Source organism: Pseudomonas ficuserectae (assembly GCF_024584585.1).
In the GTDB taxonomy this organism is placed as follows: domain Bacteria; phylum Pseudomonadota; class Gammaproteobacteria; order Pseudomonadales; family Pseudomonadaceae; genus Aquipseudomonas; species Aquipseudomonas amygdali.
The window spans coordinates 3,107,435-3,163,336 of record NZ_CP085684.1 but is presented as its reverse complement, the minus strand read 5'-3'; the positions used below and the strand labels follow the sequence as shown (position 1 = coordinate 3,163,336).

Genomic DNA, 55,902 nt, shown 5'->3' with positions numbered 1-55,902 from the left:
AGTTCGCCGCCATGCTCAAATTCTCATCTCGTTTAAACGCTGTTTTCGGAGCCCTGACCGGGTTGGCTTTGCTGATCGGCGCAAACGCCGCGATGGCGGACCAGACGTTACGTTTAGCCCACGCCTCCAGCTCCAGCAGCCTGATCAATCAGGCGATGACACGTTTTGCCGCCGAGGTCAGCGCCGAGACCAAAGGCGAATTGAACGTACAGATTTACCCGGACGGCCAACTGGGTGATGAAGCGCCTATTGTCGATTCGGTCGGCGCAGGAGCCATCGACATTGGCCTGGGCGGCTCGACCGACGGCATCGATCCGCGCCTGAATGCGCTGTCGCTACCATTTTTGTTCGAAGATTCGGTCGCCGTGCATGCCTACCTCGATAGCGAGGCCGGCAAGAAATTCCTCAGCATGGGCCAGGATCATGGCTTCGTCATGCTCTCGGCGCTGGACTCTGGCTTTCGTCAGTTCGCCAACAGCAAACACCCGATACTTCAGCCCGCAGACCTCAGCGGCCTGAAAATACGTACGCCGCCCAACCCCGTGATCCTGGCAACCATCAAGCAACTGGGCGGGCTGGGACAGTCGATTCCGTTCGGCGAGGTGTATACCTCGCTGCAATCGGGTGTAGTCAACGGTGTGGAGCCCGAGCTGCGCGATTTTTACGACCAGAAATGGTACGAGGTCGCCAAATATGTCTCGCTCTCGAACTACGTGTGGTCGGCTAACTTCTGGTTCATCAACAAGGACAAGTACGAAAGCCTGAGCACAACTGAACGGGCAGCTCTAGATAAGGCGGTGGTAGACACCACAGCCTGGTATCGCTCGCAGCTGGAAGCGGTGTACAGCAAGATTCAGCAGGAAATGCAGGGCAAGGGCGTGAAGTTCAATGACGTCAACCCGCGTCCATTCCGCGAGCTGAGCAACCCGGTGTATGCCCAGTTCGGCAAGGTCTGGGGCGAAGACTTCGTCAGCCAGCTGCGACACGACGCGCAAGGCGAGTGACGCCATGTCTATCAGCTCGCATCCCGACCAACCGCCCAGCAGCCTGGCTGAACGCTGCCTTGCCGTATTCGGCTCGCTGATGTTCGCCGTGACCTTTCTGTCCATTCTGGCAGGCGTTTTCTCGCGTTACCTGAATCTGCATGGCTTCGAATGGTCGTTCGAGATCGCCACGATCGGGTTTATCTGGGTGACATTTATTGGCGCCGTGATCGCTGAAATCAGGCACGAAAACGTGCGATTCCAGGGCCTGGTGGGCATGCTGCCAAGGTCTTTGCAAAAGGCCCTGGATGCCTTTGCCAGTGTGGCCCTGCTGGGTATCAGCGCCTGGCTGCTGAGCAGCGGTGTTGCGTTCATTTCACGCACCGGCTGGATGCCAACCCCAGTGCTGCGCTGGCCCGCCGGGCTGAGTTCACTGGCGTTGATCAGCGCCGCCGCGATGCTTGCGCTACTGGCTGTGGTTCGTCTGACACGCCTGATTCGCAACGGAGTACGCCCATGACCGTGCTGATCCTTTTTCTGGCGTTTTTCTGTTTGCTGATGGCTGGCCTGCCAGTTGTCTGGGCGATGGCCGGTGGCAGTATCGCGGCCCTGCTGTGGGGTGATCTGCACATGCCGCTGGCCTGGATTGCCCAGCAAACGCTGCGCGGTGCCGACTCGTCGACCCTGGCCTCGATACCGTTGTTTCTGCTGGCCGGGGAGCTGATGAACCGTGGAGGCCTGACGCTGCGCATCATGCGCGTTGCGGAGCACTGCTTTGGGCGTTTGCGCGGCGGACTGGGGCTGGTGAATGTCGCCACTGCGTTCGTCTATGGCGGTCTGACCGGATCAGCCACCGCCGATACTGGCACCGTTGCCAAGGTCATGATTCCGGTGATGGAGGCGCGTGGCTACCCACGTGCCTTCGCCGCTGCTGTTACAGCAGCCTCTGGAACGCTGGGCATTATCGTACCGCCGAGCGTCATCCTGATCATGTTCGGCGTGTTGACCAACACGTCTATCGGTGGTCTGTTCATGGCCGGCGTTATCCCTGGCCTGATGCTCGCCGCAGTCTTCATGATGACCGCTTACATAGTCGGGGTTCGCGAGGGCTTTCCAAAAGCTGAAGGCAAGATGGACTGGGGCCTGTTCCTGCGGGACACCGGTGGCGCGCTGCCTGCGTTGCTGATGCCGTTCATGGTGCTCGGGTCGATAGTGACCGGCTTTGCCACGGCCACTGAAGCGGCGTCGCTGTCAGTACTCTATGCGCTGTTCGTCGGCACCATTGTCTATCGACAACTGGGCTGGCGCGATCTATTCCCGGCCGTTACCGAAGCGGTGACCACCACCGGCTCGGTAATGATCATCATGGCTGTGGCCATGCCGTTTGGCTGGATCCTGACCTTCGAACTGGTGCCCCATACCGTGGCCACCTGGATTGTCGGCCTGCATACCGGCCCGCTGGTCACCATATTGCTGGTGATTCTGGTACTCAAAGTGGTCGGTTTCTGGCTGGACCTTGGCCCGGCAATGATCATCCTGGCGCCGATTCTGGTCCCCGTGGCCAAGGCTGCGGGCTTCGAGCCCTATCAGATCGGCCTTATCTTCACCATGACCCTTGGTTGGGGACTTTTCACTCCGCCTATCGGCACCAACATCTTTGTGGTGTGCAACGTAGGACGTATTGATATCGGTGCCGTATCACGACGATTGATACCGTTCTGGATCGCCACCGCGTTTGCCATCGCCTTGCTCGTGTTTTTCCCGAATCTGACCCAATGGTTGCCCCGCGTCATGGGCTATTGATACCTCCCATTTCCTGAGAATAAAGATGAAACATTTGATCGGTGGAATTTCCAGCGGCGGACGCGCTTTGCCCGAAATCGACGGCCAGGCTTTCAATGTCGCACGCTCCAATGGGCCATGGCTGTGGGACAGCAAGGGTGTGCGCTACGTGGATACCGCAATGGGTTTTGGTGCAACCATGCTGGGCCATGCTCAGAAGGAGGTCATGGCAGCGGCCAGTGCAGCAATGCTCAACGGCCCGATGCCTTCCTTTGCCCACGCGGGCGAGGAGGCCGCTGCTGCCGCATTGGCGACATTCACCGGCGATCTCAGCCAGGTGATCTTCCTCAACACCGGCAGCGAAGCCGTGCACCTGGCCTGCCGCACCGCGCGCGTGGCAACGGGTCGCCAGCGCATTGTAAAGTTCGCTGCCGGCTACGACGGCTGGTACGACTCGGTAGCCTTTGGCAATGCGGGGCAGGCCTCGGCCTTGATGAGCGGCACAACCCGGCCTGAACGTGATGGCATGCTGCTGTTGCGCTACAACGATTTTGAGGATGCCGAACAACTGTTTCGCGATTACAGCGACATCGCAGCCCTGGTGGTGGAACCCGTGTTGGCCAACGCAGGCTGCATCGAGCCTGCGCCGGGCTATTTAAAGCACCTCAGCGATCTGGCTCACCGCAATGGCGCACTGGTTATCCTGGATGAAGTGTTGATGGGGTTGCGCCTGTGTCCAGGGCTGACCGGCACGCTGCTGGGTGCCGAGCCTGATCTGGCCACGGTCGGCAAGGCGATCGGCAGTGGTATTCCGGTCGCCGCTCTGGTTGGCAAACCCGAATACATGCGTCTTTTCGAGCAGGGAAAAATCGTACGCGCCGGCACCTACAGTGGAGCGCCGCCAGCGTGCGCTGCAGTACTGGCGACCCTCAAGCAACTGGCGACCGCCAACTATGCCGCACTGCTGACACGCGGTGACCAGCTACGCGCCCAACTGGTCGCAGCCTTTGCCAGCAAAGGCATGGCCGTGAGCAGTACGGGTTACGGGTCAGTGTTCACGTTATGGCCATCGGCGATACCACCCAGAACCTACGCCGACGCGGCGCATGTGGCCGACAGCGAGTGGACGCTTGCGCTGCACAAAGCGCTGCGCCGTGAACGGGTCATGAGCATGCCGTTTGCCTTTGGCCGAACTTATCTGACCTTTGCGCATCAGGAAAAAGCGCTGCAAGCGGTGCTTGAAGGTTACAAGGCTGCCATCGCTTCGCTTTGAGACTCGCTTTCAGAACGGCTTTCGGCCTGAAAGCAATCACGGACGAAATGCGCCAGGCGGCGGGTGTTCAACAGGGCATGTTCGGGCACCAGCATCTCCAGTTCGATGCTTGGCAGCCGGGGCAACTGCTCGGATTTCAGGATGCGCCAGCCAGATGGAACAACTGAAGCGGGCAATACCGTCACCGAGGTGCCCAGCCGAACCGAATGCATGACGCCCGGCAGATGAGATGAAGAACTGACCACCCGCCAAGGCGTGCCCAATAGATCCAGCGCCTCAATGATCTGCGGACGCGCCCGGCAGCTTTCGGTAAATAACGACAACGGTAAAACTTTCTGTTGCTCGGGAAAATGCCCCGGCGCTGCGCACCACAACATCGGTTCGCACCTAAGTAACTCACCCTGCACCTTGGTGCCGGAGCGGGTGATGATCGCCAGGTCGATGCTACCTTCGGTAATCATGGACTCGAGGCGAGAAGAAAAATCACAGATGATTTCTACCTGTAGATGCGGATAGCGCAGGGTGAACGCCTGCATGAGCTCGCAGCCCAGCGACTCAAGATAGTCATCCGGCATGCCTATACGAACGCGAGTGGCTTCCTGCCCGCAATCGAGCGCGGCAAGCGCCTCGTCTTCGAGCATCTGGATACGCCTGGCGTAGCCGATCAGCCGTTCACCATGCTCCGTCAGCGTAACTCCACGGCGAGACCGCTCCAACAGCTTGCGCCCGACCCGGGATTCCAGCCGGCCCAGCATCAGGCTGACGGCTGCCTGGGTCTTGCCGATACGCTCACCGGCAGTGGTGAACCCGCCGCAATCGATGACAGCAACAAAAGCAGCAAGGCAATCGGTATCGAGATGGCGCATGGGGAGACCTCGGGTGAAACCTGATAAGCGAGGTCTATGCACGTTCCATTCCGTTACGGGAAGTGAAGCAACTTGAATGTCACGACCGAAGCTTCTCATTCGCCTGGCTGTTGAGCTGACGCTGCATATCCCAGCAACGGTAATGATCTGTCAGCGTTTCCGTGATGGATCGATATTTGATGCCCAGATCATTCAGGCTGCGCTGGTTATCCACCACAAAGCGAATGCCGAGGTGCTTGCTCAGATAATCCTGAGTGAGCCCGAAGAAGGGACCAATCAACCTGACAATAGCGTGGGGAATGCGGTAACGCGGCAATAACCAGGGGCGTCGATGCAAACGGCGCACAATACCAGCTATCTCCACGAAAGAAATCATATGTTGTTCAGCAAGAATATAGCGCCCCTGAGCGTCAACCTTGTTCGCTGCGATGATATGAGCTGCCGCTACATCCCTGACGTCCACGGTAGTCAGACTCAGGTCGGGCATGCCATGGAAGAAGTAACCGCGGAACATCTCATCCAGAAGAAACAGGCTTCCGGAGTCCGAGGCCGGCGTATAGAGAAGGGCCGAGGATCATGCCCGGATTGATAGTGGCCAGGCTCCAGCGAGTCTGCTTCTCGCAGATCCGCCATGCTTCTTTTTCGGCCTCGACCTTGGCGTAGTGATAGGGGTTGGTTTCAAGCGTGCTGCTGGTATTGAAATAGTCTTCGGTAAGGGTCTTGTTCTTCATGTGCAAAACGTCAATGTAATCGCCAAAGATTGCCCCGACGATGGAGGTCATGACGACACGAAGGACGCTGGGCGTTTTATCGACACTGCTCAGAACGTTCCGGATGCCCAGCAGTGCAGGCTCAAGCATTTCACGGCGGCCGTCCTTTATTTTTTCAGGCAGCAGAAAGGGCGACGCCACATGATGGACGACCGTGCAGTCGTGCATGGGCGCATCAAACGCGCCGTCTACAAGAAGATCTGCTTCGAACAGGTAAAGTTTGCCTGGATGTTGCTTTTGCAACGTCAGCAGAGGAAGCACTTTTGCCCTGTTGGTGAGGTTGCGCACGGTGGTATTGACGACATTGCCGCTGGCAAGCAGTTGCTGAATCAAGTGGCAGGCCACAAAACCGCCACCCCCGGTAACAAGCACTCGTTCTGTCATCACGGCCCATCTCTTGTTTGATTATTTATGGAGAGCAGAGAGCTACGATAAACAACCGGTCACAGAACGATCAGGGGTTGAGCGGACACAAAAGGGGGCGGCAGCGGACGTTTGATGATCACGTATGTTCTTGCGAGTACGCAAAAACTCAGGAGGTTGACAGGCCCTGGATGTCTTTTCGAAATTGTTGAATTTCGTATCTGGCCTCGCGGGGCGTTACCCCGGTCCAGCGTTTGAACGCTCGACGGAAATCACGAATATCGCTGAAGCCGGTTTCAGTCGCCACGTCGATCAATTTCGTTTCACGGTGGCTCAGGAGTGACAATGCCCTGGCCCTGCGTAGCGAGTCGATGACGCCCTGATAGGACTGTCCCGCCTCGTCAAGACGACGCCTTAAGGTGCGTTCGCCGATATTGAGCTGTTGCGCAAGGTCATTGAGTGACGGCGGAGCGCAGAGACGCTTGCGTATTTCCCGTTGAACGGTTTCGACAAGATCTGACGTGCCTTTTTCTTCCCAGTTTGCACTGTCCAGCAACTCTGCCACTTCTGCAGCCACGAAGTCATCGCGCGTCAACAATGGAATGTCCAGCCACCGGGCATCGAATTCGATCAGATTGTGAGCACCGGCAAACACCACCGGGCAGCGGAATATTTCGCTGTATCGTTGCCGGTGCGCAGGCTCTGGATATTCAAGCTCGATGCGGCTGGGGAGCATGTCATGATGCCCAGTCAGATGCCGCGCAATGGCCATCGCGCTGGCGAATGCCTCTTCCAGATAAAAACTGATCACGCCAGGGTCAAAGAACTGCGGCACCATGTAGGTCAGGCAGCGACCTTCATGAAGCTCCATTCGATGGCGGAGCAGGGCACCGGCATGCTTCTGGTAACGGATGGCCAGGTCCAGCGCCTCACCCAGCGTGGGACTGGCCTGCATACCCAGCCCGACAATGCCCCATGACACTGCTGTCTGGCGCTCGCCGACCGACAGAACCAGGCCGTCATCACCCAGCACCGTGATTGTTCGGCGTACCAGCAGGTTGCTTTGCCGATGCGACAGAAGATAGCCGGGCTTTTTCAGGTCATCAGGGGCAAAACCCAGGCCACGGCAAAGCCACTCGGCATCGACGCCACGTTCGGTCGCGTACTGCAGGAGCATGCGCGATACCTGCGGCGGAGCCGAGGCTTCAGAGAACAGTGGGTCAGCAATGAGCTTCATGTTGATCCGGACCTTTTACAGACAGGTTTTATTGTTTTATCGAATCACAGCATGCCTGAAAAAACAGCCGAAACACCCCTCGAATCGTTAAATTAATCATTGATCCGACCCGCCAGCCGAACAAGTCCGTTACCACCCCCTTTTACGTCCATTGGCCCCCTGCATGCTCCGCGCCTCCTTGGCTAACTTAGGGTTAGCGCTGTTGAACCCGAGGAATACAAAGTGAGCCACGAGAACAACAAGATCCACGATTGCGCCGACGCGGTGTGCATTATCGGAAGCGGCCCGGGCGGGCTGTGTATGGCGAGGGCGCTCAAGCGTCAGGGCCTCGATTACGAGCAGTTCGAGCGACACGGCGAAGTGGGAGGCGTATGGGATATCAATAACCCCGGAACCCCGATGTACCAATCGGCGCACTTCATCTCCTCTCGCGATCAGTCAGGGTTTATCGACTATCCCATGCCCGCGCACTTTCCCGATTACCCGAGCAATCGACAGATTTTCGAGTACGTTCGCTCTTTTGCGATGGCGTTCGATCTGTACGACAGGATCCGTTTCAACACCGCAGTCAAAGACGTTGAAAAAGAACAGGATGGACGCTGGCTAGTCACGCTGGCCAGCGGTGAACGACGCCGCTATCGCGCGGTAGTGTGTGCCACCGGCTGTAACTGGGACCCTAACATGCCTGAAGTGAAAGGTCAGTTTGAGGGCACCGTTCGGCACTCGGTAACGTACAAGAACGCCGACGAATTCAAGGGCAAGCGGGTGATGGTTATCGGTGCGGGTAACTCCGGTGCCGATATTGCCTGCGATGCGGCCAAACATGCCGATAAAGCCTTTATCAGCATGCGTCGCGGCTACCACCTCATTCCCAAGCACCTGTTCGGGATGCCGGTTGATGAGTTCGGTGAAAAGGGACCGCAACTGCCGATGTGGCTGGCGCGCCCGGTTTTCCAGACCATTTTACGGGTCATAAATGGTGATACCCGGCGCTTTGGCTTGCCCAGGCCGGACCACAAGCTCTTTGAGAGCCACCCGTTGCTCAATACCCAGTTGCTGCACTACCTACAGCACGGCGATATTCAGGTAAAGCCGGACGTGTCCCACTACGAGGGTCAGCACGTGGTGTTCAAAGACGGCACGCGTGAGCCACTCGATCTGGTGCTGTATGCCACCGGGTATAAATGGAGCTGCCCCTATGCCGCGAAGTATTTCGAGTGGCAGGGCGGTCGGCCCCGGTTGTACCTGTCTATTTTCAGTCGTGAGCATCACAACCTGTTCGGCATCGGGTACGTCGAGACGAACTCGAGCGCCTATAAGCTGTTTGATAGCGAGGCGCATGCTGTCGCTTGTTACTTGCGTGACCAATTGCATCAGAAAACCCAGGCCAGTCATTTCGATCAGTTGATTGCTACGGACGACCCGGATCTTTCCGGGGGAATCAAGTTCGTCAAATCCCAACGCCACGAGGTCTACCTGGAGGCGCATGCGCTCAAGAAGTACCTGCGCAAGCTGTTTCATACCCTGGGCTGGCCAGCGGTCGAAGAGGGGTATTACAAAAGCCTGCGTAAAGGCGCTGGCTATATTCCTGCGCCAATTCAACAGAAGGTCGCCATTCAGGAGAAGTGCTTATGAAAACGGTGGTCCTGATTACCGGCGCGGCAGGCGGCATTGGCCAGGCGATCTGCGCTCAACTGATCCGCAGGGGCATGCAACTGATACTGGCAGACATCGACGAAAAGCAGCTGCGTGTGCTGGCGGAAAGCCTTGGCGAAGATGCTTTTCCCTATGTAGTTGATCTGACCGACCAGGAAAGCCTGGCAGGCTTGATGACCTACATAGAGTCAGAGTTTGGCCGACTTGACGTGTTGATCAACAATGCAGCCATTGCAGTAGTCGAAGCGTTTGATACACGCTCGGTGGAAAGCATCAGTCGAGAGCTCAACATCAATCTCGTCGCACCGCTGATCCTGACTCGTCTGGCCATTCCATTGCTCAAGCGCTCGAACGACGCCCGGATCATATCCACTGTTTCATTGGGGGGCGTATTTCCCACGCCCGAATCACCGATCTACTGCGCGAGCAAGTTCGGCCTGCGCGGCGCAATGCTCTCGATCGGTCTGGATCTGGCCGAGAAGGGCATCAAGGTCGGCTCCATCCTGCCAACCGCGACAGACACCCAAATGCTGCGCAAGGAAGCGATCGAAGGCGGCAACGCTTTACAGTTCATTGCACCGCCACAATCGCCGGACGACGTCGCACGTCAGGTGTTACTCATGCTCGACAAACCGTGCCTGGAACGGACACCGAAACCGAGCGAATCCTTGGCATCCAGTCTGGCTATGCTGTTCCCCAACCTGTTGCCGCGCACCACCCGGTTGCTGCAAAAGCGCGGTGAGAAAGGCATGAAGAAGTACATCGAGTCGCTCGGCGAGCGCGGTCTGGCGCATCGGGTGGAGGGGATTTGGCGTTTGAAATAGCAGCCGTCTGCGCTGCGGACAACACAGAGCGTTTCAGGGCTAAGGGCTTGCGGACATCGTTCGTCCAGGGGCGATGACAGTTGATCGAGCCAGACGGACCGGGGCAAGCCATTGTGGCGCCTCGTCTGGTGAGTCTCATCAGTCGTGATGTCCAGATCCTTCATGGCGTTTACGGTGCCAGACAGGAGCCGGAGCGCATTCCGGTTTCCGAAGGTGTGGGCGAGGTCATCGCTGTAGGCGAGGGCGTCAGTCAGGTCAAAGTGGGTGACCGGGTTATCTGCGGTCACTTCCCGGACTGGCTGGAAGGCTCATTCAGAATCGACGTGTTTGCCCATGACGTCGGCGTAACACACGACGGCTGGCTGGCGGAAAAAGTCGTATTACCCGCCGCAGCGTTGATTTGCGTGCCGGAATCTCTGGCGGACAAGGACGTTGCCGCGCTCGCATCTGCGGGCCTGACAGCCTGGAACGCGCTGATGAAGGTGTGCAAAGTCAAACCGGGCGAGCTGGTCCTTTGTCTCGGAACCGGCGGGGTGGCGCTGGCCGCTTTGAAGCTTGCGAGGCTCCACGGCGCGCGCGTGGCAATTACCTCGTCAAGTGACGAAAAACTGGACATCGCCCGCCAGCTGGGCGCGGTCATTACCATCAATTACCGAACACACCCTGACTGGGCTGCGCAAGTCATGGCGCTCACCAATAACACCGGTGCGGACGTCATCCTAGAAACCGGAGGCCAGGACACCCTGGGGCAATCAATCGCTGCCGCTGCCGTCAACGGACGTATCGCGGTCATTGGTGTGACCCCGGGGAAGCACTCTCCGATTCCCGATTACCTGTCCCTCATCCTGAAAAATGTAACCATCAGGGGCATTGCCAATGGTAGCCGCGCGATGTTTGTCGACCTCATACGCGCAATCGAGGCAAATGGGATTGAAACCGTTGTTGCCAGGACGTTCAAATTCGCTGATGCACCCCAGGCCTATGCTTATTTTGCTGCGGCAAAGCATATAGGAAAGGTATTGATCGAGTTTGAGCGCAACTGAGGGCAGGGCACAGGATCATCCGGAAAATGGCAAAAGGCTTACACGATCTGGAGTGGATCCACTCTGTACGGCGCCACGGCGAAGGAGCAATCTAAACCCATCAACTGCAAGCGCAGGAAGCGCTTCACAGGTCACGGATGATCACCATTGCCGGGATGGCTACCGACAGGATGTCGGAATGGTATTGATGGAAAAAACAACCCGCTTCGGCGGTTTTTTTTATGCGCGCAAATAATTGACGCGCCTGCAAATGTAATCGACGCTGGCGGCAACGGTTTTGCAGATGACGTGAAGGTGAAGGGCCTATGCAGGCGCATACCCAAGCCCAAAGGCGGAAAAAGGTGTCGTGTCGGGCGGGTGATCGCAAGGCGGCGCTGACCGTCGATTGGCGGTGGTCGTCATTGGCGGGCTATCGGCATCGACCGTACTAAGCCTGTTGGTAGTGCCCGTTATTTTACTTATATCGATGATGGCCAAGAGATACTAAAAAGATGGTTTCGCAGACCTCGATAAAACAGTCCTCGATAAAACAGTGTAATCCGCTATCGTCGCAGGCTCGGTGACTCGGGCTAACGCCTGATAATACCTGGCACGCCGACACGTTTTCCTACCTGGGTTCTGCTTGGCAAACCCTGCGTAGCGGTGCCCGTTTTCACGAGCATTCGCAAAGCTGCTCCCGCCTCACTACAATCCCGGCAGACAAAGCAATCCAAAGGTGTACATTGGAATTCACACGGGACAAATTCAACGGGATCATTGTCGAACCAGCTTCACTGCCAAATGACCCGCAAGCGTTGCGTGACGCTGTCGACGCGCTGGTTACCCTCATTGAAAACGAGCGCCTGGCGCTGGCATGGGTCACGCTGCCTATAAGCAGTGCCCAGAGCATTCCGATCTTCACGGCTGCCGGGTTCTCCTTCCATAGCTGTCTGACCGATCAACTGACCCTGGTGCGCTGCCCATTTGAGCAGGCATTCGTCCCGTTCATACCTACCCATACTGTAGGGGCGGGTGCCATCGTGATTAACGACGCAGGGGAACTCCTTGTCGTGAAGGAGCGAGGCACCCAAGGGTTCAAGCTGCCGGGAGGGCATGTAGACAACGCCGAACGAATTCAGGATTCGATCGAGCGTGAGGTGCTGGAGGAAACCGGGATCGAATCGAAGTGCGAATCCATCGTGGCGTTTACCACCAGACATCCCTACCAATTTGGCAAATCGAATATTCACTTCATCTGCCGAATGACGGCCCTGACGCAGCGTATCAACATCCTGGACACTGCCGAAATCGAAGACGCTAGATGGGTAGCATTGCCAGCCTACCTGGCAGACGACAGCAATAGCCTGTCCAACCGGCAGTTGCTCAAAGATGTCGCGTTCAGCCGAGGTCTTGTCGCCACCGAGTACTCCGCCAACATCGGACCGCATAAAAAACAGGAGATTTTCACGACAACTGGCTGATCAACAGGCAACGCTGTCTTTAGGTGTATGGCAAAACATTCGGATTGAATGCGTTCTGGAATGTAGCGCGGGAGTCTGAGTAGGACTTGAGCACTGAATGCAGTGCTACTGATCAGATTTGAAATATCTTGAAACATTCCTGTCACATGACGAGTCAATGGAATAACCCTCTTCAAGGTTTTCCGATGAAAACGCCTCGTCCCGACACACGCCTCAAATCCCTCATCAACCTGCGCAACCTGAAAATGGCGCGGTCTGCGCACGCGTTCGTTCGCGGCAATACCGCGCAGTTCTATGAGTGGCTTCACAGTCAGTCGGGCAGGCGTCTGCCCAGCGGTCCGCCGGTCTGGATCTGCGGAGACTGCCATGCCGGCAATCTGGGGCCCACTGGGGATTCGAACGGCCGCATCGACATGCATATCCGCGACCTCGATCAAGCCGTCATCGGTAATCCGGCCCATGACCTGGTGAGACTGGGGCTGTCGTTGGCGACGGCTGCTCGTGGCTCGGATCTACCCGGAGTGACCACGGCAAGAATGCTGGAAGAGATGATGCAGGGCTACGAAGAGGCTTTTATTGGCAACGACGATGAAGAGCCGGATCGTCCTGCGCAAGTGAAAGCGGGGATGCGTAGCGCGGTACAACGCACATGGAAGCATCTGGCAAAGGAGCGTTTCGAAGGTACGCAACCGACCATTCCGTTGGGCAAACATTTCTGGCAACTGTCACGAGCGGAACGCGATGCAATCAAGGCGCTTTGTGAGACGCCGGAGATTCATGCGTTGGTGACATCGCTAAAAGGCAGGTCCCAGGATGACCGAGTGCGTTTACTCGACTCCGCCTACTGGGTAAAAGGCTGCAGCTCTCTGGGGCTGCTTCGCTACGCGGTGCTGATGGGTGTTGGCGATGAAGAAGATGAAGAGTTCTGCCTGCTCGACGTCAAGGAAGCCGTCGCCGCGGCGGCCCCACGTACTGCGAGGGCGCGCATGCCCAGAGACAATGGCAAACGGGTAGTGGAGGGTGCCCGGAACCTGTCGCCCGGTCTGGGTAGCCGAATGGTTGCCGTGCGAATGCTGGATCATTCGTTCTTCATTCGTGAGCTACTTCCTCAGGACATGAAGCTGGAACTTGATGAGCTCACTGAGCAGGAGGCCATGCAGGCCGCAGCGTATCTCGCCAAAGTTGTGGGTAAAGCCCACGCCAGACAGATGGATCTGGCCACATGTGCGGCGTGGATCAGGGACCTGCAAACCAATCGATCCGATACCCTGGACGCTCCCTCCTGGCTATGGTCGAGCGTCGTTCAACTGGTCGGTAGTCACGAGCAGGGCTACCTTGAGCATTGCCGCCTTTACGCGCTGTAGCGGTTTCGCCGCAGAGCCAATAGACGGCAAAGCCGGGACGGTTATCTATTGTGGCGCAGAATGGAAAAGTTCAGCGCCGCTGCCACCGAGAGCCACACCAGATAGGGAAACAAAATCAGCCCAGTAATGATGTCCAGTCGCAAGGCCATTACGATCATTGTGGCGACAACAATCCACAGCAAAGCAAGAATCACCATCGCAGCGACAATGCGGTTCGCACCAAAAAATACCGGTGTCCACAACGTGTTCAGTGCAATCTGAGCAGCCCACAGGGCAAGCACGATCTGGCTGCCAGGGAGCAGCGTCAGGCGATACCCTGCCCAGGCGAGGAGCAGGTAGATCACGGTCCACGCTACCGGAAATGCCCAGTTTGGCGGGGTGAAGCTCGGTTTCTGAAGGGATTCGTACCATGCTCCTGGCTTGAAGATGATGCCGGTTGCTGCGGCGGCGCTGCAGGCTAGAAGGAAGATCAAAAAGGTCATGGCTTTTCCTGGGTTGAAACGCTGTAGGGCGTCAGATGAGTGGCAATCTCAAGCTTGGACGCCTGTGCGCTGGAAAGGTCCGATCTTTTGAGTGGCGAGGCGAGGCCAGCGAAGCCGATTGAAACAGTCAATGCCCTGCTGCGCTGGCCGAGCCGCTACTTTTGGTCAATAAGCCGCGACAATTCCATCCTTCCTTGGATCGGTCCCGCCCACATAGCCATGCGCCGTGCGCTGGATAATCTGCGCACCGCCAAAGGCAAATACGCCGCTTGGCTCTTCGACATCGATGTCGTGACCCTTTGCACGCAGTGCGCTGACCACATCAGGGTCAAACGCACGCTCCACCGCGACTTTCAAGCCGGTTTCGATCCTCCAGCGCGGCGCATCGGCAGCGGCTTGCGGGTTTTGCTTGTAGCGCAGGATGCGCATCATCATCTGCAAGTGGCCCTGCGCCTGCATCGGGCCGCCCATCAACCCGAATGACATAAGCGGTGTACCGTCTGAGTTCATGACAAAGCCAGGGATGATGGTGTGAAACGGACGCTTGCGCGGCGCAACGTAATTGACGTGCTGCGGGTCCAGGGAAAAGCCTGCGCCACGGTTCTGCATGCTGATGCCGGTGCCGGGTACAACGACGCCCGAGCCGAAGCCCATGTAGTTGGACTGGATGAACGAGATCATCATGCCGCTTTCATCCGCAGCTGACAGGTACACCGTGCCGCCCGGTTTTGGCGAGCCATGCCCGGGATTGGCGGCCTGATCAGTGACCAGTCCCGCGCGCTCCATCAGGTAGGCCTTACTCAGTAAATTCTCTGAGGGGACGCGCATGTGCTCGCTGTCAGCCACATGTTCGTCGAGATCGGCGAGGGCCATTTTCATCGCCTCCAGCACCGGGTGAACCGTCTCAAGGCTGTCCACCGGGTGCTCGCCGACGCCCAGCGCTTCAAGCATGGTCAGGCCGGCGAGGGTGGCAATGCCTTGGCCATTTGGTGGGAGCTCGTGAACCACAGCGCCCGCGTATGGCACCGACAGCGTATCGATCCAGTCCACGGTGTGCGTCGCCAGATCGTCGAGACTCATCACGCTGCCATTGGCGTTGGCATGGGCGATAATCGCCTGTGCCAGTTCGCCGCGATAGAATGCTTCGCCTTTGGTCCGGGCGATCAGTTCCAGCGTGCGAGCGTGGTCCTTGAGCTGGATTTTTTCTCCGGCCAAGGGGGCTTTACCACCCGGCATGAAGCATTCGGCAAAGCCCGGTTGATCCTTGAGCAGGTGCGAGCCGCGTTTCCACAGCTCGGCGATAATCGGCGTTACCTGATAACCATGGCGGGCATAGCCAATCGCCGGTTCAGCCAGGGTAGCGAAGGGCAGCTTGCCGTAACGCTCGGACAGCGCCACCCAGGCCGACACTGCCCCCGGCACGCTGACCGCAGGCCAGCCGCGTTGCGGCATCTGACTATGGCCTTCGAAATACTCAGGTGTCCAGGCTTGTGGCGCGCGGCCGGAAGCGTTCAAACCTTGCAGCGTGCTGCCGTCCCAGACGATGGCGAAGGCGTCGCTGCCAATCCCGCAACCAGTGGGCTCGACCACGGTCAGCACCATGGCTGCTGCGATAGCGGCGTCGACCGCATTACCGCCACGGCGCAGCATGTCCAGCCCGGCCTGAGCGGCCAATGGCTGAGAGCAGGCGACCATGTTGTTGCCCATTACCGGCGAGCGCGCCGAAGCGTAAGGTTGGCTGTAATCCAGATCATCGAACATAAGCGGTTCTCTTGGCAGAAGACGAAAGGTTTAGCCCTTGGGGTCCAGCGCATCGCGCAGGCCGTCACCCAGCAGGTTGAAACACAGGACCGTGATGTAAATCGCCACACCTGGCGCGATCGACATCCACGGAGCCTGCTCCATGAAATTCTTCGCTGTATTGAGCATCGAGCCCCACGATGGCGAAGGCGGTTGTTGGCCCAGGCCAAGGAACGACAGGCTGGCTTCGGCCAGAATTGCCGAGGCGATGGTCAGCGTTGCCTGTACCACCAGCGGCGACATCACGTTGGGCAGCACGTAACGCAGGATGATCCAGCGATCCGGCAGACCGATGGCGCGCGCACCCTCCAGATAATCCTCGTGCTTGATCGACAGCACCTGGCCGCGGGTCAGGCGGGCAAAGATCGGCATGGCGGACAGGCCGATGGCAATCATCGCGTTGGTCAGGCTTGGGCCGAGAAAGGCGCCCAAAGCGATGGCCAGCACCAGAAACGGACAGGACAACAGTGCTTCCATGACCTGCGAGATGATCATGTCCAGCTTGCCACCAAAGTACCCGGCCAGCAGGCCCAGCGGCACGCCGATAAGCATGGCGATGGCTACCGAAACACCACCGGCCAGCAGCGAACTGCGTGCGCCATACAGCAAGCGTGAAAAAAGATCGCGCCCCAGTTCGTCGGTGCCCATCCAGTAGATCAATGAAGGTGCCTTGCGTACCGCGAGGAAGTTGGCTTTGAGCGGGTCATGAGGCGCAATCCAGGGCGCCAGAACGGCCGCCAGGACAAACAGCAGCAACACCGCCGCGCCAATCACTGCGCCTTTGTTGGCGAGGAACTTCTTCAGGAAAGGCGAGCGGCTGCGGGGCAGGATCGCGCTGTGCGACAGGCTGGCGATAGCGGTCATCAGGCAGTCCTCAGGCGTGGGTTGATCAGGCGATAAAGCACGTCGGCCAGCAGGTTCAAGATCAGGAAGCCAATCGCGACACACAACACCACGCCTTGCACCACGGCGTAGTCACGATTGAATACGGCGTCGACAATCATCTTGCCGAACCCCGGAATGCTGAATACCTGCTCGGTCAGCACCGCACCGCCGAGCAACTCGCCGAACAGCAATGTCGTGAGGGTGATGATCGGCATCAATGCGTTGCGCAACGCATGCTTGAGAATCACCGTGCGCGGGAACAGTCCTTTGGCACGGGCGGTGCGGACGTAGTCAGTGCGCAATACTTCCAGCATGGCGCTGCGGGTGTGACGCATGAGAATCCCCGACAGCCCGGCACCCAGTACGAAGGCTGGCAGAATCAAGGTCTTCAGGTTTTGCCCGAAATCCTCGCCCATAGGCACGAAGCCGGAGGCGGGCAGCCACTGCAGTTTCACTGCAAAGATCATGATCAGCAGAATGCCCAGCCAGAAGTGCGGAATGGAAATACCCGACAGCGCCACCACGTTGGCGCCGTAATCCACGGCGGTGCCTTTGCGCACCGCCGAAATGATCCCGGTCGGAATGCCGATCAACAGCGCAATCAGCAGGGCCAGCACGGCCAGTTCGATAGTCACCGGCAGTTTCGACGCCAGCAGCGTGGTCACCGGTTGCTCGGTGCGCAGCGATGTGCCCAGGTCGCCGGTCAATACGTTGCCGACCCAGTTGAGGTACTGCAACGGGATCGGGTGATCGAGCCGGTACTTGTCGCGCAGGTATTCCATGACCGCCGGATCGCGTTCTTCCCCGGCCATGGCCAGCACCGGATCACCCGGCAGCAGCTTCTGCAGGGTGAAGACGAACAGCGAAACCAGAATCAGCGTCGGTATCGAGCTGAGCAGGCGTCGCAGGATGAACATCAGCATACCGGAACCTCGCAGGTGCGCCCGTCAGTCATGGCTTGAACGCGACATTGGCCAGACGAATCAGACCGTCCGGGTTAGGGACGAAACCGGTCACGTTGTTACGCATGGCAATGATTCGCGGGTCGAAATACAGGTAGGCGGTCGGTACTTCATCGGCCAACAAACGCAGCGCTTCGTTGTACAGCGCCTGGCGTTGTGCAACGTCGTTGACCGTGCGCGCCTTGTTCAACAGCTCGTCGAGCTTGGCGTTGCAGTATTTGCCGTCGTTCTGGCCACCCTTGCAGGTCACGAACTGATGGATATCGCCATCCGGATCAGGGCGGCCCGACCAGGCGCTCATGCCGATCTGGAAATTACCGCTCGCCTGTTCGCTGAGCATCGTCGCGTATTCAGTGGCAATCAGGTTGACCTTGAAGCCCGCTTCTTCAGCCATGGCCTGAATGATCTGCCCGACCTGTTGCGCGATAGGGTTGTTGGCCACTTTCAGGTCCACCGCCAACGGCAGTTTCACACCGGCCTGCGCCAGCAGCGCCTTGCTTTTCTCGACATCGCGAGCCGGGATCGGCAGGTCCTTGTCGTAATATGGGCTGTCTTTCGGAAACGGCTGAGCGCTAGGGGCGTACAGTCCCTCAAACACCACCTGGTTAATGGCATCGCGGTCGATAGACAGCTCAAATGCCTTGCGTACGCGCTTGTCCTTACCCATCGGCGAGTTGGCTTTTTCACCGTTGCCGATGTTGAACATCAGTTGCATGTAGCCCAGGCCTGGCGTGTTGTAGATCGCCAGCTTGCTATCGCCCTTGACGGTCTTCACATCGGTAGGCGCAACCCGTTCGATAATGTCCAGGTCACCTGAGCGCAGGTTGGCCAAGCGTACCGAGGTATCCGGAATCGGCAGGAACACCACTTTGTCGAAGTGATACGCCTGTTTATTCCAGTAGTTGTCAAAGCGCTGCAGCACGATTCGATCCTGCTGCACGCGCTGCACGAATTTGTAAGGGCCGGAGCAGACCGGGTTGGAGGCGAATTCGCCTTGCGCAGCTTTCGGCGCGAGCATCATTCCGGCGCGGTCCGACAGCTGTGAAACCAGCGTGGCATCGGCCTGTTTGAGCTTGATGGCGACGGTTTTTGCGTCTATCACCTCGACGCTGTCCACCGAGGCCAGCTCGCTTTTGCGCAGCGAGTCGGGGAGGGTGCGGGCGCGGTCGAGGTTGAACTTCACCGAGGCGGCATCAAAAGGTTCGCCATCGTGGTACGTCACGCCTTCGCGCAACGTCATGGTCAGGGTTTTACCGTCTTCGCTCCAGTTCCAGGCGGTGGCCAGTTGCGGCGAGTAGGTCAGGTCCGGGTTGACGTCCACCAGTTTGTCGCACAGCGCGGTGTAGACCAGGCGCCCTGAGTAGGTGCGCGAGCGATGCGGATCAAGCACATCGGGATCGTCCTGAATGCCGATGCGCAACGTCGATTCGGCAAAAGCAGCGTTGGCGGCCAGCAATAACAATGTTCCTGTCACGACGCGTGCGATTTTCATGGCTGGCTCTCCACTGCAAGGGATTGATGATGCTTGAACAGATTCAGGCGCTGGGTGTAGGCAGCGCTGGGTGTCGGAAGGATCAGCGTGGCGCTGCCTGCGTTGGCGATTTCACGCCAGAAGTGGCAGGCGACTTGGCGTTAGGCCTCGACTGTTTCCATCACCGGCACAGCTTCCTTGCACAGCGCACGGGCATGCGGGCATCGGGTATGAAAACGGCAGCCCGAAGGCGGGCGGCTGGGGCTGGGCATATCGCCGCCGAGCAAGGGGCGCGGCTGGCGCAGGTCCGGATGGCTGACTGGCACAGCGGCCATCAACGCCTGGGTGTAAGGGTGCAAGGGGTTTTCAAACAGCGCGTTGACTGGCGCCAGTTCGACGATTTCACCCAGGTACATCACCGCCACGCGGTCGCTCATGTGGCGGATCACGGCCAGGCCATGGGCAACAATCACCAGGGTCAGGCCGAATTGATGCTTGAGGTCTTCGAGCAGGTTGACCACTTGCGCCTGCACCGAAACGTCCAGCGCCGAGACGGGCTCGTCACCGAGGATCAAGCGCGGTTCGGAAGCCAGTGCGCGGGCAATGCCGATGCGTTGGCGCTGACCCCCTGAGAATTCATGGGGATGCCGGCCACCGTGTTCCGGGGCAAGACCTACTGTGCGCAGTAACTCTGCGACCCTGGCCTGACGGTCGCTGCGGCTGGCCTAGCTGTGCAGCCAGATAGGTTCGCCAACGATGGACTCCACGGTCATGCGCGGGTTCAGCGACGCAAACGGGTCTTGAAAGATGATCTGCAAATCGCGGCGTACCTGACGCAGTTTTTCCGGCGTCAGGTTGGCCAGGTTGCGGCCCTCGTAAATCACGTCGCCCGCAGTCGGTTGCAGCAGGTTGAGCAGCAAGCGGCCAAGGGTGGATTTACCCGAGCCGGACTCGCCGACCAATGCCAGCGTCTCGCCTTTGCGGACTGACAGGTTGACCTCATTGACGGCCTGTACCGGTGGCTTCTTCGGCTGCAAAAGGCCGCTTTGCACGGTAAAGTGCTTGCTCAGGCCGATGCCTTCCAGAATGGGTTTCTGCGCATTGCTGTCGGGGCTGACGCGCCCGGCGATGTCTGGTCTGGAAAGGTTCACGCACTGACTCCCACATGCTGTTCCAAAGGCGCATGGATGCACGCGGCGAAGTGTCCGGGAGACAACTCAAGCAGCGGCGGGCGTTCGTCTCGGCATTGCTGGATCACAAACGGGCAGCGGCCGGCGAAACGGCAGCCGCTTGGCATTTCTGCCGGGGTCGGCACTCGGCCGTTAATCGTTGCCAGGCGACCCTCACGAGGACCAATCGATGGCATCGAGCCCATCAGGCCGATGGTGTATGGGTGCTGCGGATCGTCGAACAGGGTTTTAACCGGGCCGCTTTCAACGACGCGACCGGCGTACATCACCATGACGTCATCGGCGACTTCGGCCACAACGCCCAGGTCGTGGGTGATCAGAATCATCGCTGTGCCAGTCTCGCCCTGCAAGTTGGCGATCAGCGAGAGGATCTGCGCCTGAATAGTTACATCCAGTGCAGTGGTCGGCTCATCCGCAATGATCAGTGCCGGATCATTGGCCAGCGCCATGGCAATCATGGCCCGTTGACGCATGCCACCCGAGAGTTCATGCGGGTAGGCGTCCAGCCGCTGGCGAGCGTCCGGTACGCGGACTTTTTCCAGCATTTCCAGCGCCCGTTGCCGGGCCGCCTTGTCTGAAAGGCCCTGATGACGCATCACGCTTTCGGCGATCTGCTCACCGATGGTGAAAACCGGATTGAGGGAAGTCATCGGTTCCTGGAAAATCATCGCCATGCGGTTACCACGCACATCCAGCAGGCGTTCTTCGGACATGCCCAGCAAGGCTTCATCGATCAGCAGAGAGTCGTGTGCGCCGACCTGGGCAGTCGCAGGCAAAAGTCCCATCAGCGCCATTGAGGTCACGCTCTTGCCGCAGCCAGACTCGCCAACGATGGCCAGGGTCTTGCCGCGCTTGACGGAAAACGACACACCGTCGACAACGTTAGCGGGCGCACCGGCGAAGCGTACGGACAGGTCTCTGACACTGAGCACCGTGCTGTCGCCAGTTTCTGTGAGATGGGCGATGGCGCTCATAAGCTGGCCTCCAGGTCTTGATTGATGACGTTATCCAGCGCCTGTTGCAGCGCCCGTAAATGGCCGCGCATGGCCGTGGCGGCCTTGATCGGGTCGCGGCTTTCAATAGCGCTGACGATGTCGTCGTGATCGTGGCTATAAGTGTCGAGGCGGTCGGCGTTACGCGCCCGCTGGCGCAAATCTCGCCAGGTAGGGTCCAGACGGATCGCATCAAGCATTTCGAAGATATCCAGCATCAGCCGATTACCCGCAGCTTCGGCAATTGCACGGTGCAGGGCGCTGTCCCACAGCTCGATGCCTTCGGCATCAGTCTGCTCGGCGACCTGCTGGCGAGTGGTGCGCTCGGCAAGGCGGCGCAAAATCGCCATCTGCTCACCATTGGCCCGCACCGCTGCCAGTGAGGCAAGTGCCGGTTCCAGGTGCAGACGCGCTTCCATGACCTCGCTGAAATTGTTCCGGCCAGAAAGCCGGGCGAAACTCATGGCAGCGCTGGGTGGTGTAGGTCCGACAAAGGTTCCTTTACCTTGCCGCCGCCAGATCTGGCCTTCGGCTTCCAGCACCGACAGGGCCCGACGAATTGCCCGTCGGCTAACCCCGAAATCGACAGCCAGATCCCGTTCAGTAGGCAGCGCCCGCTGGGGAAATGCCGCATGCTGAGCAACGATCTGCCGCAAGGCATCCAGTGCCAGTTTCGAAGAGTTATCGATGGGGACGTCAGGATCGAACCTTTGCATCGTGGTACTCACACCAGACCAGAAAAAGATGCCCTGAGCTGCCTACACGCAGACATTCAGGGCAAAGGGACCGGTGCAAGAGCGATGCCAATGAAAATTGGTTCGATCAACTTCCAGTTGCAGGACGTCTCACAATTGCAGGCGATCAAGCCTGGCGCGCCAATGCTCAAAGGTTCGGCTGAGCGGTTCCAGGCATGGAAGAGGATTGGTTCGCAGGTCTGTGAACCAATTTTGCGAAGGGGGCTTTTTTTTGCATCAATGCGGGCATAGTGCGCCAGTGAGGCGCGCATTCTGCGGGGAGATTCTGGCATGGCGTTAAAAAATGCATCGATCGCTTTGCTGTTACTGGTATTGGCGGCTGGCGTCGGAACTTTCCTCCTGATGAATGAAGTGCCACAAGGGGAAGCGTTATCGTTAATAGCCAATGCGCACATTGATGGTTTGATCAGAGAGCCTTTGCTGCTCAGCGTCCGCTTGCCCGATGGTTCAAGTGCGCTTCTCGATGCTTTTGTCACGCGGCCAGAGAAGCCGGGGCGCTGGCCAGTTGCTCTGATCACTCATGGCACTAACGGTGATTCGAGCGATCGCACCAAAAGCCCCAATCTTTTCTCATTGCGGCTACCGTATTTGCCCGTCATGGTTATGCAGCGGTAGTGGTAATGCGTCAGGGATATGGACAATCGTCAGGTGTCAGCGAAAAGCGTGATGGAACATGCCTCAGTCCCCATCATGCCAGGGCTGGCAGAATTGCAGCTGATGATCTCATTGCAGCATTGCAAGCCATTCAGGGGGCGCCCTGGTCATTACCGGATGAGGCCGTATTGATTGGTGTATCGTCCGGAGGATTCTCGGTGCTGGCAGCGGGCGCGTCCAATCCACCGGGCGTACGGGCGATAATAAATTTCGACGGTGGGCGCGGGGCCAAGGGGGCTGGCAAGGTTTGTGGCAAGGAGCAACTTCTAGCGGCTATTAAAACTTACGGAAGCCTCTCACGACTGCCTACCTTATGGATGTACGCCACCAACGATAAAGTATTTCCACTGCCACTCGGCGAAGAGTTTTTTGCAAGCTACATCGATCATGGAGGATGTGGAGAGTTTTTCCAGGCTCCCGCATTTGGTGAGGATGGTCACACGTTCTTTGAATGGGCGCCTGAAGAAATATGGTGGGGCAGGGTGGCTGATTTTCTGGATAAGAACAGGCTGCCGAGTGATGAGATCATTTCTGCACCTGTCCCGGATCTGGACCCGCCCGAGGGCTTGGCCACATCAGGGAAAGCGTCTTTTCAAAAATATCTGAACAGCCAGGTGTATGAAAAAGCTTTCGCGACCAATGGAGCAGGTGTCTGGGCCTGGAGCGGGGGGCATCGCAGTCAGGATCAAGCAGGCAAAAAAGCGCTAACTCGCTGCGAGAAGATGGCACTCGCAAAAAAGGGGTTGCCTTGTAAGGTCTATGCAGTAGGTAACACGCTGGTTAACGCGCAGAGAAAGTAAGTTATTTTTTATGAGGACTTCGCGACATCACTTCGCCGCGAGTTGTTGAGCCTGCTGCAACTCGTCGGGTGATATCTTATTCTCGCGTGCCTGTTTTACCAGGGCGTTGTTGGCGGTCGCGAGGCCAGCGCTGAGGGTCGCGATCTCCGTTACCAATGCGCCGACTTTGGATTTTTTGATTTCGGGATCCATATTCTGATCCGCCATAAGCGCCTGTAACTCCTGCTGTTTCTCCTCAATTTGTCGCTTCAACTCGCGGATCATCTTGAGGGTTTTTTGCGTCTGGTCTGGTAAGCCGCTTGATTCGATATCGGCATTCGACTTTGCCTGTGGCTTCTTGTCGTCGGCAGATTTCTGAATACTCGCCTCAGACAATGAGACCTTTACCCCTTCGGCAGGAATTGCAGTTGTAGCTGCAGAAGACGACTCAAGCGATTCATCTGTGACGTTGGCACTGTCAGGCCTGGGCGCAGGGACGACCGTTGGCGTGTAGCTAAAATCGGAGAGCTGAGTGGTGATGTTCAACGTATATGCCTCATGGGATGTCCGCAGTACGCCATTGGTACGGAAATGTAGCAAAACGTATCATTTTTGAATCATCGGCCGATCCTAGCAAATCTTTAGGCTCCGGGAGTGCGCCAATTGCGATTTAAGTCGATACGCCAACGACGTTCGCGACGGCTCGACACTGACGGCTGCGCTGCCAAATCGGCCGCTGCACACTCCCAAGGCGTAGAACCAGGTGTCGGCATTCAGTCGGCGCACGTCACCGATCTGCAGGCCCATCACTTCAGAACGTCGTTGACCGCCACTGTTCCAGGCAAGAGGAGGAGGGCGCGGTCGCGGATCCCGCGCACCATCCTCGCAGGTCGCGAGCATCGCAGCAGGGGTTCGAGCGCCACCGCGGTTTTCTTACGTACCGCCACGCCTTGCCGCAACTGTGATTTGCGGGCTTCACGCAGCAAGGTTTTCACCGGCGGCACCTCGGTGGGACTGTCCCAGTCATGCAGCCGGCGCCACTTGGTCAGCACCGCCAGCCGTTGCCATACGTAGCGCCCCTCGTCTCTATCGGCTGTTCATCGACACTACACACATGCTGTTACTTTCTGTCATAAAAGCTTCATATATAGAACCTATTGAGGATTTTGGAGCAGCCGATAACCGAAAAATCCCTCATGTAGTTCCCTGCTATGAATCTTCGAAGCTTGAAAATTGCCTACCGCAGCCTCGCCTGCTTTGGCGTTCTGATCGTGCTCACGCTTAGCGTTGGCCTGTTCGGATTGAATCAATTGTCACACATTCGTGCGCAGGGACTAGCGCTTGAGAACAACAGCATTCCGAGTATTGTCGAGGCCGACAACTTAGCCTTGCAACTGGCCCGCACGCGCATAGAGGTACTGCGTATGGTCGCAATGCCTGACGCTGCCAGTCGCGCCGCCATCCTGAGCAAGATAGACGGGATATCCGGTCTGGTGAACAGCAGCTTCAAACGCTATGAGCCACTTGTGAGCAGTGATGAAGAACGTAGGCAACTGGAAGCCTTGCAACAGCATTACGCGGCCTATCTCAGCTTGCTTGGCAAGCTTACAAACCTGATGTCCATGGGGCAGATCGATCAGGCTCGTCTTGTCATTAGTGACGAAATGGCGCCTGTCGGTGGGAAAAATGAACGAGGGCACGGAAGCACTGCGAAAGATAAATGAGACTGCAATCAAAAACGCTGCAATAGCGTCCGATTCGACTTACTCGCAGTCAAAACTGGTAACCGGCATTGCGATAACGCTGGCGGTGGCTCTTACCCTGCTCTTGGCATGGCGGCTTACCGCAAGCCTGGCACAGCCAATCACTCAGGCGGTTCAGGTCGCCAGAACCATAGCCGATGGGGACCTCACACAAGTACTCGATGTACGCGGTACCGACGAAGCGGCTCAGCTCCTCCAGGCGATGCAGGTAATGCAAAACAATCTGCGTGAGACGCTTACGCACATGGGGCATTCGTCAACTCAGCTGGCAGCATCGGCAGAGGAAATGTCCGCAGTCATGCATGAGAGTGCACTAGGACTGCAGCAACAGAACACCGAGATCGAGATGGCCGCGACCGCTGTTACTGAAATGAGCCAAGCGGTAGAGGAAGTCGCTAGCAATGCGACGTTGACCTCCACAGAGTCCAGAAAAGCTGCCGAAACAGCCCGAGAAGGGCAGACTCAGTTGGGCGCAACATTAGGGGCCATCGAAACCCTAACTGAGAACGTTTTGGACGCCCGAGAGCAAGCGCAGTACTTGGCCGATAAAACCCTCAACATAAGCCAGGTACTGGACGTCATACGATCGGTGGCGGATCAGACCAATCTGCTTGCACTCAACGCCGCGATCGAAGCAGCCCGCGCGGGTGAGGCAGGGCGGGGATTTGCCGTAGTCGCTGATGAGGTACGCGCATTGGCACACCGTACGAGCGAGTCAACCCGAGAGATCGAGTCGTTGATTGGTAGCATTCAAGACGGTACCGCACGCACTGTCGATGCGCTTGAGTCCAGCGCAGAGCAGGCCCGTCTTACTCGAACTCAGGCTCAGTCCGCAAACTCGGCCTTAACAACAATCGCGCAGTCAGTCTCCGGTATCGATGATTTGAACATAGTGATTGCCAGCGCGGCTGAAGAACAGGCACAGGTCGCACGCGAGGTAGATAGGAACATTGTAAGAATCCGCGATCTTTCAGTACAGACGGCCACAGGCTCCGAGCAAACCCGGATTGCCAGTCAGGAACTGTCTCAGCTCGCTGCCGGATTAAATACGCAGGTTCGCCGTTTTCGCGTTTAACCAACAATCTGTAGTGGTCAACTGATCCCGGACACGACGTTAAGGTTTTTCTCGTACTGAGCGGGCGCCATTCCATCATTGAACTGGTGTGGCCGAATCCAGTTGTAACGATGCATCAGGTAATGACTGATATCCCGCTGAGCCTCTTGGACCGTCATGTAGCCCACGGTCGGTATCCACTCAGTTTTCAAGCTGCGGAACACACGCTCCATCGGCGAGTTGTCGTAGCAATTACCCCGGCGGCTCATGCTCTGGCGTATGCGGTATCGCCAAAGCCGCTGGCGAAACTGTCGGCTCCCGTATTGGACGCCCTGGTCGGAATGAAACAGCAGGCCCTGAGGCTTGCCGCGTTGCTCATAAGCCATGTCCAGCGCCTTGATCACCAAGTCCGTATCCGGTTTGTTCGAAAACGCCCAGCCCACCACCCGACGCGCGTAAAGATCCATAACCACCGCCAGGTAATGCCATTTTCCTTGCGCCCAGATGTAGGTGATGTCGCCACACCAGACCTGATTGGGCGCGGGTACATCGAACTCCCGATTCAAAATGTTCGGAATGTCAGGCCGCTCCACTGTTGCTTTTTTATAAGCATGCGAGCCTGGTTGCTTGCTGATTAATCCCAGCTCCCGCATCAAGCTACGCACCTTGAACCGACCGATTTGCTCGCCATCCGCCTGCATCATCGACACGATACTGCGGCTGCCGGCAGCGCCTCGACTTTGCCCGAACAGCTCATTGACTCGGCTAAGTAAACGAACCCGCTCGGCGTCTGGAGACCGACGCCGCAGGCAATGGTTGTAGTAGCACGAGCGAGGTACCTCGAACACTTCGCACAGCAATTCGATTGGCTCATGGACACTGAGCTGATCAATCAGCGCATGCGCTCGTGCTCTTCCGACATCAAGAGCGCGGTGGCCTTTTTTAAAATGGATTTCTCCCGCTCAAGACGGGCGATCCGGGCTTCGAGCTCCTGGATTTTTTGCTGCTCGGGCGTGAGGGCTTTGCTCTGTGGAGTGACACCGTTGCGCTCTTGTTGAAGCTGGTTGACCCAGCGACGCAGCGCAGATTCGACCACCCCAAGCGAGCGGGAGGCTTCGATATGGCTATAGCCTTGATCGAGCACGAGGCCTGCGGCCTCGCGTTTGAATTCAACGGAAAAGGTACGGCGTTGTTTGGTCATCAGACACCTCTATCTGGCGATATTCTCGCCTAAATGAGTGTCCGGAACCATTAGACCACTACAGTAGGGTGCTTTATAGGGCAATGGTGGCTCTAAAGTTTCAGAGCACCCTACAGAGTGTTTCAGGACTTCGCACGGTTCATCGCTGTCTCGCTTAGACACTCCAGTACTGTTGGTAATGGTGTGTCTAGATTGTCAGAAACTTAAATTTATTAGAATTGTTTTGAGGCTTTCTTTCGAGTGTCTTAGAGTAGCGTCAAAACGGTTCTGATACCACCAGGGCTAGGGCATATCAATGTCAATGTCTCTATCGTCATACTGGTTTCCATGGTAGTCGTTATAAAATTCATTCGTGGGTTTGATTCCAATTTCCATTTTAGCCCAGTCCCTCACGCTTTGAGCAACGCCTTGATAACCGGGGAATAAGGTTGAGGCGTCAACGCCAAGTTTTGAGCACATCCTCAGTAGGCTGGGTGCTTCTCGTACTGGGAGAGTCATTTTCATTAAAACCGAGGCTTCGCCACTTGGTCCGTAAATTTCATCGACTTCTTCTAGTGCTTCTGGCTGGTAGAAGTCGGCGTAAGTGACATGTGAAACCTTATGGGTAGTGAACACGCCAGATTGAGCAGCTTGGTTCTTGCTTGACCCACCCGGCGTCCTTATTATGCTTACTGACTTCCAGTGTTTGGAGTTGCTGGTGTCCAGCGCCCATATCGCAATTCTGTCGTCATGGCTGCTCACTTCAAAATTAGCTCCTGACGCTGCAAAGTAGCAAGAAACAAAACTCCGTTCAGTCCAGTCTAGGAGGCGGGTAGGCACGCCGTAATGTTGAGCGGCCGCCAAAATTTCGTAGACCTGTCTTTGGGGCCAAGGGTCATGAGCACTTAGAAATGTGCCCGGATCGGAGGTAATTCTTGATTTAGTCTCCTCTGTGTAACCGGGGACAATCAGCCCAGATCGATCACAGCTCAACAGGAACTGCTTGATTACTGTTATCTCGTACTTAACCTGATCTGAATAAGAGAAAGCAAAAGCTTTTCTTGGAGAGCCATCAGCGAACGACCCTTTGCCTCGGCGGCATATAAACGGTGTTAGCTTATGTTGGCTGGACTGTCCTCTGAATATATGAGTGCCCACATCCCAGATTGGATTTAGGGGCGAAACGAAATCCAGCAACTCACGTGCGTTGGTGAAATGCATCTCAATAGGAGTGCCCATGGCGTTCTTGATCCTGCTTCCATTTAAGCTGTCAAGTGTACTGCCTTTGGGGTTTGTAACCAATCACCACTCTTAGCAGCATTCTTCAACCAGCGCCAATATATTTCCATTGACACGATGGCAATATGCGAGTACGATCCGCCCTCGCCAATAATGGCGACCAACAGAATCCGGCTGTAACGCCAAAGGAAGTGAACCACATATTGAACTGACCATAGGAGACACCCTCGATGCAAAAAGCTATTCCCTTCGTTTTACATCTCACCCCCGGCACTCTCGCTGCCAACCAAGATGATCTCGACGTATCGCCCAAGCCTAGGCGAGGCCGCCCAGCTACGGTTACGACCAACTCCATTGCCCACCTTATCCGTATGGCGCTGATGAGCAATATGTCGTTCGTTGACGACGCTGTGATGGCTGGCCTTTATATCGCCGTAGGTGACAGCAATGGGAAGCTGAACGTTCGGCCCAGACAGGTGAGAAAGGTGATATGCCTAGACTTTATCTCTACGTCGGAAATCCTGCCTCGGTTCATCAACAATCATGGCGGACCAATTTGCAAACGTACGGCGGAGTACCTTGCCGCTGCTGCGCGTGTAGCGCTTGGTGGTATTGGTCGTCACCTAGCACGTAACCCAGCCTTGGGTAAGCGTCTACAGGCTCAGTGGGAACGCTATCAGCAGGATGGTGATGAGTGGGATTACACCCTTGATTCCGACATGCTGACCGACTTAAATTGGTATGAATGGAACGCTGCTTGAATTAACGCAGGATATATAGAAGAGCTAATAAATCAAAATCATAAAATATCAATCTTGTCAAGTATTTTAAATCTTCGCACATCAAAATATTCTCTGTGACCGTAGGTCGAATGGTTAACCGCTCTGAACGTTCGTTCAGTAATGTTTCCACTTGGTATGTTACTGGGCAATATAAATTGATGAATATCAATTGCCCAGAAAAAGAAAGGATAACCCTCTGTACTGTCGTACAGTAACGGCCCTACTTCAAAATGATTACACGTTTACCTAGCGGTGTAGCTTTTTGCACAGTTAAAGCTAAGAGCGGCAAGCTCTATTGGTATTTGTTTGTATGTTGGTTTTTAGGAGTGGTATCCCTTTGTGCTATCGCACAGTGCCAAACCTCTATGGAATATTCTCTGAGACTCTCACAAAACCTTGGGGAAGTGATAGATGTATATAGGATGCCAATGATTAAGGTGCGATCTATTCCTAAAAGTTTATGATTGGATACCAATATGTTTGGGTGACAGTATTTCTCTGAGTATGTTTCTTTTGAGGGTGTACTACTCTGGGGTGGTTGTTCACTGGGGTGGTGACAAATGGTGACAGGGCAGGGTGGTGTAGGGTTCTAAACAAAACGCACTTGCTCAGGCAAGAGAACTTTCCAAAACTTTAAAAATATTGAAATAACACACTAAATATTCTAATTTTAGCAGAAGATTCAACCCCCTTTGCGTGCAAAGTAGGAATATCTAACCTGTGCGAATGAGAGATATTCACGCCTGATGTCTAGATGCACTTGCTCAGAGCTTCAATTTGCCAATGACTTTGCATCACAGGTGCAAACATCGCCCACATATCAAGTGCAGCACCACCTCAAAGGGTGGTTCCCTGTCAAGACTTATCACCCAACACCCAACAAATAACCAATCCAAAAACTAATATTGTTGACACAATTATCAAGGTGTGATCCGGTGCAGATACACATTGTCATTTGTCATTTCTGTAGAGAGGTGTCACCAGAGTTGTAAAATAATATTGTGATAGGTACAATTCCTTCACACGATCACTTACACAGGGTTTGCACAATGGATGTTGTTGCCTACGTTCGGGTTTCTACCAAGAGTCAAGGCGAGAGTGGCCTAGGTCAGGAAGCCCAGCTCGATTACATCCATACTGCTGCGAAGCAGCAAGGCTGGAACATCATAGCCACCTACAGTGATGTGGTGTCTGGCTCTGTGGCCCCACAGGATCGACCACAGATGTCAAAGGCTCTGAGCCATGGCCTTCCTATTGTTGCTGCCAAGATCGACAGGATCAGCCGAGACGTTGAGCACATGGCTAGCCTAATGAAGCGGGCAACCCTGAAGATTGCCACCATGCCTCAAGCTGACAATTTCCAGCTACATCTATTCGCTGCATTGGCAGAGCAGGAACGTGCCTTCATTCGTACTCGCATCAAGGACGCTCTAGGCGCTCTCAAGCAACGTGCTGATGATGGTTGCATAGACAGTCAAGCTAAGATCGAGCGTCGCTCACTGGGGCTACAGAAAACCAGAGAGAAGGGTAATGTATCAGTCATGAATGAGGTGAAAGCCATTAAGCAGACAGCCCACCTAGAAGAGATTGCACCTCATGTGATGGCCTGTCTCTACAAGGGTGTGAGCACGCTACAAGCTCTTGCTGATTGTCTCAATGCCAAGGGTAAGCAAACCTCGCGTGGAGGTCTGTGGAGCCCTACGACAGTGCGTCGATTGATGTTGGCTCTAGGAGTAGGGTTCAAGAAGTAAGCAGCGTGGGCAGTCTCTCAGGAGTGCTCACGGTTATTTTGGAATTACGAACCATTCCCATTTTGGCAGTCGCTCCTTGTTTAGTAACTCTCGCTTGAAACCCAGTATTCCCACGCTCCTAGCGTCACGGCCCCTATCTGTACATACCCTCTTTCATTATATTTCCAGTCAGAAAGCAAAGCCCCCAATAAAGGAGGCTATTATTTTTGGCGGCGAAATTTGAATGCTCTAGAGACATGTCCGCATGAAAATTCAAAAGCTATAAGGCTGAAGCTCTGCAAGCTGGGAAAGCAATATCAAGTGCTCGACAGCTTTTAGTTTTTCTAAATGATCAAGTGATGACGGCCCACCAAGCATTAATGCTGGTGCAAAACCATACATCTCATCATAACGCAAGGTGCCAAGTTTTTTCAGGGCAGGGTGAAATAGATCATCAAAATTGTCATCATCTGCATTTCGAGTTAATAAGAAATTCTGTAGCTGCTTGTCCATGAGCTCTGGACCGAGCGTTGAGTTGAATACTACGTACTTAGACAAAATACTGGTTATATTAAGGGATGCACCAGTTTTTTCACCCCAAAAATATAAATCGCCGAAAGCGCTGCGTGCAATCAGGTGGTAAGTGTCTACTTTTCCAAGTTCCGTGCCCTCAAGCCACGAAGCGACTACCCCTTCATATTCTTGAGGATTCACGATCCAGAAAATCCCATCACCGTACCCGCACCACCCGTGCTCTGACCAGTACTCCAAAAGTAAGTCTGGCAGTTTGCCCTTGTAGCGCTCGATACTTGATGCTGGAACTTCTTGGCGATCAATTGGTTCGCCAACCTTTTCCAAGAACCTAGCGAATACTCTGTCCATCAAAGCGGCCTCATCAATTAGCATTTGTGTAGCTTTACGTTGAGAAAAGTGGACTTTTGCATTTCTTTTGGGACTTTCTCAGCAGCTGCTTTTAGGTTTTTAATTCTTGGCCTCCACTGTGGCCCAATGCTAGAGTTGACCTGTCGATCACCAAACTTATCAATGATATCCTTGCCGCCAGCACTCAAATCAGGGTTGTGCAGACCTGCAAGGCTCGACATTGCTTCTTTCGTTTTTTTAATAGCAGCCTCCTCAGCGTCAAGAACATCCATAGTTTTTGAAAATTCATCTTGAAATCTTTGTTGGAGGTCGGTTTGTAACTTTTTTCTAGCCGTATTGGCAACTGCTCGACTACGTTTCACCGGATTAGCGATGTTCTCTAAATATTCATTGACCGTCAACCGATTCAATCCGTCCTCTTGCCCCTTTAGTTGCTTAACGAATTCGCCGATTTTGGACTCTGGCATTTTGTCCGCGTTGAAGCAGTCAACGTGATGTAAGGGCATGGTATTCGGCTTACCCTTGGGGCGTTCTTTGTCTCTTCCAGATGGTCTGTTAGGTGGCGGTTCCTGCGGCCCAAGTGCGCCTTTAGGATGTTCTGGCGCTTTCAAATCGGGATGCTGTCTCAGGTCTTCTTCATGTTTGAGCATCCACTGCCCTAGCTTTGAACCTCGCTCGCTGCCTCGCATTTCGGAAGCGAGCACCCTTGCGTTTCCACGACCTCGCGTCAGATAAGCAACGATGGCGCTTAGCAGGAGAATCACTACGGCCTCATGGGAGCGTGCAATATCCCACGCACCTTGTTGTGCTGACATGGTGTCGTCGGAAAAGGAGCTTAACGGATTACCGGTTCGCTCCCTAGGACCGTTCCAAGCGGTAGAAACCCCACGAACATAGCCAGTGGCTATCGGCTTAAGACCTTCTGTAAAGAATTCAGCAATCGAGGCCAGCCCCAGTACTCCAAGAATCCACGTTCCCGCTTGCACTCCAATCAGTGCTCCTGCCGTTGCCCCTGGGAAAGCGCCGACGCCCCCTGCAAGTAATCCGACTCCTCCACCTATTGTGGCACCGGTCAAAGCGCTGCCGATAATGATCATTGCCATGTCGACCACTGTGCTGATCATTTCGTCGATGATGCTTCGAATATCAAGGTCAGAAAAGCGCTTGAGGATGCTATTGGTGGCCTCTTTTTCGCCCAAATCACATGCTTGACGGACACATCTGACCCGGCGATAGATCAGATCGATACTAGGTACATTTATGGAGCTTGGTGGGCTGAGAGGATTCATTCCCCTTTCGCGTACCCCGAGGTCGCCCTTACGAAATAGGCGTTCGGCATAAGCCTCGATATCGAGCCAACTGGGTGTCCATAGAGGCATTCATCGCTCCTGCGTTTGGGGAAGAATTGAGAAAGCTAAACTTTGAGCCATGCTATGTCAAAAGTGATTTCAAGCTATCGATACCCTAAGGAGTGATGAGGCGTCAGCCAAATTTTCGGCTCACGTAGATTTGCAAGCTGGGGCTTTAGAATTTTACAGTGAATCATATACATATATGATGCGTGTGCGTTGACAATCGCGAAGGTGGCATGTGTTGTAACATTTATAATTTTTGAGGAGCGTCATGGTACAAAAACGTCATTGATTGTGACAATCGGTTTGGTCTAGAATCCTTTCAGATTGTTAAACCCTAACACCTGATATCGGAGTTGTGTAAATGGCCAAGGTCAATCAGGAAAAGAAAGATCGTGTGTTAGCTGAATGGGCCAAATGGGAAGAAAGGGCAGCGTCAGAAGGTGTGCCACCTAACCAAACTGCATTTGTAAAAGCGAGCGAGGGCACTGATTGGGAGACCAATATATCGACTCTTCGCAACTATACAGGCAAGAACCCGCCCAGACGTGTGGGGACTTCACCTAATACAACGAAGGTATTTGTACAACCAGCCACCAGCCCCAATGCCATCCTTAAGCAGATTCAAGAGCTTCAGGCAGCTTACAGACAGAGCCTAGCTAACCGGGTGCAGGAGCTTGAAGAGGGGATCGCTAGAATGCAGGAAGAGCTTCAGCAGGCAAGGGAAGAGCTGGAAAGAGTTGTGCCGGGTGAGTGATTACGACGATCCCGATAACTGATAAGGGAGGGGCTAAATTGAAAGGATTACGAAAGACGGTTTATGGGGGCGCGGCAGCTGCGATAGGTCTATTCTTTGCGGGCTTGATTAGCTACGTTGTAGTGGTCAACTGTGTAGAGCATGGAGAGTTGCCTGCTTGGTCTTCAGGTGCCCTTAGCTGGCTATATAGTTTAATGACGCTTGAGGCTCCTTTGGCCTTATGGGAAGTCTTATTGAGTATTCTAATGCCCTGTCTGGGGTTTGGTACTTTGGTTTATTATTGGGGGCAAAAGTACGATCTACTTGTAGGTGATTACAATAAGCAGAACGATTTATTTGCAACAACCCAGGTTGCGAGGAGTAAGCTAGAAAAAGAGAATTCTAAGTTAAAGATTGCTCATGAGAAGCTCTTAGAGTCCGTCAAAGCGCTAGAGGCCGCCAATTCTGATCTAGTCACGCAAAATGCAGAGTTAAAAGAATCTGCTGCACTTGCCAACGAGCTAAATCAAAAACAGGTGGAAATTGATGTTACATGCTTGGATGTGCTCAAAGCCATTGCAGCTCTAACTGAGCGTGACTTAAGGGCTGACTTGGAAAGTATTGACTCTATAGTTAGGCTTGGGAAGATACAAACCCACGCCGCTCTAGACGTGCTGAGACGAGGTGACTTGATTTCTGCATCTGGTAACGTTCTAGGAATACGGTATCGCTTAACAGCTCAAGGTCGAGTGTACTATTTGGAGCACAAAGATCAGTAATTGAGGGTAGCTTGATGTCTGATATTTTTACATGGAAGAATTGCATGGCTGATGTTTACAATTATCGCTATGGTGCAATCGCCCAAGAATTTTTAGCTCTCGTTGTAAATCCTTCGCTAGATGCTCTTGATGCTCAGGTCAAGCACTGGGAACATTCTGATGATCAGATATCCCACTTTATGCTCGGCGATCTTAGTGAGCTGATTTACAAAACACGAATGGCATTCTGTCTTTCCATTCAGTCTCTTTGGGAGCAGCAGATACGAACCTATTTGGCAGGTTGCCAACAGGAGTTGGGCATCAATCCTTTTCCTGTTTCCAATCGCCGGCGTGCGAACTCTGTTCAGACTGTGTATTGGGGTGATGAACTCAATACAGTGTTTGAGAGGTTGCGGGGCATAGCTTTACCTTCATTCGCATCATTTAAGTCACTTGACCTGCTTATGTTGGTAGGCAATGTATGTCGTCATGGCGATGGCAGCTCTAGTGTGAAGCTATGGGGTGCTCGCCCTGAACTTTGGCCTACGTACCACGGCCCTGAGAACGAGTCCCTGCGGTCCACATTGACCGATCAAGCGCCTCCAGTGCAGTCGATGCAAATCCCTAGAGAAATGTTAGAAGACTTTGTGGACAAAATTTGTCTTTTCTGGGAAGACACCAACTATATCTATGAGGAGAGCATCGAGCGAAAGCACCCATCTCTAGAGGCTAGACTGGTGATCAGGCGTGCTGAACGTGCAGAGGGAATTCGCTATGGTGGGTTCACGACCCCGATTTCAACAACTCCGAGGGATGGTTAGGGTTACTCTCATGGTAGGTACTTCTCAGTGTTACTTACAAAGAGCTTGCTCCCAGCCCTTGATAACGCGTCCGGTGCCGATCACGCACTGAAACGGCTTGCCACGCTGGTGAGAGGAATCAAAGACAGTGCCGTCTTCGAGGGTTCCGGTGTAATGCGTGGTGATCAGCGCACCTTTGACCGCTTCCTTGCCTTCGCCGGGATGCAGGTCGGTAATCTGTAATTCTTTGCTCATTACAAGGCTTCCATTTACAGCGCGCTCAATGAATGCCGAGAGCGTGCATTTTCGCAGCGCTTTCTCGCAGAAAAGCATGCCTGTGACAAGCGGGCGAAACGAAAACGGGGAAGCTTTCGCTTCCCCGTCGTATTCCGATTGTGTCGTTCGTCAGAGATTCTGCGAACTGACCACCATGGCCTGGGCGATATTCTCTTTCTGCTCCTGGGTGAAACCGTCCCAGATATTGGTCTTGGCGTAGTAACCCAGGCCAGCCAGGCAGTAAAGGCTAAGGGTCAGAACGATGACGATTGAAACAAAGGTCCAGCGGCCTTCGTCATCGTTTTCCCGAGTGAAGCTGCGGGAATAGTTGTCCTCTGCGCTGCGGAAGAACAGCGCGGACGATAGGCGCTTGAGCCACTGGAACAAATGAACGACAACGATACGCAGCATGGGAAATCACCTCAAAGGTTAAAAGAAACGGGTCGTCCGCGATGCCGGTCACCGGCGTCGGGGTGCAAAAGCTGAAAACAAAAAAAGCCCGTCTATGACGGGCTTTCTTTTTATGATTCTGGTCAGAGGGCAGGGGATCGTGCATGCACACAAGTCGCGTTGGACACTGCGCAGGCCTGCCGTTGTTGCAACATTTTAAAACAAATGATTTGTGTGATCTACCCGGACACTGCCGTTGTCAGACAACTGGTCGTACCTGGAGGTGCAGCAAAACGTCGCTCCGGGTTGAGCGAGGCTTAGGAATACGCCGTGCTTTTGGTCAAGTCTTGTAATACTTATACAAAATACGAAACAGTTGTGTGTATTGTACGATCAACGCCCGTATTGATTTTCAGGACCGTATGAATACCCTCCAGGAGCCTCCGAGTTGCCTTCCCTTCACCGCTGATGGCTGGCCAGTGATATCCCATTCACCAGGCAGGCCGTTTGATTCGAACGCCGGTTTACCCTCTCTCTCGTGTTGCAATGGCCCCGACATGCCTGTGCATGGTCGCAAGGCACCTTTGCGCATGGCAATTCATTGCAGTGCGTGGCCAGCTGTGGCCAACGATGAGTTTTCCCGCCATTTTTCTCGTGAGGCTGCATAACTACCATGGAATGGATCGCTGACCCCACGGCATGGCTTGGCCTGCTGACCCTCATCGTGCTGGAACTGGTGCTGGGTATCGATAACCTGGTTTTTATTGCCATTCTGGCGGACAAACTGCCCCCCGAGCAACGCGACAAGGCGCGCGTTATCGGCCTGTCGCTGGCACTGATCATGCGCCTGGGCCTGCTGGCGAGCATCTCCTGGATGGTGACGCTGACCGAGCCGTTGTTCGAGATCTTCGACAAGACGTTCTCCGGTCGTGACCTGATCATGCTGTTTGGTGGTGTGTTCCTGTTGTTCAAGGCGACCATGGAACTGCATGAACGGCTGGAAGGCCATGTTGCCCAGCGCGCCGGTAACGCAGGTTATGCGTTGTTCTGGCCCATCGTTGCGCAGATCGTGGTACTCGACGCGGTGTTCTCGCTGGACGCCGTAATCACGGCCGTCGGCATGGTCGAACACTTGTCGGTGATGATGATCGCCGTGATCTTCTCCATCGGCCTGATGATGATTGCCAGCAAGCCGCTGACCAAGTTCGTCAACAGCCGCCCGACAGTGATCATGCTGTGTCTGGGCTTCCTGATGATGATTGGTTTCAGCCTGACCGCCGAGGGCCTGGGTTTCCATATTCCCAAGGGCTATCTGTACGCGGCCATCGGTTTCTCGATCCTCATCGAGGTGTTCAACCAGATCGCTCGCAAGCGCAGCAAGAAGTCTGCTCATGGCCACCTGCCGCGTCGCGAGCGGGCTGCCCATGCGGTGATGCGCCTGCTGGGCGGTCGCAAGCTGGAGTCTGGCGATGTCGATGAGGAAATCACCGACATGCTGGAAGGCGAAAGCAGCGAGCCGGTGTTTGACCGTCGTGAGCGGGTGATGATCAGCGGCGTACTGCAACTGGCTGAGCGTCCGATTCGCACGGTGATGACGCCGAGGGCCGAAATCGACTATATCGACTTGAAAGACGATGCCGAGAAAATCCGTCTGAAACTGATGCACTCGTCCTACTCGCGTCTGCCGTTGATTGGCGAGCGAGGCATCGATGAACCGCTGGGCTTCGTGCACAAGAAAGAGCTGTTCAAGGAATTGTTGTCCGGCAACGAGCCCGACCTGAAGCTGATGTCGCGCAAGGCAATCAACCTGCTGGAAAGCTTCACCATCCTCAATGCCCTGGAGCAGATGCGCAAGGAGTCGACGCACATCGCTTTTGTGGTCAACGAGTTCGGTGATTTCATCGGCGTGTTGAGCATGACCGACATTCTGGAATCCATCGCTGGCCAGCTGCCAGACGCCAGCGAAGTGGAAGGCCCGGACATCGTCAAGCAAGGCGAGGACTTCGTGGTATCGGGTGCCTTGAACCTGAGTCTGATTCGCGAACGCACCGGCTTCCAGGCCAAGGCCACCGAGGATTATCAGACCCTCGCCGGACTGGTCATGAGCCTGCTGGATCGCCTGCCTTCTACCGGCGATAGCCTGGACTGGCAAGGCTGGAACCTTCAGGTTGTCGGCGTGGAAGAGCGCCGCGTAACTCGGGTGTTGTTGCAGAAACAGCCTGATATGGGTTCTGGCAAATAAGCACGGAGCTGTAATACAAAACGGGGCCTGCTCATGGTGAGCAGGCCCCGTTTTCATGTGTGCGTCGCGCTTATTTTCGACGCGGACGCGACACCACAGATTCGATATTCTTGCGGCCGATCAGCTTGGGCTGCGCAGGCTCTTTGGCCATCGGCGCATCAGCCAGCCACTTGAACATCACCAGACAATCCACCAGCCCCAATCGGGCGTGACGATAAGCCTTGGGCAAACGCCCGACTGTCTCAAAACCCAGCTTGGCCCACAGCGCGACAGCTACTTCATTGCTGGCCACCACCGAATTGAACTGCATCGCCAGGAACCCGCTGTCGCGCGCCAGTTGCTGCGAGTGCTCGCACATCAACCGCGCCACACCACGACCCCGCGCCGCACCCGTGACCATATAGCCGCAATTGCAGACATGATTCCCCGGACCTGCCGCATTGGCCTTCAAGTAGTAACTGCCTAACAGCTGGCCGTCTTCCTCGGCAATCAGCGTGTGCAGCGGCAGCTCCATCCACAGACTGCGGGCCTGCTCCTGAGTGACGGCAGGGTCGTAGGCGTAGGTTTCCTGAGCGATGACGACAGCCTGAAAGGTGGGCCAGAAGCGCTCGAAGTCTTCCGTGGTCATGGGGCGGATCTGGATCATGGTGGGGCCTTGGTGGGTAGGGCTTGAATTCCGGCGTGTACGTTAGCTTGGGTGTGCTACCACTTCCAGGCTTTTTCGGTGAACTCGGCGGTGGAGGGGAGCACTGTGTGGAGAAAATTCAGGTATTTGTTGAACAGTACCTCGTGCTGGAAACGGGCCTCAAAGCCTAGCGTGACGTCAGTGCGGTGCGTGATGATCATCAGGCGTTTACGGTCGACGGTTACAAAGTTGTACTCATCCCAGGGCAGGCTTTGTTCATGATGAATGGGGTTTTCCCAGTTTAGTAGCTTGAGGGCTGCGATACAGGCCATGGCTGCTGGGCCGATCAGGAAGAGCAGTGAGCCGGTGAGGGCGGCTATGAAGACGAATATCAGGATGACGGCTATGGCAATGCCCTTGAAGAAGGACGAGGCGAAGTCGGGGTAATGGAGGTAGTACTCCAGGTGGGCGCAGTTGGTTTTTATGGTGTAGTTGTAGATGGTTTTTTGGCGGACACCTAGGGAAGGTCTGAAGTAGCCGGATGTTTTCCGGCTACCGAGTCCTCAGCACTTTTCAAAAAACGATGCATGTCGAAATTTGCTCAATTATCTTCGCTTTTTAGCTCTTTCGGCCGCTGCAAAGCCTTTTGCGGTAACCATTTCCTGCATTACACGCGCACCTCTCCTGCGCTCGCCAACAAATGTCGGCGGACCATCCACAGGTTTGACAGGGCGAACAACGTCACCATCTGCGCGGTGTTCTTGGCCAAGCCCCGAAAGCGCACTTTTTCATAGCCAAACTGGCGTTTGATGACCCGAAACGGATGCTCGACCTTGGCGCGAACCTGGGCCTTGGCCTTCTCGATTTTGCGGATCGCCTTGTACAAAATACTGCGTTTTCCGTGCTTTTTGTAAGTGCTGCGGCGGGCGGCAATCTGCCAAATGACCTTGCGCCCAGCGTGTTCTTCGCGCTTCTCGACCCCGGTGTAACCTGCGTCGGCGCAGACTACGTTTTCCTCGCCGTGCAGCAGTTTGGCAACCTGCGTGACGTCTGCCACATTGGCCGCTGTTACTACCACGCTGTGCACCAGGCCTGACTCGTCGTCGGCGCCGATGTGAGCCTTGGCGCCGAAATAGTACTGGTTACCTTTCTTGGTTTGATGCATCTCAGGATCGCGTTTGCCATCCTTGTTCTTGGTCGAACTGGGCGCGTGAATCAGCGTGGCATCGACGATGGTGCCTTGACGCAACGACAAGCCACGGTCGCCCAGATAACCATTAATTACGCCGAGAATCCCGGTCGCCAACTCGTGCTTTTCCAGCAGACGACGGAAGTTGAGAATGGTGGTTTCGTCTGGAATTCGCTCCAGGCTCAGGCCTGAAAACTGACGCAGGATGGTCGTCTCATACAGCGCTTCTTCCATCGCCGGATCGCTGTAGCCGAACCAGTTCTGCATCAGATGAACACGCAGCATCGCCATCAGTGGGTAGGCGGGCCGGCCACCTTCTCCTTTTGGATAATAGGGCTCAATCAGGGCAATCAAACCTTTCCAGGGCACCACCTGATCCATCTCGATCAGGAACAATTCCTTACGGGTCTGCTTGCGCTTGCCGGCATACTCGGCGTCGGCGAAGGTCATCTGTTTCATCATCGAAAAGCTCGGCGACTGGTGTCCGGAGATTTTGCCAAATTAGGAAGTCTTTTTCAGAGTTTCCCTAAGGACAGCCGGAGATTCTCATGGCCGACATAAAGATTCTCGACGTTACATTGCGTGACGGTGGTTATCGAAACAACTTCAACTTCACGGAAGACCAGGCTCGGGCTATTACTTCAGGCCTGGCGGATGCAGGCGTCGACCTCTGTGAAATTGGTTACTGCAAGGGATCATTTGCGCCGAAGGGCGAGCACGGGCTGACCAGTGATGTAGGCGCACGCTTTATTGAGAACATTGCGCAGGCCGCCGATGGACGCATTGAGCTGGCAGTGATGGTTCACCCGAAAAACATCACGGCAGATGACTTCGCCATGCTCAAGGAGCAGGGTGTTTCGATGATCCGCGTCTGTCTGCGCCGCGATCAACTGGATGAAGGGCTGGCGACCTTGTCACTGGCCCGGGATCACGGCTTCAGTGTCAGCGCCAATGTAACGCATGTGACATCGCAGACGCCGGGAACCGTGCTCGATACGGCCGCTCGTGCGGAGGGTGCGGGTGCGGACATCATCTGTTGTGCGGATTCCAACGGTCATATGCTGCCGGCCGATGTGCACCGGCTGTTCAGTCGTCTCGCAAGCCGGTTGCTGGTGCCGCTGGGGTTTCACGCCCATAACAATCTGTCGCTGGCGCTGGCGAATGCATCGGCGGCTATCGAGGCCGGTGCTGAATACATCGACACGTCCATCTGCGGCATGGGTAAAGGGGCCGGGAATCTTCACTTTAGCATGCTGGTGGCTTATCTGGAGCGTATAGGCGTCAGCCACGGTTTTGACTTGGTCAAGGTGATCGAATTGTCCGCTGTAACCGCCAGCTCGATACCGCATAACAATATGCCCAGCCCGCTGATGGATATCATTCTGGGCACTTACAACTTCCCCTACGATGTCAGTCAGCGGGTGGCAGACACGCTTGAACGGTTTCAATTGACCTCCGAGTACCGAGCGATCGAGGTCATGCATCAACAGGACAAAGTGGCGCGCCTTGCTCCGCGAGCGGCGTTGTCGAATATCTTCAGTGATCTGTCGCAAAGCGTAAAAGGAGTTGCGCTATGACCGCCCAAATATCCCGCAAGCGTATATGCATTCTGCCCGGCGACGGTATCGGCATTGAGGTCATGGAAGCGGCGCTTCCGGTGATTGCAGCGTTGCACCTGCCGTTTGATCTGATACCGGCGGATATCGGCTGGGAATGCTGGAAGCGCGAGGGTGAAACGGTTCCTGCCCAGACCTGGGAAGTCATGGCCAGCTGTGACGCAACGTTGCTGGGAGCAATAACCAGCAAGCCGCTGGCAGAGGCGGAAGCAGAGCTGCCCCTGGCACTTCAGGGCCAGAACCGCCGCTACGTCAGCCCGGTCATTCAGCTCAGGCAGAACCTGGACCTTTACGCCAATGTACGCCCGGTTACCGACATGACCGGTGAAGACAGATTTCGCTTTGTCGTGATCAGAGAAAACACCGAAGGTCTTTATGCGGGGCTGGACTTCGGGCATGTCCCGGATGCGCTGGTGCCCTTGCTTGAAGAGCGCGAAGCACTTGGCGCGCCGTGGCAGCGGGAAGGGCAGCAGGATGCGACCGTCACGTTGCGCCTGCAGACGCGCAGTGGTTTGACTCGTATTTTTGAATACGCATTCGATTACGCGCGCAAGAACACCTTCACCCGGGTCACGTTTGTCGACAAGCCGATGGTGCTGCGACACAGCAGTGCGTTTGCACGGGGTATTTTCGAAGAAATCGCACAGCGTTATCCGGACATAACCGGTGTTATCGAAAATGTCGATGCGGTTGCCTTGTGGATGGTGCAACGGCCCGAACGCTTCGGGGTGATTGTTGCCGAGAACATGTTCGGCGACATCCTTTCCGATCTGGGTGCTGGCGTAATGGGTGGCCTGGGTTTTGCACCCAGCGGCAACTTTGGCAATTCAGGTGCTTACTTCGAACCTGTACATGGCAGTGCGCCTGCTCATGCAGGGTTGAACAAGGCCAACCCCAGCGCGATGTTCATGGCCATTGCACTGATGCTGGAACATCTGGGATACCCGGACCAGGCGGCATTTATTACCCGCGCCGTCAGCCTGGTTTCACAATCTGGCGTTCGCAGTTACGACCTTGGCGGTTCTCACACCACTGACCAGGTGGGCGAAGCGATTGTCCAGCAGTGCATTGAGTTGCAGGCCAGCTCTGTCGGCTACCGCACCGAACAGGCCTCAGTTCAGGGAGAACGTTATGTCAGTGCACTTTGAAACGGTGGCAATTACGCAAACCGTGCTGGACGCATGTGAACATCTGGATACCGCTTCGCTGTCTGATGCACTGGACAGTCTCGGGATCAATGGAGGGCTGCCGGGTATTGTTTCGCAAGTGCCGGGCACTCGTTGTGTCGGTGTTGCGTTTACCGTGCAGTACGAAGCGGTCGATACGCCAACGACATTCAAAGGGGCTGCCAACTACATCGATCAGGTGCCTTGCGGCGCGGTGATTGTTTCTTCCAACGCCGGGCGTCATGACTGCACGGTGTGGGGCGATATCATGACCCACTTCGCTTTGGCCAACGGCATCAACGGCACTGTTATCGATGGCGTGGCACGTGATATCGATACCGTTATCAGGTGCAACTATCCGTTGTTCAGTCGTGGCCGTTTCATGCAGTCAGCCAAGAACCGCGCACAACTCAAAGCGGTACAAGTGCCTGTGGTCATTGATGGGGTTACTGTCCGGCCCGGTGATCTTCTGGTCTGTGATGGCAGTGGTTGCGTGGTTATTCCACAGCAACTGGCCGCCGAGGTTGTACGCCGTGCTCAGGCGGTCGAGCAGACTGAGCGCAGCATTATCGAGGCCATATCCACGGGCTCGACACTGGAGAATGCCCGCAGCACCTATCGTTACGACCAGCCTTGGCTGACGGACGCTGAAAAAGTCAGCATGGGAGAACGGCCATGAATCAGGCTTCCCGATTGGCAGCACGCGCAAATGTGCCTGAACCTCAAACTCGACTCAGCGCACTCGAGTCTCCCGACATGAATGTCGCTGCATTCAAGAAAGCCATGCGCCGCCTGACGTCGACCGTCACCCTTGTGGCGACCGAACATGAAGGCACGCCTTACGGTATGGCAGCCACTGCCGTCAGTTCGGTATGCAGTGACCCGCCGTCCATTCTGGTGTGCATCAATCACAGCGCCAGTGTTTACCTGCCTTTGCTTGAGCGGGGAAAGTTCTCGGTCAATCTGTTGCAAACCGGGCAGGCTGAACTGGTCAGCGTGTTTGGCGGAGCAGTCAACGGGCCTGCGCGGTTTGAAAGCGGAGACTGGCAGCAGGACCAGGGGGTGCCTTATCTGCGTACCGCTCAAGCGACGCTTTTCTGTTCGGTGGCCCAACGAATGACCTGCGGCACTCACGAGATCATTATCGGGCTGGTCGAGAAAACGGCAGTGGCCGAGGTGATTTCACCGCTGCTCTGGCAAGACGGTAAACCGGCGGCTTCAACACCGCTTCTGGCTTGACTACGTGTTCTTATACTTCTTTTTATAAATGGAACTGATTATGAAAATGGAATTGTTCGATGCTCACTCCGTCACCGATGACAAGGCGGTGTATCTGATCAATGTTGTACAGGTCAATGAAGGTGCTCAGAATCTGGCTATCGAGATTCTCGAAGAAACGGTCAGTTATGTCGCACGTACTTACAGTGCGTTCAAATGGAGCCGATTGATGAAGAGCACGGACGGCAAGACCGTCATCAATCAGGCGCAATGGAGTGACCGCAGTCAGTTCGAGTTGCTGTTTATCGACAAAGAGTTTCTGTTGCGATACTCCCGGTTAAAGGAAACCGGTACCTGGGAATACCACCTCTATGGAAACTCTGAAAAAGACTTCCTAATTTGGCAAAATCTCCGGACACCAGTCGCCGAGCTTTTCGATGATGAAACAGATGACCTTCGCCGACGCCGAGTATGCCGGCAAGCGCAAGCAGACCCGTAAGGAATTGTTCCTGATCGAGATGGATCAGGTGGTGCCCTGGAAAGGTTTGATTGCCCTGATTGAGCCCTATTATCCAAAAGGAGAAGGTGGCCGGCCCGCCTACCCACTGATGGCGATGCTGCGTGTTCATCTGATGCAGAACTGGTTCGGCTACAGCGATCCGGCGATGGAAGAAGCGCTGTATGAGACGACCATCCTGCGTCAGTTTTCAGGCCTGAGCCTGGAGCGAATTCCAGACGAAACCACCATTCTCAACTTCCGTCGTCTGCTGGAAAAGCACGAGTTGGCGACCGGGATTCTCGGCGTAATTAATGGTTATCTGGGCGACCGTGGCTTGTCGTTGCGTCAAGGCACCATCGTCGATGCCACGCTGATTCACGCGCCCAGTTCGACCAAGAACAAGGATGGCAAACGCGATCCTGAGATGCATCAAACCAAGAAAGGTAACCAGTACTATTTCGGCGCCAAGGCTCACATCGGCGCCGACGACGAGTCAGGCCTGGTGCACAGCGTGGTAGTAACAGCGGCCAATGTGGCAGACGTCACGCAGGTTGCCAAACTGCTGCACGGCGAGGAAAACGTAGTCTGCGCCGACGCAGGTTACACCGGGGTCGAGAAGCGCGAAGAACACGCTGGGCGCAAGGTCATTTGGCAGATTGCCGCCCGCCGCAGCACTTACAAAAAGCACGGAAAACGCAGTATTTTGTACAAGGCGATCCGCAAAATCGAGAAGGCCAAGGCCCAGGTTCGCGCCAAGGTCGAGCATCCGTTTCGGGTCATCAAACGCCAGTTTGGCTATGAAAAAGTGCGCTTTCGGGGCTTGGCCAAGAACACCGCGCAGATGGTGACGTTGTTCGCCCTGTCAAACCTGTGGATGGCCCGCCGACATTTGTTGGCGAGCGCAGGAGAGGTGCGCGTGTAATGCAGGAAATGGTTACCGCAAAAGGCTTTGCAGCGGCCGAAAGAGCTAAAAAGCGAAGATAATTGAGCAAATTTCGACATGCATCGTTTTTTGAAAAGTGCTGAGGACTCGGTAGCCGGAAAACATCCGGCTACTTCAGACCTTCCCTATAACGTGGCCGAGTACATCACCCCTGAAATTGCATTACAAAAAGCGGGTTGATCCATTAGCTGCAGACGAAGGCTGCTTAGGGAAACTCTGAAAAAGACTTCCTAATTTGGCAAAATCTCCGGACACCAGTCGCCGAGCTTTTCGATGATGAAACAGATGACCTTCGCCGACGCCGAGTATGCCGGCAAGCGCAAGCAGACCCGTAAGGAATTGTTCCTGATCGAGATGGATCAGGTGGTGCCCTGGAAAGGTTTGATTGCCCTGATTGAGCCCTATTATCCAAAAGGAGAAGGTGGCCGGCCCGCCTACCCACTGATGGCGATGCTGCGTGTTCATCTGATGCAGAACTGGTTCGGCTACAGCGATCCGGCGATGGAAGAAGCGCTGTATGAGACGACCATCCTGCGTCAGTTTTCAGGCCTGAGCCTGGAGCGAATTCCAGACGAAACCACCATTCTCAACTTCCGTCGTCTGCTGGAAAAGCACGAGTTGGCGACCGGGATTCTCGGCGTAATTAATGGTTATCTGGGCGACCGTGGCTTGTCGTTGCGTCAAGGCACCATCGTCGATGCCACGCTGATTCACGCGCCCAGTTCGACCAAGAACAAGGATGGCAAACGCGATCCTGAGATGCATCAAACCAAGAAAGGTAACCAGTACTATTTCGGCGCCAAGGCTCACATCGGCGCCGACGACGAGTCAGGCCTGGTGCACAGCGTGGTAGTAACAGCGGCCAATGTGGCAGACGTCACGCAGGTTGCCAAACTGCTGCACGGCGAGGAAAACGTAGTCTGCGCCGACGCAGGTTACACCGGGGTCGAGAAGCGCGAAGAACACGCTGGGCGCAAGGTCATTTGGCAGATTGCCGCCCGCCGCAGCACTTACAAAAAGCATGGAAAACGCAGTATTTTGTACAAGGCGATCCGCAAAATCGAGAAGGCCAAGGCCCAGGTTCGCGCCAAGGTCGAGCATCCGTTTCGGGTCATCAAACGCCAGTTTGGCTATGAAAAAGTGCGCTTTCGGGGCTTGGCCAAGAACACCGCGCAGATGGTGACGTTGTTCGCCCTGTCAAACCTGTGGATGGCCCGCCGACATTTGTTGGCGAGCGCAGGAGAGGTGCGCGTGTAATGCAGGAAATGGTTACCGCAAAAGGCTTTGCAGCGGCCGAAAGAGCTAAAAAGCGAAGATAATTGAGCAAATTTCGACATGCATCGTTTTTTGAAAAGTGCTGAGGACTCGGTAGCCGGAAAACATCCGGCTACTTCAGACCTTCCTTAGACGTCGCCTTCGTCTGACATTCACTCGGATTTTCACAGGTATCAGGCGATGGCCACGATCAATACAGCACTGACTTCTCTTCTTGGAATTGAACATCCTCTGATTCTGGCACCGATGGGTGGGGCGTCCAGAGGGCGTCTGGCGGCTGCAGTTTCCCGGGCCGGTGGTCTGGGTTTGGTGGGTGCCAGTTACGGCGATCCGCAATGGATGGCGCGTGAACTGGAGATGATGCACGACGTGCAGCAACCATGGGGTGTGGGCCTGGTCATGTTTACCGTGGCGAGGCAGTTCGAATTGCTTCAGCTGGCTCTCGAGTACCGCCCGGCAGTGGTTGCGTTGTCGTTTGGTGATGTACGTCCTTTCGTCCGGCCCATTCAACAGGCCAACGCCAAAGTCATCGTTCAGGTGCATGACGTCGACCAGGCGCTAGAAGCGCTGGACGCCGGTGCCGATGCGCTGATCGTGCAAGGCGCCGAGGCGGGTGGTCACAGTTTGCGCCGAGCTTCATTGCCGCTGTTTCCGGCAGTTCGCGACGCGGTTGGTGACGATGTTGTGCTTATCGGTGCCGGCGGGATTGCCGATGGCCGTGGCATGGCTGCTGCGCTTGCGCTCGGCATGGATGGCGTGATGATGGGGACGCGCTTTCTGGCTTCGCAGGAAGCACTGCCTTCCGAACGGGTAAAACAGCGCCTGGTGCAGGCTGTCGCGAGCGATACAGTGCGAACCCGGATCTTCGATGAGGTGCGCGGCATCGACTGGCCGCAGGGCTACAGCGGACGAGTGATCGCCAATAAATTTTCCGACAGTTGGGTAGGTGAGGAGCAGGCGTTTGCTGCATCAGCCGATCAATTGCGTCTTGAGTATGAAGCAGCACTGGCGGCCGATGATGTGAGTATCAGGGCGATCTGGGCCGGCGAGGTGGCGGACCTGATCAAGGAGGTGCTGCCCGCACAGCTCATTATCGAGTCAACCCTGCGCGGCTATGCCACCAGTGTTGAACGTCTGCGCACGACCCGCTGACCCGTCAGGATGGATCAACGACCGGACCCGCTCGAAACAGCGGGTCTTGTCATTTTTGCAGGAGCAAAAGCCATGAGTCATTGCATCACCTGCCAGACCTTCGGTGTCGGGCAATCAAGCGTATTCATTCTTTCACCGGTGATGCCGGTCTGGGACGCGGGTGGCTTCGCCAAACCGCTGATCGAGCATTTCACTGCGGTGGGTTATCAGGTTACGGTTTTTGATTCCCTATCCCTGCCGGTCAAGGCGGGCGAAGACTTTGACGGGTTTACCCAGCGCTGGGTCAGCGCGCTAGAGCCTTGGGGTGTGCCGGATCTACTCGTCGGCGTGGCCTTGGGTGGTGCGTTGGTACAGGCGTTGGCAGGCACTTCATTACTACGGTCGACGCCTGCGTTGTTGCTGCTTTCTTCTCCCGCCAAAGCCGATGCGCTGCTGGATTCCAGGCTGGGACGTATGGCGGATCTGGCAGAACAAGGGCATGTCGAGCAAGCCAAACGCCTGCTGGACGATCTGGTGTTGCCTGAAGGCGAGAAACACGAGCACCCGTCCGTCAGCGAGAATGACGCAGCGCTATCAACCCAGGGACAGCGTCTGACCCTGGGATTCCGGCTACTGAGCGGTCTGGATATCAGTGAGTGCCTGCTCGATTACAAAGGGCGTGTGCTGAGCGTGTTTGGCGAAAAGTCGCAACTGGTGGGGGCGGGTCATGTGCTGCGTACCAAAGGCCACAAACAACGCTCACTGTGTGTGCCGGATGGCGGGATGCGCCCGCTGGCGGATGATCTGGACCGGGTGCTGGAGAGCATCGATACATTTCTGATCGCCAGAGCGGAGTGTGTGCAATGAGTCGGATCGAGGAGCCAGGCTTCATTGATGTGCATTATCACGCCAATCCTGACGCGTTCATTCGCCGTCATGGCGCGATAGAGGCGGGCCGGCGCTACGCTGCTGTGCAGGGGCGGGTCGTATTGAAAAATCACTTGGGGTGCACGGCTGCCCAGGCATGGGAAGCACGCAATCAGGGTTTTCCGGTCAGCGGTTCTGTGGTTCTGAACGAGATCGCTGGCGGCATCGACTACCGTGTAGTCGAGCGCAGTCTCTGTTTGCGCGGCGATGAACCTGGACGTTTCATTGTTCACTTGCCAACCGTCACAGGCAGAACGCATACCAGCACGCTGGCCCGTAAACTGAGCCATCCGCTGTTGCGCGAAAAGCCCATCAAGCCTGCCAGAGTGACAGCGCAGAACGGACGCCTTACGCCGCAGACGCTGGATATTCTCAAAATGGCCCGTGACTATCCGCTGGTCATCTCGACAGGGCATGCCGACGCCGGTGAAGTCAGGATGCTGATCGAGGAAGCACTGCGCATCGGTGTGCCAAGGCTGATGCTCAATCAGCCCGCCAACCCGTTGACCGGTCTGAAAGCAGCCGAGCTTGCGGTGATTGGCAGTGAGCCATCGGTCTACATCGAACAGACGGCGCTGACCTACTTGTTGGGCTATCAGGACCGACAGGATTTCACTAAGGTATTGAGTCATGTTCCCAATGTGGTCTACAGCTCCGACCTTGGGCAGACCAGTCAGGTCGATGTGCATGAGTGGCTGTCGATGAGCGGGCAGTGGTTCGACGCGTTCGGTTTGAGTTGCGAGCGTCGTGCCGAGATGAGTCTTTTGAATCCACAACGCATGCTGGCCATTTAAATCGTTCGGGTAAAGCTCCCTGGCTAACTACGCCAGGGAGTACTCATCATCAGGCTACTTCGGCAGCTACTTTCGGAGTGATTGCCTCGACAGTGATTGCTTCGCGCAGGCCCGCCTGTTCCATCAATGGCAATGTTTCTCTGACGAAATCCTTTATGCCTTCGTGGTAATCAAGCCATGTCAGTGCAATGCCATCGATCCCCCAGTCAGAATATTTCTTGAACAGTTCCACGATCTGTTCCGGAGTGCCTACCAGCGGCACGCCTGCAAACCCTGCCTTGAAATGAAAGCGAAAACGGACCGCGTCTTCCGGGGTGAAAATACCGGTCTGAATGCCCAGCTCGCTGGTGATGATATCGCAGCCCTCATCGTCACCCAGCTGGTTGGCGTAATAGTCCAGGTAGGCGTCCGCTTGTTCTTGCGTGTCCTTCTGCACCACGTAGCCGTAACACCATATCTTTATATCGCGGTCGAAATCCTGCTTCGCCAGGTCTTTATAGGATGCAATCTGCTGACGCACGGCGTCTTCACCGTCCAGGTGTTTGACGATCAGGAAGGCGGCATCACAGTGTTTGGCGCAAAACCGTTTGCCGCGCGGTGAACCGCCGGCATTGATCAGATAGGGGGTGTTGAGGGGGTGCGGCTGCGAGATAGCGTCGCAGATGTTGAAATATTCTCCTTTGAAGTCGAACGGTGTTTGCTGCTCCCAGGCATTTTTTGCGATGTGCAGCCACTCTTCCGCGTAGTCGTAGCGTTTGTCGTGTTCCATCATCTGGCCGTTGAACATGCGCATTTCCGCGCCGTACCAGCCGCACAGAATATTCAGCCCGAAGCGCCCGCTGCTGATGTGATCGATGGTCACCGCCTGCTTGGCTGCAAACAGCGGATGAACCGTGGGCAGGTGCGATGTGGTGAACACGGCAATCTGGTGGGTCAGGGCGGCAATACCGGCAGCCCAGGTGTAGGTTTCGAAACAGACACCGCCGGTGTTGTTGGTGCCGCCAAAACCTTTCCAGCGGCCTACCGGTATGAAGGCTTCAAACCCTGCATCGTCGGCCACCCGGGCGATTTCCAGATTACCTGCCCAATCGTCTCCGCGAAGGCGTTCCGGCGCATTGGTGACGGTGCAGCCGCCCTCGGTGTTAGTGGAGAAAACACCCAGCTGTATCTTGTTGCGGCTGCTGCGCATCGGGTTAGGTTTTATCGGATAAGCTTTTTCAGTGCGCATGATGACCTCCCAGGTCGGTTTTATGTCGTTCTTCCCTGCTAGATCCTTTGCCGACAGTGGCCGTGCAGGCGAAATACTCGCTCAGGCATGCTCACTGCGTCGGGTCGGAAAATACGGCAGCACATACTCTTCCAGCTCCTGTAACACTTCCGTGGCCGGACGTCTCAGTGGTTTCAGGTTCAGCGCAACATGCGAAACGCCCTGTTCCCGTTGACGCTGCCACAGCTCGATGAGGGCGTTGCGCCCTGTACTGATGCCACGGCCGACTTTCATGGGCGCGTCCTTGTTGTCCTCCAGATCAAAGAACGTCGCATAACCGTAGGGCTTGAATCGTTTCTGCTCGTTGGCATCGCGCCAGTGATTGATCACGTCGGGCAGGGTGTTGAAGCCACTCTGATGCCATATCCAGGCGTCCATATGGTTGACCAGCCATTTGATGTCCTGCTGACAGTGACCGATGGCCAGCATCGGCAACCGCCCGAAAAAAGGTTTTGGCAGTAGGTCCAGCGTGCCATTGAGTTTCCCGTAGTGGCGCGACGTGAAGGCCGGAAAAGAGTGCTCGGTTACGGCGTGCAGCATCTCGACCCCCTCTCTGAAGCGCTCTGCGCGTGTGTCGAAATTCTCGCCGAATGCAGGGTATTCGCCGGGCCGATCACCCGTTGACAACCCCAGCAGGAAGCGTCCCTCCAGCAATACATCAAGGCTGCAGGCCTGTTTGGCGACCATCAGCGGGTTGCGCAGCGTCAGTACGATACCGGCTGTACCGATGCAGATTTGCGTGGTCACCGCAGCAAGCAGTGCTGCATACACGAAAGGGTCGAATATCTGGCCAGCGTCACCAAAGCCTGGGTCGAGAAGCGGTACATCCCTCAGCCAGAGTGCTGCAAAACCGGCTTTGTCGGCCTGTTTTGCGAGGGCAATGTGATTTTTCATGGTCGGCGCGGCAGCGTCGGGATAGCCTTCCAGCGGCGCAATCAGGCCGAAGGTGAGATGGCCCGGTGCGAACACCTTTGCAAAGGCAGGATGCCGCTGTGTTCCGGTCATCTCATGTGGGCTCACTTGGCTTCTCCCGCCAGGTCAAGCGTGTCGGATGGCTCGAGTGGCGGTTCGTCATGAGCGCGCACGCGACCTAGCAGGGCAAAGACTGCCACTGCCGTCAGCACGGTGGCGGCGCTGAGAATGAACAGCAGATTGCGGAACGCGGTGGCGTACTGTTGGTGCAGCAGTTCTGCCTGACCGGGCAGTAGGCTGATCGCATTCTGCAGATCGCCCAATGCGGCGCGGTTGGCAGCGTTTGTCACCACATCAGGCGCGACACCCGTCAGGGCATCGAACAGGCCCCACTGAATGAACGTGGCCAGCAGTGCGCCTGCGATCGCAATGGCTATGCCGTCGGCAGAAACGCGCACGGCATTGAAGATGCCGGTAGCCATACCGGCGCGTTCCTTTTCAACCACACTGATCGCCATGCCATCCATCAGCCCCCAGGGCAGACCGATGCCGATACCGATCAAGGCCATCGGCAGCAAGGCGGTTTTGATTGCTCCGCTGTCCAGCGCCAGCGCGAGCCACAGCAGGCCGACAGCCACCAGCAGCAGACCGATACCGGACAGCAGACCAGAGGTGAAACGACGTGCCAGTTGTGCGGCAAGCATCGGTACGATCAGCAGGGGCGCGGCCAGTGCGGTCATCATCTGTCCGGTTTCCAGCGCGCTGAGTCCGTCGATGCCAATGAAGCGTGCTGGCAACATGATGATCAGCACGACAAAGAAAAATGCCGGACTGGCCGCAAGAATCTGCACGCCGACAAAGCGCGCGCTCTTGAACAGCGACAGATCAAGCATGGGTCTGGCCACGCGCCGTTCCACTGCAATGAATATCCAGAACAGCAACAGTGAACCGATAATGCCGCCCATGACCAGTGGATGGGTCCAGCCGTCTTCAGGGGCGAGCAGGATTGCGTAGGTGAACAGGGTCAGTGCCGCGGTAAAGCTGATCGCTCCTGGCCAGTCCATGCCGGTGGCATTGGGGTCTCTGGATTCTGTAGCGCTGAAAAGCACCAGAAAGAATCCCGCAACCCCAATAAGAGCCGTTGCGTGGAATGACCATTTCCAGCCAGCCGAGTCGACCAGCGAGCCCGCCGCAAGAGGACCGAAGGCCAGGCCTATCCCGAACGTGGTGCCCAGCAGGCTGAACACTCGGGTGCGGTCCGCTCCATGGAAGGTCTGGGCCAGCGATGACATTGCGCCAGCGAACGCTGCTGCACCGCCCAGCCCCTGAATCAGGCGAAGTACATCAATCTGCACGACGGATGAGGCCATCGGAATGGCAAAGGTGGACAGCACGAATATCGCCAGTCCGATCAGCCATACGCGTTTTCTGCCGTAGATATCCGTCAGGCTTCCAGCGGCCATCATGGCGCTGCCGTAAGTCAGGATGTAAGCGTTGATGACCCACGTGAGCTCGACGGCTGATCCGCCCAGTGCCTTGTTTATCGAGGGCAGAACCACGGCAGGGCCAGTGAAGCACAACGGAATCAGGATGCCTGTCAGGCAGGCGGCAAACAATTGTCCCCAGCGTCTGGTAGCAGACGATGCTTGAACCTGGCTTGCTGAAGTCATGTGCAATTTCCCTGTGAAGCGTGCGCAGTTTTCGGTGCATTGCACGCGTTTATCCAAGGGCAGTTGCCCTGTCGGGAGATTAGGGGTTGCGTCTGTAAACAAAAACAGGCTTATGTTCCGAAGGTATAGGACAGGGCTGTCCTTAATAGGAGTGGGTATTGGAATCGCTCGGTAGCATTGCGGTGTTTGTTCTGGTCGCGGAAACACGGAGTTTTACCCAGGCTGGAAAGCGCCTGGGTATTTCATCGTCGGGGGTAGGCAAGAGTATCGGCCGTCTGGAAGAGGGCCTGGGTGTCAGGCTTTTTCATCGCAGTACGCGCAGTATTGCCATGACCCTGGAGGGCTCGATATTTCTGGAGCGCTGTCGCCGTATTCTGTCGGAGCTTGAAACGGCAGAAATGGAGTTGAGCAATGCCAGAGACCTGCCCAGAGGCCGGTTGCGCATCAGCCTGCCTTTGGTCAGCGGCCTGGTCATGCCGGTCATCATCGAGTTCATGCGCACCTATCCCGATATCGAACTGGACATCGATTTTTCCGACCGCATGGTCGATATCATCGAGGAAGGCTTTGATATCGTCCTGCGCACGGGAGACCCCGGCGACTCGGGCCTGATGTCAAGGCGGATGGGGGGCTTTCAATTGAAAATCGTCGGCGCTCCGGACTATTTTTCCCGGCGCGGGACACCTCAACATCCAGCAGACTTGAGTCGACACGCCTGTCTGTTGCACAAGTTTCCCTCTTCGGGCAAATTTGAACACTGGCCGCTACGTCGCGAGGCCGGTGCCGATGATCTCGATTTGCCCCAGGTGATGGTGTGCAACACGACGGAAATTCTTGTTGATGTTGCGCGGGCGGGGTTGGGAATTGCCTGCCTGCCGGACTTCATGATTTCATCGGCCATTCGCACTGGCGAGTTGGTGCCAATACTGACCGACTACACGGTGCATACCGGAAGTTTCAGGTTGCTCTGGCCATCGAGCAAGCACCTTTCCCTGCGCCTGCGGGTATTCATTGATTTTATGCACGCCCATTTGTTTGCTCCTGCGTCTGTGTGACTGCGCGGACCGACCATGTAGCACCTGACAAGGAGCATTGGCATGTACACGCTTTTTGGCACAGAGGGTTCGGGGTCCGCAGCCATCGAGATAGCGCTTTGGCGCTGCTCGGTTCCTTTTACCTTGTTCAGGGCCTGCGCGTGGGAGGAGGGGCCAGGCAAGGAAGCATTGCGGCGGGTCAATCCATTGCTGCAGGTGCCCACGCTGGTCCTGGCCGATGGCACGGTGCTCACCGAAAGCGCTGCAATTCTGATTCATCTGGGACTGGAGCATCCCGAATCCGGGCTGCTGCCCAGCAAGCCTGCCCTGCGCGCTCAAGCCCTTCGCGCGCTGGTCTACATCGCCGCCAACTGCTACGCCCCGATCGGGATTATCGATTACCCGCAGCGCTGGCTGTCGGGCTCCGACGAAACGCAGGCTACGCTACTCGAAACCGGCACCCGTGCGCGGTTGCATGAAAACTGGGAGACATTTGCGGATCTGTTCGCTAATGCAGGCTTCTGGCGTTGTGATGATCCCGGTGCAGTTGAGATTCTGGCTTGCATCGTGACCAGATGGGGCGGTGCGCGCGAGCATCTGCATACCACCCGGCCTGATTTTCATGAGCTGCTGTTACAGGTCGACGCCCAGCCGGTGGTCAGCGCAGTGATAAGGCGTCATTGGGACTTGAGACGTCTTGAGGCATAGAAGCAGGCCCTTTTGACGACGTGACGCCAGAATGGACTCAAACCATCGTCCCTCAGTCGCCTGTAAGCCATGCTCGGTAATTCAGCGGCCCCAGCACCTTTCGATAGCGCTCGTCGCCATTACGGGTATGTAGCGTGAGCACAATTTCCAGCC

General features: G+C 55.9%; 54 protein-coding genes and 6 pseudogenes (1 of these 60 running past the window's edge). 33 read left to right on the top strand and 27 right to left on the bottom strand.

Features of this window, described 5'->3' with window-relative positions; all coding sequences use genetic code 11:
* The first annotated feature begins 11 nt into the window (after positions 1–11).
* From LJU29_RS13930 to LJU29_RS13915, 4 genes are read left to right on the top strand one after another with little or no spacing between them, the layout of a single operon-like run.
* The gene (locus LJU29_RS13930) at positions 12–1,004 is read left to right on the top strand and encodes a TRAP transporter substrate-binding protein (protein WP_122322785.1); all 993 of its coding nucleotides are present in this window, start codon (positions 12–14) and stop codon (positions 1,002–1,004) included.
* Between the two features lie 4 nt (positions 1,005–1,008).
* Positions 1,009–1,503, top strand: a complete 495-nt coding sequence (locus tag LJU29_RS13925; RefSeq protein ID WP_005757730.1) for a TRAP transporter small permease — start codon at positions 1,009–1,011, stop codon at positions 1,501–1,503.
* Positions 1,500–2,786 (top strand): TRAP transporter large permease, encoded by a 1,287-nt coding sequence (locus LJU29_RS13920; protein WP_004665402.1) that lies wholly within the window; start codon positions 1,500–1,502, stop codon positions 2,784–2,786. Before LJU29_RS13925 ends, LJU29_RS13920 begins: the two co-directional genes overlap by 4 nt.
* Before the next feature lie 25 nt (positions 2,787–2,811).
* Positions 2,812–4,038, top strand: a complete 1,227-nt coding sequence (locus LJU29_RS13915; RefSeq protein ID WP_122322770.1) for an aminotransferase class III-fold pyridoxal phosphate-dependent enzyme — start codon at positions 2,812–2,814, stop codon at positions 4,036–4,038.
* Here the strand turns inward: LJU29_RS13915 and LJU29_RS13910 are convergent.
* The 4 genes from LJU29_RS13910 to LJU29_RS13895 form a co-directional block, all read right to left on the bottom strand.
* Positions 4,011–4,904, bottom strand: a complete 894-nt coding sequence (locus LJU29_RS13910; protein ID WP_257110766.1) for a LysR substrate-binding domain-containing protein — start codon at positions 4,902–4,904, stop codon at positions 4,011–4,013. The two genes, LJU29_RS13915 and LJU29_RS13910, sit on opposite strands and share 28 nt — an antisense overlap.
* Positions 4,905–4,983: 79 nt before the next feature.
* A complete protein-coding gene (locus tag LJU29_RS13905) occupies positions 4,984–5,418 on the bottom strand; it encodes a Rossmann-fold NAD(P)-binding domain-containing protein (protein ID WP_257110765.1) in 435 nt (144 codons plus the stop codon).
* Position 5,419: 1 nt separating this feature from the next.
* Positions 5,420–6,007, bottom strand: coding sequence for an NAD-dependent epimerase/dehydratase family protein (locus LJU29_RS13900; RefSeq protein ID WP_235668924.1), 588 nt, complete (start codon positions 6,005–6,007; stop codon positions 5,420–5,422).
* 199 nt (positions 6,008–6,206) lie between these two features.
* Complete coding sequence (locus tag LJU29_RS13895) at positions 6,207–7,274, bottom strand: AraC family transcriptional regulator (RefSeq protein ID WP_122322772.1); 1,068 nt, start codon at positions 7,272–7,274, stop codon at positions 6,207–6,209.
* A 264-nt stretch (positions 7,275–7,538) separates the two neighbouring features.
* Here LJU29_RS13895 and LJU29_RS13890 point away from each other — a divergent pair, with 264 nt between their 5' ends.
* From LJU29_RS13890 to LJU29_RS13870, 5 genes are all read left to right on the top strand, one after another.
* Entirely contained in the window at positions 7,539–8,909 is a 1,371-nt protein-coding gene (locus tag LJU29_RS13890) for a flavin-containing monooxygenase (protein WP_257112729.1), read from the top strand.
* Positions 8,906–9,754 carry an SDR family oxidoreductase gene (locus LJU29_RS13885; RefSeq protein ID WP_057424143.1) on the top strand — a complete coding sequence of 283 codons (849 nt, stop codon included), beginning with the start codon at positions 8,906–8,908 and terminating at the stop codon, positions 9,752–9,754. The genes LJU29_RS13890 and LJU29_RS13885 overlap by 4 nt, the downstream gene beginning before the upstream one ends.
* 80 nt (positions 9,755–9,834) lie before the next feature.
* Entirely contained in the window at positions 9,835–10,797 is a 963-nt protein-coding gene (locus tag LJU29_RS13880) for a zinc-dependent alcohol dehydrogenase family protein (protein WP_257110764.1), read from the top strand.
* Positions 10,798–11,519: 722 nt separating this feature from the next.
* The gene (locus tag LJU29_RS13875) at positions 11,520–12,257 is read left to right on the top strand and encodes an NUDIX hydrolase (RefSeq protein ID WP_004665412.1); all 738 of its coding nucleotides are present in this window, start codon (positions 11,520–11,522) and stop codon (positions 12,255–12,257) included.
* A gap of 185 nt (positions 12,258–12,442) precedes the next feature.
* Positions 12,443–13,621 carry a DUF2252 domain-containing protein gene (locus tag LJU29_RS13870; protein WP_057424145.1) on the top strand — a complete coding sequence of 393 codons (1,179 nt, stop codon included), beginning with the start codon at positions 12,443–12,445 and terminating at the stop codon, positions 13,619–13,621.
* 41 nt (positions 13,622–13,662) lie between these two features.
* On the opposite strand, the gene tspO is transcribed toward LJU29_RS13870, so the two are convergent.
* From tspO to LJU29_RS13830, 8 genes and pseudogenes are all read right to left on the bottom strand, one after another.
* A complete protein-coding gene (gene tspO / locus LJU29_RS13865) occupies positions 13,663–14,103 on the bottom strand; it encodes a tryptophan-rich sensory protein TspO (protein WP_057424146.1) in 441 nt (146 codons plus the stop codon).
* A 165-nt stretch (positions 14,104–14,268) separates the two neighbouring features.
* Entirely contained in the window at positions 14,269–15,864 is a 1,596-nt protein-coding gene (locus tag LJU29_RS13860; RefSeq protein ID WP_257110763.1) for a gamma-glutamyltransferase family protein, read from the bottom strand.
* A 30-nt stretch (positions 15,865–15,894) separates the two neighbouring features.
* Entirely contained in the window at positions 15,895–16,767 is an 873-nt protein-coding gene (locus LJU29_RS13855; protein WP_057424147.1) for an ABC transporter permease, read from the bottom strand.
* Positions 16,767–17,711 (bottom strand): ABC transporter permease, encoded by a 945-nt coding sequence (locus LJU29_RS13850; RefSeq protein WP_257110762.1) that lies wholly within the window; start codon positions 17,709–17,711, stop codon positions 16,767–16,769. Before LJU29_RS13850 ends, LJU29_RS13855 begins: the two co-directional genes overlap by 1 nt.
* A 28-nt stretch (positions 17,712–17,739) precedes the next feature.
* Entirely contained in the window at positions 17,740–19,242 is a 1,503-nt protein-coding gene (locus LJU29_RS13845; protein ID WP_257110761.1) for an ABC transporter substrate-binding protein, read from the bottom strand.
* Positions 19,239–20,372, bottom strand: a pseudogene (locus LJU29_RS13840) (ABC transporter ATP-binding protein). Before LJU29_RS13840 ends, LJU29_RS13845 begins: the two are co-directional and overlap by 4 nt.
* Positions 20,369–21,385: an ABC transporter ATP-binding protein gene (locus tag LJU29_RS13835; RefSeq protein ID WP_257110760.1), complete on the bottom strand. Its 1,017-nt coding sequence runs from the start codon at positions 21,383–21,385 to the stop codon at positions 20,369–20,371. Before LJU29_RS13835 ends, LJU29_RS13840 begins: the two are co-directional and overlap by 4 nt.
* Positions 21,382–22,119 carry a FadR/GntR family transcriptional regulator gene (locus tag LJU29_RS13830; RefSeq protein ID WP_257110759.1) on the bottom strand — a complete coding sequence of 246 codons (738 nt, stop codon included), beginning with the start codon at positions 22,117–22,119 and terminating at the stop codon, positions 21,382–21,384. The genes LJU29_RS13835 and LJU29_RS13830 overlap by 4 nt, the downstream gene beginning before the upstream one ends.
* A 90-nt stretch (positions 22,120–22,209) precedes the next feature.
* On the opposite strand from LJU29_RS13830, the gene LJU29_RS13825 reads away from it, so the two are divergent.
* Genes LJU29_RS13825 through LJU29_RS13815 form a run of 3 tightly spaced genes read left to right on the top strand, consistent with a single transcriptional unit; the run spans position 22,210 to position 23,612 of the window.
* Complete coding sequence (locus tag LJU29_RS13825) at positions 22,210–22,389, top strand: hypothetical protein (RefSeq protein WP_057422849.1); 180 nt, start codon at positions 22,210–22,212, stop codon at positions 22,387–22,389.
* Positions 22,390–22,428: 39 nt separating this feature from the next.
* Entirely contained in the window at positions 22,429–22,773 is a 345-nt protein-coding gene (locus LJU29_RS13820; RefSeq protein WP_257110757.1) for a hypothetical protein, read from the top strand.
* A gap of 5 nt (positions 22,774–22,778) precedes the next feature.
* A complete protein-coding gene (locus LJU29_RS13815; RefSeq protein ID WP_257110756.1) occupies positions 22,779–23,612 on the top strand; it encodes an alpha/beta hydrolase family protein in 834 nt (277 codons plus the stop codon).
* Positions 23,613–23,639: 27 nt separating this feature from the next.
* Here LJU29_RS13815 and LJU29_RS13810 read toward each other — a convergent pair whose 3' ends face one another.
* Both LJU29_RS13810 and LJU29_RS13805 read right to left on the bottom strand, forming a co-directional pair.
* A complete protein-coding gene (locus LJU29_RS13810; protein WP_257110755.1) occupies positions 23,640–24,137 on the bottom strand; it encodes a hypothetical protein in 498 nt (165 codons plus the stop codon).
* Between the two features lie 195 nt (positions 24,138–24,332).
* Positions 24,333–24,661 (bottom strand): annotated as a pseudogene (locus LJU29_RS13805) (integrase); the annotation flags it as partial.
* Positions 24,662–24,817: 156 nt separating this feature from the next.
* On the opposite strand from LJU29_RS13805, the gene LJU29_RS29900 reads away from it, so the two are divergent.
* The 3 genes and pseudogenes from LJU29_RS29900 to LJU29_RS29890 all read left to right on the top strand — a co-directional run bounded on the left by LJU29_RS29900 (position 24,818) and on the right by LJU29_RS29890 (position 26,429).
* A complete protein-coding gene (locus tag LJU29_RS29900; protein ID WP_306459359.1) occupies positions 24,818–25,315 on the top strand; it encodes an MCP four helix bundle domain-containing protein in 498 nt (165 codons plus the stop codon).
* Positions 25,278–25,526: pseudogene (locus LJU29_RS29895) on the top strand (HAMP domain-containing protein); the annotation flags it as partial. The gene LJU29_RS29900 and the pseudogene LJU29_RS29895, both read left to right, overlap by 38 nt.
* 30 nt (positions 25,527–25,556) lie before the next feature.
* On the top strand, positions 25,557–26,429 hold the full coding sequence (locus LJU29_RS29890) for a methyl-accepting chemotaxis protein (protein WP_442628801.1): 873 nt from the start codon (positions 25,557–25,559) through the stop codon (positions 26,427–26,429).
* Between the two features lie 17 nt (positions 26,430–26,446).
* Here LJU29_RS29890 and LJU29_RS13795 read toward each other — a convergent pair.
* Together LJU29_RS13795 and LJU29_RS13790 are read right to left on the bottom strand one after the other, a co-directional pair.
* Positions 26,447–27,609, bottom strand: a protein-coding gene (locus LJU29_RS13795) for an IS3 family transposase (protein WP_122320854.1) whose coding sequence is annotated in 2 segments (ribosomal slippage) — positions 26,447–27,354 and positions 27,354–27,609 — 1,164 coding nt in all. Because the reading frame shifts where the segments join, the coding sequence is not laid out codon by codon here.
* 282 nt (positions 27,610–27,891) lie between these two features.
* Positions 27,892–28,827 (bottom strand): FRG domain-containing protein, encoded by a 936-nt coding sequence (locus tag LJU29_RS13790; RefSeq protein WP_257110753.1) that lies wholly within the window; start codon positions 28,825–28,827, stop codon positions 27,892–27,894.
* Between the two features lie 230 nt (positions 28,828–29,057).
* On the opposite strand from LJU29_RS13790, the gene LJU29_RS13785 reads away from it, so the two are divergent.
* Together LJU29_RS13785 and LJU29_RS13780 are read left to right on the top strand one after the other, a co-directional pair.
* On the top strand, positions 29,058–29,588 hold the full coding sequence (locus LJU29_RS13785; RefSeq protein ID WP_257110751.1) for a hypothetical protein: 531 nt from the start codon (positions 29,058–29,060) through the stop codon (positions 29,586–29,588).
* A gap of 1,070 nt (positions 29,589–30,658) precedes the next feature.
* Positions 30,659–31,360 carry a recombinase family protein gene (locus LJU29_RS13780; protein ID WP_257110750.1) on the top strand — a complete coding sequence of 234 codons (702 nt, stop codon included), beginning with the start codon at positions 30,659–30,661 and terminating at the stop codon, positions 31,358–31,360.
* Positions 31,361–31,612: 252 nt separating this feature from the next.
* Here LJU29_RS13780 and LJU29_RS13775 read toward each other — a convergent pair whose 3' ends face one another.
* Together LJU29_RS13775 and LJU29_RS13770 are read right to left on the bottom strand one after the other, a co-directional pair.
* Positions 31,613–32,221, bottom strand: coding sequence for a GAD-like domain-containing protein (locus tag LJU29_RS13775; protein WP_257110749.1), 609 nt, complete (start codon positions 32,219–32,221; stop codon positions 31,613–31,615).
* A 17-nt stretch (positions 32,222–32,238) separates the two neighbouring features.
* Entirely contained in the window at positions 32,239–33,600 is a 1,362-nt protein-coding gene (locus tag LJU29_RS13770) for a DUF6861 domain-containing protein (RefSeq protein ID WP_257110748.1), read from the bottom strand.
* 337 nt (positions 33,601–33,937) lie between these two features.
* Between LJU29_RS13770 and LJU29_RS13765 the strand changes: the two genes are divergently transcribed.
* Genes LJU29_RS13765 through LJU29_RS13755 form a run of 3 tightly spaced genes read left to right on the top strand, consistent with a single transcriptional unit; the run spans position 33,938 to position 35,888 of the window.
* Positions 33,938–34,330, top strand: a complete 393-nt coding sequence (locus tag LJU29_RS13765; protein WP_257110746.1) for a hypothetical protein — start codon at positions 33,938–33,940, stop codon at positions 34,328–34,330.
* 38 nt (positions 34,331–34,368) lie between these two features.
* Positions 34,369–35,088, top strand: a complete 720-nt coding sequence (locus LJU29_RS13760; RefSeq protein WP_257110745.1) for a hypothetical protein — start codon at positions 34,369–34,371, stop codon at positions 35,086–35,088.
* 44 nt (positions 35,089–35,132) lie between these two features.
* Complete coding sequence (locus tag LJU29_RS13755) at positions 35,133–35,888, top strand: hypothetical protein (protein WP_257110743.1); 756 nt, start codon at positions 35,133–35,135, stop codon at positions 35,886–35,888.
* 39 nt (positions 35,889–35,927) lie between these two features.
* On the opposite strand, the pseudogene LJU29_RS13750 reads toward LJU29_RS13755, so the two are convergent.
* Together LJU29_RS13750 and LJU29_RS13745 are read right to left on the bottom strand one after the other, a co-directional pair.
* A pseudogene (locus LJU29_RS13750) lies at positions 35,928–36,122 on the bottom strand (FKBP-type peptidyl-prolyl cis-trans isomerase); the annotation flags it as partial.
* 150 nt (positions 36,123–36,272) lie between these two features.
* A complete protein-coding gene (locus LJU29_RS13745) occupies positions 36,273–36,554 on the bottom strand; it encodes a hypothetical protein (RefSeq protein ID WP_002553776.1) in 282 nt (93 codons plus the stop codon).
* A gap of 652 nt (positions 36,555–37,206) precedes the next feature.
* On the opposite strand from LJU29_RS13745, the gene LJU29_RS13740 reads away from it, so the two are divergent.
* Positions 37,207–38,775, top strand: a complete 1,569-nt coding sequence (locus tag LJU29_RS13740; protein ID WP_054098030.1) for a TerC family protein — start codon at positions 37,207–37,209, stop codon at positions 38,773–38,775.
* A 70-nt stretch (positions 38,776–38,845) separates the two neighbouring features.
* On the opposite strand, the gene LJU29_RS13735 is transcribed toward LJU29_RS13740, so the two are convergent.
* From LJU29_RS13735 to LJU29_RS13725, 3 genes and pseudogenes are all read right to left on the bottom strand, one after another.
* Positions 38,846–39,421, bottom strand: a complete 576-nt coding sequence (locus tag LJU29_RS13735; protein ID WP_057453333.1) for a GNAT family N-acetyltransferase — start codon at positions 39,419–39,421, stop codon at positions 38,846–38,848.
* Between the two features lie 56 nt (positions 39,422–39,477).
* Positions 39,478–39,915 (bottom strand): annotated as a pseudogene (locus tag LJU29_RS13730) (permease); the annotation flags it as partial.
* 152 nt (positions 39,916–40,067) lie between these two features.
* Positions 40,068–41,048 carry an IS5-like element ISPsy2 family transposase gene (locus LJU29_RS13725; RefSeq protein WP_257112697.1) on the bottom strand — a complete coding sequence of 327 codons (981 nt, stop codon included), beginning with the start codon at positions 41,046–41,048 and terminating at the stop codon, positions 40,068–40,070.
* An 89-nt stretch (positions 41,049–41,137) separates the two neighbouring features.
* Here LJU29_RS13725 and LJU29_RS13720 point away from each other — a divergent pair, with 89 nt between their 5' ends.
* The 10 genes and pseudogenes from LJU29_RS13720 to LJU29_RS13675 all read left to right on the top strand — a co-directional run bounded on the left by LJU29_RS13720 (position 41,138) and on the right by LJU29_RS13675 (position 50,158).
* Positions 41,138–42,166, top strand: a complete 1,029-nt coding sequence (locus LJU29_RS13720; protein ID WP_257110741.1) for a hydroxymethylglutaryl-CoA lyase-like TIM-barrel protein — start codon at positions 41,138–41,140, stop codon at positions 42,164–42,166.
* The gene (locus LJU29_RS13715) at positions 42,163–43,353 is read left to right on the top strand and encodes an isocitrate/isopropylmalate dehydrogenase family protein (RefSeq protein ID WP_257110740.1); all 1,191 of its coding nucleotides are present in this window, start codon (positions 42,163–42,165) and stop codon (positions 43,351–43,353) included. The genes LJU29_RS13720 and LJU29_RS13715 overlap by 4 nt, the downstream gene beginning before the upstream one ends.
* Entirely contained in the window at positions 43,337–44,050 is a 714-nt protein-coding gene (locus tag LJU29_RS13710; RefSeq protein WP_257110738.1) for an RraA family protein, read from the top strand. Before LJU29_RS13715 ends, LJU29_RS13710 begins: the two co-directional genes overlap by 17 nt.
* Positions 44,051–44,127: 77 nt before the next feature.
* Entirely contained in the window at positions 44,128–44,610 is a 483-nt protein-coding gene (locus LJU29_RS13705; RefSeq protein ID WP_016981910.1) for a flavin reductase family protein, read from the top strand.
* Positions 44,611–44,650: 40 nt separating this feature from the next.
* Positions 44,651–44,974 (top strand): annotated as a pseudogene (locus LJU29_RS13700) (antibiotic biosynthesis monooxygenase); the annotation flags it as partial.
* A gap of 55 nt (positions 44,975–45,029) precedes the next feature.
* Positions 45,030–46,010 carry an IS5-like element ISPsy2 family transposase gene (locus LJU29_RS13695; protein ID WP_054078085.1) on the top strand — a complete coding sequence of 327 codons (981 nt, stop codon included), beginning with the start codon at positions 45,030–45,032 and terminating at the stop codon, positions 46,008–46,010.
* Positions 46,011–46,307: 297 nt separating this feature from the next.
* Positions 46,308–47,288 (top strand): IS5-like element ISPsy2 family transposase, encoded by a 981-nt coding sequence (locus tag LJU29_RS13690; protein ID WP_054078085.1) that lies wholly within the window; start codon positions 46,308–46,310, stop codon positions 47,286–47,288.
* Positions 47,289–47,486: 198 nt separating this feature from the next.
* Positions 47,487–48,458 carry an NAD(P)H-dependent flavin oxidoreductase gene (locus tag LJU29_RS13685; protein WP_257110737.1) on the top strand — a complete coding sequence of 324 codons (972 nt, stop codon included), beginning with the start codon at positions 47,487–47,489 and terminating at the stop codon, positions 48,456–48,458.
* A 72-nt stretch (positions 48,459–48,530) separates the two neighbouring features.
* Positions 48,531–49,304: a hypothetical protein gene (locus tag LJU29_RS13680; RefSeq protein WP_257110736.1), complete on the top strand. Its 774-nt coding sequence runs from the start codon at positions 48,531–48,533 to the stop codon at positions 49,302–49,304.
* A complete protein-coding gene (locus tag LJU29_RS13675; protein WP_122302870.1) occupies positions 49,301–50,158 on the top strand; it encodes a DUF6282 family protein in 858 nt (285 codons plus the stop codon). The genes LJU29_RS13680 and LJU29_RS13675 overlap by 4 nt, the downstream gene beginning before the upstream one ends.
* A gap of 49 nt (positions 50,159–50,207) precedes the next feature.
* Here LJU29_RS13675 and LJU29_RS13670 read toward each other — a convergent pair whose 3' ends face one another.
* From LJU29_RS13670 to LJU29_RS13660, 3 genes are all read right to left on the bottom strand, one after another.
* Positions 50,208–51,386, bottom strand: a complete 1,179-nt coding sequence (locus LJU29_RS13670) for an LLM class flavin-dependent oxidoreductase (protein WP_257110735.1) — start codon at positions 51,384–51,386, stop codon at positions 50,208–50,210.
* Between the two features lie 81 nt (positions 51,387–51,467).
* Positions 51,468–52,430, bottom strand: coding sequence for an LLM class oxidoreductase (locus LJU29_RS13665; protein ID WP_257112728.1), 963 nt, complete (start codon positions 52,428–52,430; stop codon positions 51,468–51,470).
* Positions 52,431–52,441: 11 nt separating this feature from the next.
* Positions 52,442–54,007 carry an MFS transporter gene (locus tag LJU29_RS13660; RefSeq protein ID WP_016982605.1) on the bottom strand — a complete coding sequence of 522 codons (1,566 nt, stop codon included), beginning with the start codon at positions 54,005–54,007 and terminating at the stop codon, positions 52,442–52,444.
* 158 nt (positions 54,008–54,165) lie between these two features.
* On the opposite strand from LJU29_RS13660, the gene LJU29_RS13655 reads away from it, so the two are divergent.
* A complete protein-coding gene (locus tag LJU29_RS13655; RefSeq protein ID WP_005746892.1) occupies positions 54,166–55,062 on the top strand; it encodes a LysR family transcriptional regulator in 897 nt (298 codons plus the stop codon).
* Positions 55,063–55,104: 42 nt separating this feature from the next.
* The gene (locus LJU29_RS13650; RefSeq protein ID WP_005747191.1) at positions 55,105–55,749 is read left to right on the top strand and encodes a glutathione S-transferase N-terminal domain-containing protein; all 645 of its coding nucleotides are present in this window, start codon (positions 55,105–55,107) and stop codon (positions 55,747–55,749) included.
* Between the two features lie 52 nt (positions 55,750–55,801).
* On the opposite strand, the gene LJU29_RS13645 is transcribed toward LJU29_RS13650, so the two are convergent.
* Positions 55,802–55,902, bottom strand: the final stretch of a protein-coding gene (locus LJU29_RS13645) for a PulJ/GspJ family protein (RefSeq protein ID WP_257110734.1). The gene runs 535 nt beyond the window's last position; 101 of the gene's 636 nt are visible here — the last part of the coding sequence; its start codon lies off the right edge, out of view; it ends in the stop codon at positions 55,802–55,804.

Excerpts from the sequence above, each read along its gene's own strand:
- LJU29_RS13930 (WP_122322785.1), top strand. The coding sequence starts at position 12 with ATGCTCAAATTCTCATCTCGTTTAAACGCTGTTTTCGGAGCCCTGACC.
- LJU29_RS13925 (WP_005757730.1), top strand. The coding sequence starts at position 1,009 with ATGTCTATCAGCTCGCATCCCGACCAACCGCCCAGCAGCCTGGCTGAA.
- LJU29_RS13920 (WP_004665402.1), top strand. The coding sequence starts at position 1,500 with ATGACCGTGCTGATCCTTTTTCTGGCGTTTTTCTGTTTGCTGATGGCT.
- LJU29_RS13915 (WP_122322770.1), top strand. The coding sequence starts at position 2,812 with ATGAAACATTTGATCGGTGGAATTTCCAGCGGCGGACGCGCTTTGCCC.
- LJU29_RS13910 (WP_257110766.1), bottom strand. The coding sequence starts at position 4,904 with ATGCGCCATCTCGATACCGATTGCCTTGCTGCTTTTGTTGCTGTCATC.
- LJU29_RS13905 (WP_257110765.1), bottom strand. The coding sequence starts at position 5,418 with ATGTTCCGCGGTTACTTCTTCCATGGCATGCCCGACCTGAGTCTGACT.
- LJU29_RS13895 (WP_122322772.1), bottom strand. The coding sequence starts at position 7,274 with ATGAAGCTCATTGCTGACCCACTGTTCTCTGAAGCCTCGGCTCCGCCG.
- LJU29_RS13885 (WP_057424143.1), top strand. The coding sequence starts at position 8,906 with ATGAAAACGGTGGTCCTGATTACCGGCGCGGCAGGCGGCATTGGCCAG.
- LJU29_RS13870 (WP_057424145.1), top strand. The coding sequence starts at position 12,443 with ATGAAAACGCCTCGTCCCGACACACGCCTCAAATCCCTCATCAACCTG.
- tspO (WP_057424146.1), bottom strand. The coding sequence starts at position 14,103 with ATGACCTTTTTGATCTTCCTTCTAGCCTGCAGCGCCGCCGCAGCAACC.
- LJU29_RS13860 (WP_257110763.1), bottom strand. The coding sequence starts at position 15,864 with ATGTTCGATGATCTGGATTACAGCCAACCTTACGCTTCGGCGCGCTCG.
- LJU29_RS13855 (WP_057424147.1), bottom strand. The coding sequence starts at position 16,767 with ATGACCGCTATCGCCAGCCTGTCGCACAGCGCGATCCTGCCCCGCAGC.
- LJU29_RS13850 (WP_257110762.1), bottom strand. The coding sequence starts at position 17,711 with ATGCTGATGTTCATCCTGCGACGCCTGCTCAGCTCGATACCGACGCTG.
- LJU29_RS13845 (WP_257110761.1), bottom strand. The coding sequence starts at position 19,242 with ATGAAAATCGCACGCGTCGTGACAGGAACATTGTTATTGCTGGCCGCC.
- LJU29_RS13835 (WP_257110760.1), bottom strand. The coding sequence starts at position 21,385 with ATGAGCGCCATCGCCCATCTCACAGAAACTGGCGACAGCACGGTGCTC.
- LJU29_RS13830 (WP_257110759.1), bottom strand. The coding sequence starts at position 22,119 with ATGCAAAGGTTCGATCCTGACGTCCCCATCGATAACTCTTCGAAACTG.
- LJU29_RS13825 (WP_057422849.1), top strand. The coding sequence starts at position 22,210 with ATGAAAATTGGTTCGATCAACTTCCAGTTGCAGGACGTCTCACAATTG.
- LJU29_RS13820 (WP_257110757.1), top strand. The coding sequence starts at position 22,429 with ATGGCGTTAAAAAATGCATCGATCGCTTTGCTGTTACTGGTATTGGCG.
- LJU29_RS13815 (WP_257110756.1), top strand. The coding sequence starts at position 22,779 with ATGCGTCAGGGATATGGACAATCGTCAGGTGTCAGCGAAAAGCGTGAT.
- LJU29_RS29890 (WP_442628801.1), top strand. The coding sequence starts at position 25,557 with ATGCAGGTAATGCAAAACAATCTGCGTGAGACGCTTACGCACATGGGG.
- LJU29_RS13790 (WP_257110753.1), bottom strand. The coding sequence starts at position 28,827 with ATGGGCACTCCTATTGAGATGCATTTCACCAACGCACGTGAGTTGCTG.
- LJU29_RS13785 (WP_257110751.1), top strand. The coding sequence starts at position 29,058 with ATGCAAAAAGCTATTCCCTTCGTTTTACATCTCACCCCCGGCACTCTC.
- LJU29_RS13780 (WP_257110750.1), top strand. The coding sequence starts at position 30,659 with ATGGATGTTGTTGCCTACGTTCGGGTTTCTACCAAGAGTCAAGGCGAG.
- LJU29_RS13775 (WP_257110749.1), bottom strand. The coding sequence starts at position 32,221 with ATGGACAGAGTATTCGCTAGGTTCTTGGAAAAGGTTGGCGAACCAATT.
- LJU29_RS13770 (WP_257110748.1), bottom strand. The coding sequence starts at position 33,600 with ATGCCTCTATGGACACCCAGTTGGCTCGATATCGAGGCTTATGCCGAA.
- LJU29_RS13765 (WP_257110746.1), top strand. The coding sequence starts at position 33,938 with ATGGCCAAGGTCAATCAGGAAAAGAAAGATCGTGTGTTAGCTGAATGG.
- LJU29_RS13755 (WP_257110743.1), top strand. The coding sequence starts at position 35,133 with ATGGCTGATGTTTACAATTATCGCTATGGTGCAATCGCCCAAGAATTT.
- LJU29_RS13745 (WP_002553776.1), bottom strand. The coding sequence starts at position 36,554 with ATGCTGCGTATCGTTGTCGTTCATTTGTTCCAGTGGCTCAAGCGCCTA.
- LJU29_RS13740 (WP_054098030.1), top strand. The coding sequence starts at position 37,207 with ATGGAATGGATCGCTGACCCCACGGCATGGCTTGGCCTGCTGACCCTC.
- LJU29_RS13735 (WP_057453333.1), bottom strand. The coding sequence starts at position 39,421 with ATGATCCAGATCCGCCCCATGACCACGGAAGACTTCGAGCGCTTCTGG.
- LJU29_RS13725 (WP_257112697.1), bottom strand. The coding sequence starts at position 41,048 with ATGAAACAGATGACCTTCGCCGACGCCGAGTATGCCGGCAAGCGCAAG.
- LJU29_RS13720 (WP_257110741.1), top strand. The coding sequence starts at position 41,138 with ATGGCCGACATAAAGATTCTCGACGTTACATTGCGTGACGGTGGTTAT.
- LJU29_RS13715 (WP_257110740.1), top strand. The coding sequence starts at position 42,163 with ATGACCGCCCAAATATCCCGCAAGCGTATATGCATTCTGCCCGGCGAC.
- LJU29_RS13710 (WP_257110738.1), top strand. The coding sequence starts at position 43,337 with ATGTCAGTGCACTTTGAAACGGTGGCAATTACGCAAACCGTGCTGGAC.
- LJU29_RS13705 (WP_016981910.1), top strand. The coding sequence starts at position 44,128 with ATGAATGTCGCTGCATTCAAGAAAGCCATGCGCCGCCTGACGTCGACC.
- LJU29_RS13695 (WP_054078085.1), top strand. The coding sequence starts at position 45,030 with ATGAAACAGATGACCTTCGCCGACGCCGAGTATGCCGGCAAGCGCAAG.
- LJU29_RS13690 (WP_054078085.1), top strand. The coding sequence starts at position 46,308 with ATGAAACAGATGACCTTCGCCGACGCCGAGTATGCCGGCAAGCGCAAG.
- LJU29_RS13685 (WP_257110737.1), top strand. The coding sequence starts at position 47,487 with ATGGCCACGATCAATACAGCACTGACTTCTCTTCTTGGAATTGAACAT.
- LJU29_RS13680 (WP_257110736.1), top strand. The coding sequence starts at position 48,531 with ATGAGTCATTGCATCACCTGCCAGACCTTCGGTGTCGGGCAATCAAGC.
- LJU29_RS13675 (WP_122302870.1), top strand. The coding sequence starts at position 49,301 with ATGAGTCGGATCGAGGAGCCAGGCTTCATTGATGTGCATTATCACGCC.
- LJU29_RS13670 (WP_257110735.1), bottom strand. The coding sequence starts at position 51,386 with ATGCGCACTGAAAAAGCTTATCCGATAAAACCTAACCCGATGCGCAGC.
- LJU29_RS13665 (WP_257112728.1), bottom strand. The coding sequence starts at position 52,430 with ATGACCGGAACACAGCGGCATCCTGCCTTTGCAAAGGTGTTCGCACCG.
- LJU29_RS13660 (WP_016982605.1), bottom strand. The coding sequence starts at position 54,007 with ATGACTTCAGCAAGCCAGGTTCAAGCATCGTCTGCTACCAGACGCTGG.
- LJU29_RS13650 (WP_005747191.1), top strand. The coding sequence starts at position 55,105 with ATGTACACGCTTTTTGGCACAGAGGGTTCGGGGTCCGCAGCCATCGAG.